Below are 57013 nucleotides of genomic sequence, written 5' to 3' on the forward strand. Positions count from 1 at the left end.
ACCTGGCGCAGATGGAAAAAGACCTGCGCCTGATCATCAAGCGCGACCCGGACAATGCCATGGCCCTCAACGCCTTGGGCTACACCCTGTCCGACCGCACCACGCGCTACGACGAAGCCAAGGTGCTGATCGAGCAAGCCCACAAGCTCAACCCGGAAGACCCGGCCGTACTCGACAGCCTCGGCTGGGTGAATTACCGCCTGGGCAACCTGGACGAAGCCGAACGCTTGCTGCGCCAGGCACTGGAGCGCTTCCCGGACCAGGAAGTCGCCGCCCACCTGGGCGAAGTGCTGTGGGCCAATGGCAAGCAGCGCGAAGCACGTCAGATCTGGGAAAAATTCCTCAAGGAACAACCTGAAAGCCCCGTCCTGCGCGGCACCATCAAACGCCTGACCGGCTCCGAGACCCTTTAAGCTTATGTTCTTGCGCTACCTCATTATTTTCAGCTTCATCGCCCTGCTCGCCGGTTGCGCGGGCTTCGGTGCCCGTGAATCCGTTGAGGGCCAGGGCAACCCGGCGCAATGGAAGCAACACAAGGACCAGCTCAGCAGCATCGATGGCTGGCAGATCGAAGGCAAAGTCGGTGTACGTGCGCCGAAAGACTCCGGCAGCGGTACCTTGTTCTGGCTACAACGCCAGGATTACTACGACATTCGCCTCTCCGGCCCGCTCGGTCGCGGCGCAGCCCGCCTGACCGGGCGACCGGGGCAAGTCAGCCTTGAAGTGGCCAACCAAGGCCGCTACGAAGCCACCTCCCCGGAAGAGCTGCTGGAACAACAGATTGGCTGGAAGCTGCCGGTGTCTCACTTGGTCTGGTGGGTACGTGGCTTGCCCGCACCTGACAGCAAGAGTCGCCTGAGCCTTAATGGCGACAGCCGCCTGGCCACCCTGGAGCAGGATGGCTGGCAGGTGGAATATTTGAGCTATGTGGAACAAAGCGGGTATTGGCTGCCTGAACGTATCAAGCTGCATGGCCCCGACCTTGATGTCACACTGGTGATCAAGGACTGGCAACCGCGCAAACTGGGGCAATAACGTGTCCGTACAAACATTGACCCTGCCCTCCCCGGCCAAACTCAATCTGATGCTGCACATCTTGGGCCGCCGTGAAGACGGTTACCACGAGCTGCAGACGCTGTTTCAATTTCTCGACTACGGCGATGAGCTGACATTCGCCGTACGCGACGATGGCGTCATCAAGTTGCATACCGACTTCGAAGGTGTCCCTCACGACAGCAACCTGATCGTGAAGGCGGCGAAAAAACTTCAGGAGCAATCCGGCTGTACGCTCGGCATCGATATCTGGATTGATAAAATCCTGCCCATGGGCGGTGGTATCGGTGGCGGCAGTTCAAATGCCGCGACCACATTGCTCGGGCTGAACCACTTGTGGCAACTGGGCTGGGATGACGATCGCCTTGCGGCCCTGGGCCTGACACTGGGGGCCGACGTCCCGGTTTTCGTGCGTGGGCACGCGGCTTTTGCCGAGGGCGTTGGCGAGAAACTCAGCCCGGAATACCCCGAGGAGCCGTGGTATGTCGTGCTTGTTCCGCAAGTATCTGTAAGTACAGCAGAAATTTTTTCAGATCCACTGTTGACACGTAACTCTCCTCCCATTAAAGTGCGCCCCGTTCCCAAGGGAAACAGTCGAAATGACTGCTTACCGGTTGTAGCAAGGCGTTATCCAGAGGTACGTAACGCTTTGAATTTGTTAGGTAAATTTACCGAAGCGAAATTAACCGGCACTGGAAGTTGTGTGTTTGGGGGCTTCCCAAGCAAAGCTGAAGCTGATAAAGTCTCGGCCCTTCTTACAGAGACCCTTACAGGGTTTGTAGCAAAGGGAAGCAACGTTTCGATGTTGCATCGCAAGCTGCAAAGTCTGCTCTAAAGGAACCGAGTGTTAGGCACTCGTTGCAACAGATACAGGGGCGTCGCCAAGCGGTAAGGCAGCAGGTTTTGATCCTGCCATGCGTTGGTTCGAATCCAGCCGCCCCTGCCATTTTCTATACTCATCCAGGTTACCCTCAGCCTCTAGGTACTGCGCGTGTCCAAGATGATGGTCTTTACGGGGAATGCTAACCCCGATCTGGCTCGGCGTGTCGTACGTCAGCTGCATATCCCTCTCGGTGACATCTCTGTCGGTAAATTCTCCGACGGCGAAATTACAGCCGAGATCAATGAAAACGTTCGCGGTAAAGACGTCTTCATTATTCAGCCGACTTGCGCTCCGACCAACGATAACCTGATGGAACTCGTCGTGATGGCTGATGCCTTCCGCCGCTCCTCAGCGACTCGAATCACAGCTGTAATCCCTTACTTTGGTTATGCCCGTCAGGATCGCCGTCCGCGTTCCGCACGTGTGGCTATCAGCGCGAAAGTCGTGGCTGACATGCTCACCGTGGTAGGCATCGACCGTGTTCTCACGGTTGACCTGCACGCTGACCAAATCCAGGGGTTCTTCGACATTCCGGTAGATAACATCTACGGCTCCCCCGTATTGGTGGATGACATCGAAGACCAGCGCTTTGAAAACCTGATGATCGTGTCCCCGGACATTGGTGGCGTCGTGCGTGCACGGGCTGTTGCCAAATCCCTGGGCGTGGACCTCGGGATCATCGACAAACGCCGTGAGAAAGCCAATCACTCTGAAGTGATGCATATCATCGGTGATGTCGAAGGGCGTACCTGTATTCTGGTTGATGACATGGTCGACACCGCCGGCACCCTGTGCCACGCGGCGAAAGCCTTGAAAGAGCACGGTGCCGCTAAAGTCTTCGCCTACTGCACACACCCTGTGCTGTCTGGCCGAGCGATCGAGAACATCGAGAATTCAATGCTGGACGAACTGGTGGTGACCAACACCATCCCGTTGTCCGCTGCTGCTCAAGCCTGTTCGCGTATCCGTCAACTGGATATCGCACCGGTTGTTGCCGAGGCGGTTCGCCGCATCAGCAATGAAGAATCGATCAGCGCGATGTTCCGTTAAGGGTCAAACCTACGGTCTATCCCACTGACGAAAAGCGCCCCGCCCCGACATTCTGTTGGGGCGGGGCTTTTTTGCCCATGTCGAGTCTGGCGCTGGTCGCAAACGCCGCTCGATGATGGCTATTTTGGAGATACAACATGAACGACTTTACTCTGAACGCCCAAGCGCGTACTGACCTGGGGAAAGGTGCGAGCCGCCGCCTGCGTCACGCCGCCAACATCCCAGCCGTTGTATACGGTGGTAACAAGCCTGCTGAATCCGTGACCATCCTGGCCAAGGAAATCGCCAAGCTGTTCGAAAACGAAGCTGCCTACAGCCACGTTATCGAGCTGAACGTCGACGGCGCCAAGCAGAACGTCATCGTTAAAGCGATGCAGCGTCACCCGTCCAAGCAGTTCATCATGCACGCTGACTTCGTTCGCGTTGTAGCTGGCCAGAAACTGACCGCTATCGTGCCTGTGCACTTTGTTGGTGAAGAAGCTCCGGTCAAGAAAGGCGGCGAGATCTCGCACGTCCTGAACGAAATCGAAGTGACCTGCCTGCCGAAAGACCTGCCTGAGTTCATCGAAGTCGACCTGTCGGCTCTGGAAATCGGCGCTATCGTTCACCTGTCCGACCTCAAGGCACCTAAAGGCGTTGAGTTTGTCGCACTGGCTCACGGTGATGACAAAGCTGTTGCCAACGTTCACGCTCCACGCGTTGCTCCAGAAGCTGAAGAAGAAGGCGCTGCAGAGTAATTCACTCTGTATTGCCGGAGCTTGAGGAAACATCGCGGACCGAAACGTAGCGAGAAAGCGGGCGATGACGCGACGTTTACTCTTGAGTAAATGATGTAGTGTTGTCCACTTTCGCCGCACTCAGGTCTGGCGATGTTATCCACAACTCCAAAGGAAGGGCCCCTGTCGTGACTGCCATTAAACTGATCGTTGGCCTGGGAAATCCAGGCGCCGAATACGAACAGACCCGGCATAACGCGGGGGCCCTTTTTGTTGAGCGCATCGCCCACGCCAAAGGTGTGAACTTGGTGGCCGATCGCAAATATTTTGGCCTGACCGGACGCTTCTCGCATCAGGGTCAGGATGTTCGTCTGCTGATTCCCACCACCTACATGAACCGCAGCGGCCAGGCTGTCGCGGCGCTTGCGGGTTTCTTCCGGATCAAACCCGAGGAAATCCTGGTGGCCCATGACGAATTGGACCTGCCACCCGGTGTTGCCAAGCTCAAGCTGGGCGGCGGGCATGGCGGGCACAATGGCCTGCGCGACATCATCGCGCAGCTGGGTAATCAGAATAATTTCTACCGTCTGCGGCTTGGCATTGGCCACCCAGGCGTTGCCAGTATGGTTTCAAATTTCGTCCTGGGTCGTGCGCCACGCGCCGAACAGGAAAAACTCGATGCCAGCATCGACTTTGCCCTCGGCGTGCTGCCGGATATCTTCGCCGGTGAATGGAACCGCGCGATGAAAAACCTGCACAGCCAGAAGGCCTGACTCTTACCGAGGGGAAACACCATGGGATTCAATTGCGGCATCGTCGGCCTGCCCAACGTCGGCAAATCCACCCTGTTCAACGCCCTGACCAAGTCCGGTATCGCAGCGGAGAACTTCCCCTTCTGCACCATCGAGCCCAATAGCGGCATCGTGCCTATGCCCGATCCGCGCCTGGAAGCCCTGGCGGCCATCGTCAACCCCAAGCGCATCCTGCCGACCACCATGGAGTTCGTCGACATCGCTGGCCTGGTCGCCGGCGCCTCGAAAGGTGAAGGCCTGGGCAACAAGTTCCTGGCCAACATCCGCGAGACCGATGCCATCGCCCACGTGGTCCGCTGCTTTGAAGACGAAAACGTGATCCACGTCTCCAACAGCGTCGACCCGAAACGCGACATCGAGATCATCGACCTGGAACTGATCTTCGCCGACCTCGACAGCTGCGAGAAGCAACTGCAGAAAGTCGCGCGTAATGCCAAGGGTGGTGACAAGGACGCTGTGGTCCAGAAAGGCCTGCTGGAGCAGTTGATCGCTCACTTCACCGAAGGCAAGCCGGCACGCAGCCTGATGAAGAACATGGGCGCTGACGAGAAGGCCGTGATCAAAGGCTTCCACCTGCTGACCACCAAGCCTGTGATGTACATCGCCAACGTCGCTGAAGACGGTTTCGAGAACAACCCGCTGCTGGACGTGGTCAAGGCCATCGCCGACGAAGAAGGCGCCATCGTGGTTCCGGTGTGCAACAAGATCGAAGCCGAAATCGCCGAGCTTGATGACGGCGAAGAAAAGGATATGTTCCTCGAGGCCCTGGGCCTGACCGAACCTGGCCTGAACCGCGTGATTCGCGCCGGCTACGAAATGCTCAACCTGCAGACCTACTTCACCGCAGGCGTCGAAGAAGTCCGCGCGTGGACCGTCAAGGTCGGCGCCACCGCGCCACAGGCCGCCGGTGTGATCCACACCGATTTCGAAAAGGGTTTTATCCGCGCCGAAGTGATCGCATACAACGATTTCATCCAGTACAAGGGTGAAGCAGGTACCAAGGAAGCCGGTAAGTGGCGTTTGGAAGGCAAGGAATACATCGTGAAAGATGGCGATGTGATGCATTTCCGCTTCAATGTTTAAACGCTAGCGCAACACCCATAAAGCCGACGCTCTGCGTCGGCTTTTTTGTGTGTGTGATTTTATGGATCATGTTAAATACAAACTTTATCCTACATACAAGAAGCAACTTACTCACCACCACTCCAACCAACTAAAAAACTAAAATAAACAAATTTTCCTACACTACAATACCCGGCTTTTTACCCGTGCACACGATGACAGCGTCAAAAAATTGCGCTCTACTTAGCAATTACGGCAGCGCTTTGAAATGTCAGTGGAGTAACAACAACTATGTCGGCCTCCTATCATCATGGATATGAAACAGATACGCCGCACTTTGAGGATCCTGATATTGAAAACACACTCAACGCTACGGCTACACGCAATATTGATATCCTGTTACTTGGGGAAACCGGTACAGGTAAAGACACGCTAGCCCTGCGAATTCATAATTTATCCGGACGACGTGGGAACTTTGTCGCGGTGAACTGCGCGGCTATTCCGGAGAGCCTTGCTGAAAGCCAATTGTTCGGCGTCAATACCGGGGCCTATACCGGTGCAGTGCAATCGCGGTCGGGTTTTATCGAGGCCTCGCACTTGGGCACACTTTACCTGGATGAAATCGACAGCATGCCGCTCGCGTTACAAGCCAAGTTGCTACGCGTGCTGGAATCCCGAGGCGTTGAGCGATTAGGCTCGACACGGTTCATTCCCGTGGATATGCGCGTCATCGCCTCCGCCCAGCAATCACTTTATGAAATGGTTGAACAAGGCGCTTTCAGGCGCGACCTTTACTTTCGCCTGAGCGTTGTCAGCATTCATCTCCCCGCACTGCGCAACCGCCGCGAGCGGATCATACCTTTATTTCTCAAGATGGTTAGACAGGAGGCGGAATACTTCCATTGCGCAGCAGAGCGCCCTTCAGAAGCGCTGATCCAGCAGCTTTTATGCCACCCTTGGCGGGGCAACGCGCGCGAATTGCGATCCACGGTAAAGCGATTTGTGCTGGGGCTTCCCCCTTTCTCGTCCGTCTCTAAGACAGACTCATCCGATAACGAAAAAAACTTGAAACAGCGTCTGCAGCAAATCGAAAAAGTATTAATTGAGGAGTCATTGCGCCGTCACGCTCAGTGCGTGGATGGGAGTGCTGAGGAACTGGGCATGGCCAAGCGCACGCTTTACTACCGCATGAAACTACTGGAAATATCAGCCGACTGATTCCCAGCACACAAAAAAGAAACGCCTTGAAACACTCATCACCATCACCACCGGAACCTCTTTACGCACCCCCGCCACTCAAGCTATGAGTCTGATATCTGGTGCACTCAATACGCATCTAATATCAATAGACCAAACACCCAGATCTTTTTTCAATAACGGAGTGATCCTATGTCCAGTATTGGTTACACACCACCCTACAACCCAATTTATTCCAATTACGACGGTGGCGGCATCGGCGGTGACGAGAACGCAGACCTCAAGGCTTTAAGGAAAAAAGAGGCACGCGAGTCACTGATAGAAGGCATTGAAGCGTACAAGATTACTGAGCAGAAAAAGAACATCGACGCCATACGTTGATCGAACAACCGCCCTCGTATACGGACGAGGGCGGCCTTTTAGTTTTTCTCGCCCGAGGTACCGTATGGAAATAGAAAGCTCACTTCAGCTGGGTCATTCACTTCGCCCTACCATGAACCTGACTCAGGGCAGTACGCCACATCAAAACGAAGACGTGAATTTCTTTTCTTCACAGCTGGGACCTTCAACAAGGCACAACATCCCAACATCAACCACAGGTGTATTGGCTGACGCACTGCGGCCGTTGGAAAAATCGACAAGATCAATGAAAAATAGCCTGAAAGCCTTCAACTCTCAATTCAACGAAAAGGCTCGGCTTAACTACGCCTCTCACCTTTCAGACACAATGATAACGACACAAGTGCTGGTAAAGAGCGTAGGCAAAGGCGCGCAGCTCATCGATAAAATCGGCAATTTGCAGTAGGTAAACATGATTCACTCTCTGGCCACAGGGCTGGCTTTATCATTGGTAGTACTGCTCGCAGGGTGTTCCGATAGCGTTGAACTGCGTCGACAACTTTCCGAACAGGAAGCCAACGAGGTCATCGCGGAACTGGCGGACAAACATATACGCGCTCGAAAAGTCCCAGCTAAAGACGGAGATGTTGTTATCGTCAATGCCAGCGACATCAGCCGTGCCGTTCGCACACTGGAGGCCGCAGGACTACCCCGGATGGCTCGCGCCACAATGGGAGACACTTTCCGCAAGGAAGGGGTTATTTCCACTCCGATGGAGGAGCGCGCTCGCTACATTTATGCCCTGTCCCAAGAGCTGGAAGCCACCCTATCTAAAATCGATGGCGTCATCGTCGCCCGGGTACACGTCGTATTGCCCGAGCGTGTTGCACCGGGAGAACCTGTTCAACCGGCGTCTGCTTCGGTGTTTATCAAGCACGACCCGAGACTTGAACCCGACAATATCCGTGGGCGTGTACGCCGGATGGTTGCCAGCAGCATCCCAGGCATGACGACAGAAGTCGATAACTCACGAAAGCTGAGCGTAATTTTTGTACCTGCAGCGGCTTATCAAGAGCAGCAACGGCTGAGCTACTTCGGGCCGTTTCTGCTTCCCGAAAATGACCTGACGTTTTGGCGTGTGACTACGTCACTGACATTCATCGGCAGCGTGCTTGGGATACTGGCTGCAGTGATTTGGCATAGACACCGGCAAAGCCTGTTGGCGAAAGCAAGCAAGGCCACAGAACCTGATGAATGAGGCACTGGCGTGGGCGCAATGGTGGTTCTCCCCATGGAGCCAGGCCCATGAAGAATGGGACGAACTTAGCCAATGCATCGGGCTCGATGATCTCTGGCGTGCTCAGCACTCGCGGGCCAGTGTGGCCCTGAACATCGCCCCCTGCCTCCCATTACCGCCTCAAGGCGCGGTTCTGCAACTGGCACTCGCATCAGCAGAGCAACTGCAGCAGATGCTGGCGCTGTTGGGTCATATTTGCCATCGGCCCGTCGATGGAGCCGTCAGCGACGCCCAGCATTTATGGTGCTTGCGCCTCTCCAAAGCAATAACCCTGGAAGCCCTGCTACCTGGCGACGCAGACCCCCTGCATCTGTTGCAGGCCTGGGTGGAGCCCGCCGTTTGGCAGCGCCTTCGACTGCGATTCCCCCCCCAGCGTGTGCGACGGCTGGAATACCAACAGCTTGCACTCGAAGACACACGTGGACGACTGGATACACTCTGGAAAGCACTGGTCTGGCGAGTCATATCACCCAATGACGAAGATTTTCCGAGCTCATAAAACAAGGCACGAACATGCTATGCCGACGCAAGATTGAGTTATATGAAAAGGCCTCTGATCTGGCCCATGTCCTGATAAAGCGAGAAATACTCAGCCAGAGTACCCAAGCCTACGAACTGGTAGAGCGTGCGAAGCTACAGGCTGATCACCTGGTGAGTGAGGCCGTACAGCAACGTGACACCTTCCATGAACAGGCAAACCTGGAGTTCTGGCGAAGGGCAGATCGCGTGCTGGGACAGTGGGAACATCAGCGGCTCATCATGTGCGAGCAACTGGAGCGTTATGCAACTGCAATCACCAACGAAGCCTTTTGCCATCTGTTAGAGGAGGTGCCGCCTGCAAAACGCCTTACCGCCTTGATCAAACAATTGACAGCCAACCAACTCCCATCGGTCCAAGCCTGCCTGCTGTGCCATCCCCCTGAGCGAGAGGATCTTGAATGCAGCCTCGCTGCGTTGGACATAACGCTCTGGACCGTACGGCCTGATGAAAGAGTCAAGCCCCAGGCATTGGTATTGGAAACAACGGAGGGCGACTTCCACATCGACTGGCACACCCTGCGCGACATGCTGTTGATACAGGAGACCCCACCGTCGACTCCGAAGCCTTGAGCAGACGATAGTTCAATGCGCTAGTGGCAGATGGAACTGGTGGCATCTCGAGTGCCACATAGCAGGAACACACCATGAGATTATATTTATGGAAACCTCCGCGAGCCTGAGAAGCAGACTGTCAAAACATGCCGATCTTGAATCTAATCGGTTGGATAAACTCTTGAATAGTCCAGACACCCTGGACACAGACGTCGCTTTTTTTGAACAGGCCAAGGCACAGCGCCTGTCCATGTTTGCCTACAACGAGCACGTACGCGCCGAACACATGCTACTCAAAACTGCGCTCGACGGCGTCCAGTAAAGTGGATGAACTGATCACTCGCTGGTTGGGTAGTCATGAAGAGCAACTGTCGCTGTTCGAAGGCGACGACGAAATCATCCTGCGGCGTCAATTCGGATCGTTTCAGCTAAGCGTGCAACTGACGCCGCCCTGCCCCGCCCAGTTCTCCTTGGAAACGTGGATGAGACTAGGGGAAGCCAGCCTCAATCATTTTCAGGGTGCGCTCGCCCAGGCTTCGGTCACCGGTGCGCTGTGGCTGGCTCAGTGCATACCGGACAGACACCAGACGCGCCTTCTGCTCAATACCATCGAACAACTGCTCAACCAACGCGACACCTGGCGCGCGGTTGTCGCGCGCCAGGTTAAGCAGCACCTCAAACGCCCTCCCTCACCGCTACGCTCGCTGGCACTTTAGAAAGAGAATCCTAAATGGATAACAAGACTGACAAGCACTTAAGCTTGCTCCTGCACCTGCGCGAGAAACGCTCAAGAACACCGTACTGGCGCGGCCTGTTGATACTGCCCTGGTTGCTTGCCCCTACTGGAAACGCCTTCGCTGCCATCCCCCCGGAATGGAAAAACATCGCCTATGCCTATGAGGCCGAGCACAAGCCTCTTCGAGACGTACTCGAAGATTTCGCCCAGACCTTCGGCACCAAACTGCAGATCGAGGGCCTGCTGGAAGGCAACGTCAACGGCAAAATCCGCGCGAATACGCCACAGTCGATGCTGGACCGGCTGGGGGTTGAGCATCGCTTCCAGTGGTATCTGTACAACAACACTCTGTTCATCAGCACGCTGGACCAGCAGCAGTCTGAGCGCCTGGAAGTCTCCTCCGAGACGATTTCCGACCTTAAGCAGGCACTGACAGACATCGGGCTACTCGATAGCCGTTTCGGTTGGGGCGAGTTGCCGGAAGACGGTGTCGTGCTCGTCTCCGGCCCCAAAACCTATATCGAACAGGTCAAGCAGTTCAGCAGTAAACGTCGCTCAACCGATGAGAAACAGAGCGTGCTGAGTTACCCGCTGAAATTCGCCAATGCCGCGGACCGCACGCTGGACTATCGCGGCGAAAAACTCACCATTCCCGGAGTCGCCAGTATTCTGCGTAGCCTGCTGGAGCCGCGCTCTACTTCTACGCTGGCGGGGCTGAGCCAACCACCCGCCCCCCAACCCGCTCTCCTGACACCCAACCTGCCCCGGTTGACCAACCCGCTGTTGGGCCAGATGCTCGGCGCAAATGGCAATACCGGGCAGTTGGATGCCAGCCCGACAATGACCGCGCGCGCACCGACATCTACAAGTAGAATCCGCGTCGAAGCCGATGTGCGCAATAACGCCGTGCTGATCTATGACTTGCCTGAACGCCAGGCCATGTACCGCGAGCTGATCAACCAGCTCGACGTCGCGCGCAAGCTGATCGAAATCGATGCGATCATTCTCGACATCGAGCGTACGCAGTTGCGTGAATTCGGGGTGAACTGGGGGTTCCAGAACAGCCGCTTCCGGGGCGGTGTCAACATGGCACCCGGCACCTCGTCGCAGCTGTCGATTGAAAACCGCGATCGTTTCTATGCCGATATTCGCGCACTGGAAGAAAAGGGACTGGCAACCATGGTCTCGAACCCTTCGGTGCTTACCCTGGAAAACCAACCAGCAGTAATCGACTTCAACCGCACCCAGTACCTCACTCCCGGCAGTGAATATGCATCCATTTTGCCCGTCACCGTGGGCACCAGTTTCCAGGTGGTCCCCAGGGTTACCACCAGTCGAGGCGGCCACCAGATCCATTTGGCAGTGGACATCGAAGATGGCAACTTCGACGAGAGCAACGCTGACCCCAATCACCTTGATGTACGCCGGGGCAAGGTCAGCACCCAAGCGGTAATGGCAGAAAAGCGTTCGCTGGTGGTTGGCGGGTTCCATGTCACTGAAAGTACCGACAAGCAGAGAAAGATTCCTCTGCTGGGCGATATCCCACTGTTGGGCAAGGCACTGTTTTCCTCGACCGAACGCCAGAACAATCGCCGTGAACGCCTGTTCATCCTCACCCCGCGCGTCATCGGCGACCAGGACGATCCGTCGCGCTACTTACCGCAAGCCGATCAGGCCGAGTTGCAGGCGGCCTTAGCCCCGCTGGCACGACGGTACTCTCCCCATCAGCCCGTCATAAAGCGCAGTGACATTACCAGCACCCTGGCGCATCTGGTCAGTGGGGAAGTCCCCAAGGCTTTCAAGGCAGCACCAATGCCTTTGGGGCTGAAAACCTTATGCAGCACCCGCAACCTGCTGTCACTGAACACCGAGCGCAGCCAGTGGTACGCAGGCCCGGAATACAACGTGGCGGTCGTGGTATTGCGCAACCAATTCAACCGCAACGTACGTATCGACGAGAAAGAGTGCAGCAACTCGCAGACCCTGGCAGTCACCGTGTGGCCGCGCGCCTGGCTCAAGCCAGGTGAAGAAGCCGAGGTATTTATCGCCATGCGTCCGGTGGTGAAGGATGAACACCTCAGTGTGCCCCGTCCGTCCTTGATCACTCCTGCTCAGAAGGCCCTGCCATGAAACTCAGACCTTTATGCGTCATCTCGATCGGCATAGCACTGCTCGTCAGCGGTTGTACGCCCACCTGCAAGGGTGATTCTTGCTCACGCCCGCAATCGACCACGGACAAGATGGTGATCTGGTGGCCGCCACAGATGCGCGTCGAGCCTGGCCCCGCCGGCGAGCGCCCGGACTACCAGACGGTGTCACTGCAGCGATGAGGCGCCCGGAAATGCCCGACGATCAACGCCAGGCGTTTCTGGACAACCTGGTGAGTGGCACTGCCACTCGCCTGTCCCTCGCACCCGGTATCCAGGTGTGCGCGCTGCGCGCCGGAAACCGCCCGGGTATTGCCCTGCAAGTCGCTCGCGAAGCGTTACAGACCGGGCAACAACAACGAATTCTAGAACGACGCTTTGAGCAAGCGCTGGCATTCGATGGGTGTTTTATTTACCTCGATGCCCAGGACGCACTGGTGATCTGGCACGCGCTGCCAGCAACCCACAGCACGCTGGACAGAATCCTCAGCCGGATGCTTTCACTGGCAAACCTGCAAGCCTTGGACCGCTGATCAACGCTGCTCAAGCTCGGGCAGTTCCAAGGTTTCACGCTTGGCTTCATCATCGAGTTCGCGCAAGGTGCGATAAATCACTGCTACCGCCTGCAGGGTCTCGCGGGGGATGCTTGCTCCCAGTTTTTTCGTGTAGAGCGTGCGGGCCAGCCACACACATTGGATCACTGGCACGTCAGCTGCTTTGGCGCGCTGGATCAGTTTGCGGGCCTCGTCATCCGTGCCCTTGCTGACCAGCAAGGGCAGCGGTGTTTTACCGGGTCGGTAATACAAGGCAACGGCAAAGTGCGTCGGGTTGACCACCAGCATGTCGGACTCTTCCAGCTTTGGAAGCTTGACCTTGGGTTCTTCATTAGCCAATTGATACGCCAGCGAACGCCGCTGACCCTTGACGTGCGGGTCGCCCTCCATGTCCTTGTACTCTTTGACCACCTCCACCTGGGTCATGCGCATGCGTTTGGCGAAAAAGTGCTTCACCATCATCAGGTCGATAAGCGCCAATACCAGGAGCATGCCGAGGCAGGCGTGCAGTAAGTGCCGAAACAGCGCAATCAACGCCAGGATATAGCTCTGCAAATCACTGGTGGCCAGGTTGATCAGAGTGCCCAATGACGGCCAGATCACTACATACAGAATCAAGGCGATAAGACACGCTTTCACGATGCTCATCAGCAGGTTCATCAACTGTTGAGCGGAGAACATTTGCTTGACCTGACTGATCGGGTTGAGGCGGTTGAAATCCAGCTTCAGGGTCTCTGGTGCAAACAGCATCCCGAACTGCATCCAACTGCTGATCAGCTTGGCAGCAATCGCCAGCCCGGCCATCAGCAAGGCGAACGAGAAAAACACCACCATCCCTTCAAGCAGCACCTCCTCCAACGCTCGCGCAAAGGGCTGAGTCAGGCGCGACATCGGCAGCAGCATCAATTGCTGGAAGCGTTGCAGGCTGGTCTCGGCAGTGAACAAGGCAATCTCGCTGATAGCCGTCAGCGCCACCAGCTTTGCCACATCCTGGCTTTGGGCGACCTGGCCTTTCTTGCGTTGGTCACGCAGTTTCTTGGCTGACGCCGGGTGCTTCTTTTCGCCGGAATCGCTCATGGGATAGCGACCTTGATCAACAGCCTCAGTGAATGTTTAAGATCGCCCAACAGCCCCATGCGGCCGACGATCAAGTCCTGCAACAGCGCAAAGTAGAGCAGGAGAATACCAATCCCCGCCAGGCTCTTGACCGGTGGCGCCAGCGTACTCACTTGTAACTGTTGGCTGTACACCCCCAGCAGCGCAATGCCGAACTCCAGCAACAGCAACGCTGCAATAAACGGCGCGGCGTAGAGCAACATATGTGTAAAGGTATCGCCCAACAGATCGATGAACACGCTCATCCCATTCGCCGCCGGCAGCGGGAACCACACAGTGGGTGGCCAGATCAAGTAACTGTCCCAGATCACTTGGGTCAAGGACCCCAACCCCAGGCTCACCATCAGCAGGAAAATCGCCAACTGCTTGAACAAATGCCCGATCGGCGTCGCGTCCGGCCCCAGCGACGGGTTGAGTTGGCCACCGGCCAAGGCGCCACGCTGGTTATCCAGCAGAGCGCCCACCGACTCAAACATCCAGAACGGCATCGATAGCAGCACGCCCAGCAGAACGCCCAGGGCCACCTCCTTGAGCACTAACGCACCCAATAGAATCGCGGAGTAATCCTGGCCTGCCAACGCCGCATGGATACCCGGTGCAGGCATCAAGGCCAACACCATCACGATGGTATGGCGCGGCATGCCCTTTATATGCTGAAAACAGAACGCCGCCACTAGAATGCCACAGGGGTAGATCCGCGCCATGCCGATCAAAAGGCTGGGCAAATACTCGAGATAGAGCAGCACGGGCAGTGCCTCAGTTCAGGGCCGATCGGCCGATCATGTCAAAGGTCAGGTTGATCAGTTGGATCAACTCCACGCCAATCCAACGGCCGGTCATGATCAGCGTGATCCCCACCGCCACCAGCTTGATGCCGAAGGGTAGCGTCTGGTCCTGTACCTGCATCAACGCCTGCACCAGGGACGTCATGACCCCGACCACCACCGCGACGATCAACGGCGGTGCCGATAGCACGACCACCAGCAACATGCCTTGCTTGAACAGCACGATGGGTTCCATAAGCCACTCAGAGATAGGAGAGGAACAGACTGTCGAGCAATCGCGACCAACCGGACACCATCACGAACAACAGTAATTTGAGCGGCAGGGAAATGGTCATCGGCGAGACCATTTGCATGCCCAGCGCCAACAGAAGATTGGAGACAATCAAGTCGATGACGATGAAGGGGATATAGATCAGGAAGCCAATCTCGAATCCCGCCTGCAGCTGCGACAGCACGAACGCCGGGATCAACAGGATCAAGTCTTCGCGCTGCACCTCTTGGGCCATCTGCGCGGGCCACAGGCGTGCGGTGTTTTCCAGCAGGTGTGTGAGCACATCCGCATCAACGTTGCGTAACATGAAGGCACGCAAAGGTTTGATGGCTTCATTTCCTGTCTGCAGGAACGTTTGTACGTTGCTCAGATCAAGCGGCGAAGCTTTGACACTTTCGGCGATTTCATACCCTACAGGCGCCATGACAAATAGCGTGGCCGCAAGCGCTATGCCATTGATGGCCATGCTCGGCGGCACCTGCTGCACACCGATGGCGTTACGGGTGATCATCAGTACAATCACGATCTTAAGGAACGCTGTGCAGACGATTAACAGCATGGGCATCAACGATAATGCCGCCAGAAACACGGCCAGGACTAAGGGGTCCAACCCCTGAAGTATCATCGGCCGAACATCACGCGAGACAGTTGCAACCCCAGGCGCCCATCGACTTCCACCAACTGTCCCAGGCCAATCGGTCGGTCACCGTAATAGAGGCCCGCCATGCCTGGCGCGTAACCGCCAATGCCCAACACCGCTCCCGGCGCGAGGTTTCGCAACTCGCCCAGGGTCAGGTTCAACGTGCCGCAGCGTATATTCAGCGCCATGCTCAACTCATCGAACGGCTCGTCGCCAAATACGTCCGTCACAGGCTCATCGCCCTCATCCCCGGAGTAGTGGGGAGCCAGGAATTCTTCGTCCACAGACGTGTCCTCGATTGAAGTAAGGGTCAGGCACAACGGCCCACTGTTATCGTCAATGCATCCATGCAGTCGTTGTTTGCCAACCTGTACATGACCGCTGCCCTGGGCTTGAAAAAAGCTCTGCTCAGGCACCAGCACATCTCCAGTCCGCAGGCTGCGTGCTTGCGCGATTGGTAACCGCAAGCGCCCGAGGGTGACTGCAATGGTCAGGCGGAACGAGGTGGGCATCGGCCCGGCTGTGGCACGCCATGGCCCGGCATCGCATAAGGCCAGGAAGCTCGCGGGAGCCAGCCACACATATCCCTCAACCCGGGATTGCCCCAGGCTCACACTGAGGCGGCAGCCGAATGCCTTGGGTGGTTCGGTCTCCAACAATCGCAGATAGCCCAGCAGGGTTTTCACCTGAGGACTCAGGTGATACTGGAACAATTCCCAGAACCAGGAGTCCGGATCGTTGCCCGTCGGGGCCAGCGTCACAGGACACTCACCCAGCAGGCTGAGCAGCGGCCCGGCCTCGGCAAGCGCCAGCACTCCACACACCGTTTCGAGGCACACCACCTCACCACGTGCAGGGGCGCGCCCGGGTTCGAGCCGCAGCTGACCACGCTGCCCGGCTACCTGAAACGGCATGCACAGGCCACGCCCCAGCCTGCGCCGGGCGGCAACTGTAATGCCATTGACCGAAGGTAATGTCAGCAACGGCACTAGCATGCGCAGCCGGCATTGGGCACAAACAGGCTGACTGGCTGTTCCAGCGTGAGTGCGAAGCGATCTTCACACTGTTGCCTCACGCTGCTGAGCCAACGCGCCGTCGTATCCTCTTGTGCCTCCAGGTCGATACTCCAGCTGTTTTGTTCACGGCGCACAGTGGCATTGATTCGCCCCAGGCGAGGCAAGTACAACACGGCCTGAAGCGGCCACTGCGAAGTGGCCAGCAGACGTGGCGCCAGTTGTTCGGCAAGCGCCTCGATCATCGCGGCACCGCCCAATAACTTTGATCCCGACAGGGAAGCCCCCCCGCCTGAGCCCTCACCGTCATCCGCCCACAACTGGTTGAACAACCGCGTCAACGCCTCAGGCACAACGCCTCCCGCTCCGAGCTCACGCTCCTCTCGTTGTTCACGCACCCGTGGGCGTTCAGCAGGTCTATCTGAAACCTGGGTCATACCGACTCCTGCACCAGTAAAAGGGATAACTCCTGAAGCTTTTCCACTTGTCGTAGGCACTCAGTGGCCTGTTTCTGGGCACTGCCGACGCGGGCCTGCTTCTCTGCTTGCTGACCTCGCAAGACCTCCAACTCCCCGATACCCCGCCGGGTATTGGCAGACAAGCCGCGCTCCTGCGAGCCCCAGGCTTTCAGGTCCCGCAGGCTCAGTACCTGGCCCTGATGCTGGCTGAGCAACCGAGCACTCTGCTGGGCCTCTTCCAGTTGGGTCTGCTCAAGGGTGTCCTGGGCTTGCTGGATATGTGCAAGCAGGGCCTGCTGGGCTCGCTTCGCTTCACGCAAAGCGCGCTCAGCCCGGTCTGCCCGGTGGCGGCGTAGGCGGCGCAGCGTTTCGACCTCACCTAGCAGCTCGTTAGAATGGGACATAAGCGGTCAGCTCCTTGAGTTGCTCCAGCGTCATTGCCATCGGGGAAGGCTCACGCAAGTCCTGACGCAGAAAACCATCGACGGCCTGGCGGCTGTCCACTGCCAGGTCGGTCAAGGCATCGCTGCCTGGCTGGTATTCCCCCAGCTTGAGCATCAGCTCGATCTGCTGATAGGCCGACAGCAACCGTCGCAACGCGGTACCCGCCTGGATATCCGCAGGCTCGGCGACATTGCTCAGGATCCGCGACAAGCTCGCCAGCACGTCCACCGCGGGATAGTGCCCACGCTCGGCCAACTTACGAGACAGCACGATATGGCCGTCGAGCAGCGAGCGAACCTCATCAGCCACCGGGTCGTTCATCGAGTCCTGCTCGATCAGCACCGTATAGATCGCCGTGATCACGCCGTCCTTGGTCAACCCGGCGCGCTCTACCAGCCGTGGCAACAGGCTGTAGACCGAAGGTGGCAGGCCGCCGCGACCGAGGGGTTCGCCGGCGGCCAGGCCGATTTCGCGCTGGGCCCTGGCGAAACGGGTCAGGGAGTCGATCAGCAGCAACACACGTTTGCCCTTGCGGCGAAATCCCTCAGCCAATGCGGTCGCCGTGAAGGCCGCTCGTGCTCGCTCCATGCTGGAGCGATCGGACGTGGCACACACCAACACCGCCTTGGAGCGCAGCTGTTCATCCAGCTCATGATCGAGAAACTCGCGCAGCTCGCGGCCCCGCTCGCCAATCAGGCCGAATACGATGACATCGCACTCCACGTTACGGGCGATCTCGGCCAACAAGGTGGTTTTGCCGCAACCCGCCCCGGCGAACAGGCCCACACGCTGGCCTTCGCCCAGCGTTAGCAGGCCGTCGATCGAGCGCACCCCGGTAGCGAGCGCGCGGTGGATGCGTGGCCGCTCGGTGGGCAACGGCGCCTCGCACAGCACCGCGCTGGTATCGGGCAAGTCGGCCTCGACAAACGCGCTGGGCCCCTCTCCCGCAATCGGTCGCCCGAAACCATCCAGCACCTGGCCCAGCAGTGCGTCGCTGACCTGTACCCGATGGGATACCCCCAGGCGCTCGACGCCGGCACCCACCTGCACGCCTTCCAGGTTGCCCAGCGCACTGAGTACGGCATCCTGTTGATCAAAACCGATGATCTCGGCGAGCATGTAGTCGCCCGGCTTTTTCTCCACTTGGCACAGATCCCCAATACGCGCCTGGGGCAGTCGGCACTGCAATAACATGCCGTTGACGCGCTGGATGCGCCCCCGCACGGTAACGGGTGCGAAAGTGGCCAACGACTGGGCCTGGCGCTGTTGCCAGGCATCGAGGCGCGCTTGCATTTGCGTATTCACCAGCGCACCTCATAACGCTGCACGCCATCGAACACCACTTTGCTGTTGTCGATCAGTACCAGGCGCAGGCCATCCACCTCATCGCCAATAAACAGCCGGCTACCCTCTTCCAGGACCACATGAGCATTGGGCCCGCCCACGATCTGCACAATCTTGAACGGCAAGGCTCCGTCGCGCGCACGCACACGGCTGATCACCGGTATGGCATTGTCGTATTGCTCGCCAAAACGGTTGAGCATGCGCGCGACCAGCTCTACATCATCCTGGGAAACGTCGCCATCAAGCACGACCTGGCCATTGATCACCTGCAAGTTGACGCGCTGGCTCAGCTCACGTTCGCTGAGCATTTTCAACAGCTGTTGGCGCACTTCAAACGGTGAGCCCAACGCCTGCTTCTGCACCACAGGCGGCGTCAAGGAAGCCTTGGCCTCAGGCTCACCGTTGAAGGCCATACCCACCACGATGAAGATGACCGTTACCGCCAACACGAGGCTGATCAGGCGCTTTTGCTGGGAATGGGAGATAGTCGATAATTTGAGCCCCCGCGCCGGCTCATTGACGACGGGCGACGCTACCGTTGCTGGGGCGGGTGATCGGGGCCAGGGTTCATCGGCCAGGCTGACACACAGCCGCACGGCCCCCACCGAAAAAACGGTATCGAGCGCCAGGCACGGGATCTGAGCCAGCACCCGACCATCAGCCCCGCGCAGCAGTCCGGCTTCGGCCTGCACCGACCAGTTCGCGTCGATGAGCCTCAGCCGTGCATGCTGCTCGGCGATGCCAGGGTCGCTCAGCACCAGGTCTGCATCGCCATGGGCACCGATGCTCCACTGCTCACCAAACAAAGGCAGCGCAGCCCCCTGGTGCCGTCCATCAAGCACGCGCAACTCGAACATCATCAAGTCCTCATGCCACCGCTCCGCGCATCAACTCGTCCTGCCCCAAGTCGAACCGCCCAAGCACTTTGACCTTGGAGGTACTGCTCAGCTCGGCAAAGGACAGCACCGGCACGTGATTGAATTCCTCCAGCAACAAGGTGCGCAGTGGACTGCGCAAGTCCTGCGCAACCAGCATCACGCTCTTGAGTTTGGGTCGTAGGGGAAAGGCTTGATTGAGCAGGCTGACCAACGCTGCACTGTGTTCATCGTCGAGTGCGAAAAACACCCCCGTCTGGGTCTGGCGCAGCGCCTCGCGCAGGATGCTTTCAGTCTGCGGCGACAGCAGCCAGGCATGCAGGCCTTCGGCTTCGCTGTACTGATGGTAAATCTGTGCCTTGAGCGCAATGCGCGCATAGTCGGCCAGTGCGTCCGGTTCCCGCTCATGCTGACCGTATTCGATCAGCGACTCGACAATCAGCCGCACTGCCCGCAACGGCACACCTTCGCTGGCCAGGCGTTGCAACACCGCCGAAAACCGCGATAGCGGCATGATCCGTTGCAGCTCCTGGACCAATTCCGGCTGGTTGTGCTCCAGCCAACTGAGGATCGACTTGCTCTCCTGGATCCCCAGGAACTGCGGCCCGCTGAGCATCATGGCCTGCTTCATACGCTCAACGATCAGGCTCGCCGCAGTGAAGCGTTCCAACTGGGGATCATCGAGCAACGGATCATCCGGCGCCAGCCAGACCCACCCCTGTTCATCGCGCTCTGCCAGCCCCGCGATGGCATGTGCAGGCTCAACCGTCAGCGCCTTTCGCTCAACTGCCACCAGGCTGACGACCGAGGCCCTGACCATTGGCACCTCATGCACACAAAAGCGCATTTCATCGTCGGCCAGCGAGTCATCGAGCTCTACCTCGAACGGCGGCAGTGTCAGCCCAATATTGGCAACCAGCGCATTTCGCGCCTGGCGAATCGCGTGGATAAGATCCGTCACTTGCGGCGTGCCTCGCAACGCTGGAGAGAATTGCAGTAGGTAGGGCCTTGAAGGATCGAACCCTCGCAAGTCCTCACTGCCGTTCTCTTCGGGACGCACCGCTTCAGCCGCTTCGGCTTCAGGTTGTTCCTGCCGTTGACGCTGACGCATCAGGTAATACCCCAGGCTGCCAGTGACCAACGCGATCAGGATAAACACCAGGGTAGGCATGCCGGGCACCACCGCAAAGGCGAGCATTCCCACCGACGCAATCATCCAGCTCTTGGGCTCGCTGGTCATCTGCCGAGCAATTTCGGCGCCCATGTTAGTGACACCCCTGCGCGCATCCGGCGCTACACGGGTGATGATCATGCCGGCGGTGAGTGAGATCAGCAGCGCGGGAATCTGCGCAATCAGGCCGTCGCCGATGGTCAGTACCGAGTACAGCGCCATTGAATCGGCGGCACTCAAGCCATGCTGGAACATGCCCGTGGAGAACCCACCCAACAGGTTGACCACAACGATGATCAAGCCGGCGACGGCATCCCCCTTGACGAACTTCATGGCGCCGTCCATAGCCCCGAACAATTGACTCTCGCGGGACAACTGCTCGCGCTTGTCCCGCGCTTGCGCGCCGTCAATCAAGCCTGCACGCAAGTCGCTGTCGATGGACATCTGCTTGCCAGGCATCGCATCCAGGCTGAAACGCGCCGCCACTTCGGCGACCCGCTCCGAGCCTTTGGTGATCACCAGAAAGTTGACCAGGGTCAGGATCAGGAAGATCACCATCCCCACGGCCAGGTTGCCGCCGACCACAAAATTGCCGAAGGCCTCGACGATGTCACCAGCGTCCTGCTCCAGCAGGATCAAGCGCGTCGTCGCAATCGACAGCGCCAGGCGAAACATTGTGGTCAACAGCAGGATCGACGGGAAAGATGAGAACGCCAGGGGCCCCGGCAGGTATAGCGCCAACACGATCAACAGGCACGAGATGCAGATGTTGAGTGCAATCAGGATGTCCACCAGCCAAGTCGGCAGCGGCACAATAAAGATGAACACAATGGCCATCACCACCACGGCGCCCAGCACTTCGGCGCGCTGCGCGACCTTTAGCAACACGCGGTTGATGACCAACAGCACTGTCACGCCTGGGCCTCCAGCACACCTGAAAACCGTGCAGGATTGCGGGTAGCCCGGTCTTGCTCCCCGATCACCACCCGTAAGCAACGCAGGGTATCTGCACGCACTCGACCATCGAGCCATAGCGCCAATGGCAAATCGTGGAGCACCGGACAAAGCGCATTGAGTGCCAACAATGGCAGGGCGCTTGAGTTGCCCTGCAATTCCATCCCAAGCCGAAGGATTCCATCAGCATCAAGCCCACTGCCCGTGAAACCCAAAATGCGCTGCAGTAGCGCTACCTTGTCATGGTCGACTTTCAGGTCTTCGATCAGCTTCTGACACCCGTTCAGCGTCCCGCTCAGTTGCCCACAGCTTTGCAGCCCCAGTAACAAGGTACGCAGTAGCGGTGTAGGCATTGACGACACCTTGGCCGCAATATCGTCCGCCAAAGCCTTTCGCATCAACATGAGCCCGTCGGCAAACCGTTCGCTGCCGTATAAGCCCAGCAGCGCCTGCATCATCGTCGGCAGCGACTGCCGCATGACCACACTGGCGTAGTAGAGCGTACGCAGTGCCTGACGCTCCTGTGGGTCGACACCAGACGCTTGCATCGCCACGGCAATGTTCAGGCCGGCCTGGATCTCCCTTTCGTAGAGCACTTTCAGCTTAGCAATGGCAACACGTGCCAGGGCCGCTTCGGCGGGGCGCGACCCAATGTCCGCCTGGGCCGCCACATGCTTGAGCACCACGAACGCACGCGCGGGGTCTCCTTCGGAAAGCTTCAGCGATGCTTCAAACCCGCCCTCGCCCCCCCGCCTCAGCGCCTCCCTGACCATCAACGAAATCATTGCCAGGGTCTTCTTGGCCGGATGCCCCAACTGCCGATAAAGCTCCGCTATCTGTTCGACCGGGGAAACGCGTGCGCCCATCTTCCGCTGGCTCAGCGGCAGGCTATTGCTTGCCACTTCCTGGCTGAACAGGTGAGCAAGAGCATCTACGCCACTGGTGGGCTGAGGCGTCGGGGCCTGGCTGACGGCAAGCTGATCCACGGGCCGGATCGACTTAACCTCGGGGGAGAGTTCAACTTTCATGGACAGCCCTGTACGGGAAGAGTGTTTCCCTGTGTGGCAAGACCTGCCCATCTGGTTCCATCGAAAAACACTTGCACGGCTAAATTGAAAAGACTTGCACACCCCATGGCAGCTCTATGCAAACCCCTGCACAACATCTCATCATTTCAGGATATTTACCTATATAAATCAGTAAGTTGAAAAAAATTCCCCTTGGCACAACCAGTGCAAACGAGGTCCCCGTCGACATCCTTTCGACTGCGTCTACACCAAGGAAAAAATCATGAATATCCCTATTGAAGCTTTAGCGCACCTCGTTGGCAGCTCGCCTCAATTCATGCTTCACCTGACAGACGACCAGCAAAAAAAACTGCGGCGCTTCATTCACAAGCGCGTACTCAACCCGGAAGATGCAGACGACCTGCTGCAACTGACGTATCTGGAAGCCTGGCGCAACCGCGAGCGTTTCAGCGGCAATGCCACGCTCAGCACCTGGATGTGCGGTATCGCGCAAAACCTCATCCGTAATCACTTCAGGCGCCTGTATGCCAAGCCTATGCATTGCGAATTTGACGAGTCGCTGTGGCATGGCCAGGAGGAGAACCACAACCTGGATTGGGAATTTGAAATCAACCGGCGCCTGGAAAAAACCCTGAACGCCATCGACCACCTACCGGCAGAAATGCGCAAGACGCTCTACGCCTCCCTGGAAACCGACGGCAGCTACCAGGACACCGCCGACGTACTGGACATTCCTATTGGCACCGTGCGCTCACGCCTGTCGCGAGCCCGCGAGCAACTCAAGCGCGCCACGCATAACTCGTCGTATCCTTGAAGTCGGCCTCGCGTGGGGCGGCAGGGATATCTGCCCCACGCGATCAGGTTTTTGCGGGGAGGCGTCGGGATTAATCAGGAACCACTCGTCGCCCGATCCGCTGATTTCGCTTAAACAGTTGAAAGCGTAGATAAAAATTCAAAATAAATACTTGACGCATTGGCGTTCTACGCGAATAATGCGCGCCACTTGGCTACATAGCTCAGTTGGTTAGAGCATAGCATTCATAATGCTGGGGTCCGGGGTTCAAGTCCCTGTGTAGCCACCAAGTACCGATCCATAGACATCTACAGCAGTCTATGAATCACCTCAAGAAGCCCGCCTAGTGCGGGCTTTCTTGTTTCTGGCTGTCCACCTCTATCTACCCCTATCCTTCCCCTCCGTGTATGCCCACGTGTATGCTTCATAAATAATTGAACTGAAGGCATACAAGGATGAAACGCACAGATATCAAGCGACGCCCTCTCGCTGACACGACACTTTCCAGCCTGGAGCCTGAGGCCGGGGCATACCGCGAACTAGACAGCCCAGGGCTGTATTTCAGGGTCAAGCCAAACGGCCAAAAATCTTGGGAGTTACGCTACAAGAAGCCGGACGGCAAATGGTCATGGCTTGGTCTTGGCGGCTACCCGGAAGTGGGTGGCGCTTTCGCTCGACAGAAAGCGGCTGATCTACGCTCCGACGCATCGGAAGGTAAGAACCCGATCACCTCCAAGAAAGCTCGCCAAGCCGCCGAGATCGATGCGGCCAACGACACCTTTGAAGCATTGGCAAGGGAGTGGCACACGTCTCGCCTTAGCGGCTGGGATGCGGGTACAGCCAAAAGGATACTTGGCGCACTCGAACGCCATGTATTCCCCTCGCTCGGTAAACGCCCCTACACCTCAATCATGTCGATGGAGTGGATGGAGCTATTGAGAGGGCTTGAGCGTCAGGGGATTCTCGAACAGATGAGCCGTGTGAGGGCTTACTGCAAAGATATCTATGACCTGGCTCGCGTAACAGGCAGAGCCGTCAACAACCCGTTGGAGGGAGTGCATAAATTTCTGTCCTCGGGAAAGGCAGAGAACTACGCCCACGTTTCCCCCGATGAGCTTCCGGGGTTACTTCGAGCGATACGTTCCTACCCCCACGCCAAAGATGTTCAGCTCGGCCTGAGGCTGTTGACCCTGATGGCTGTACGCCCCAGCGAACTCCGAGAGGCACAATGGGTAGAGTTTGATTTCGATAAGAGGCTGTGGACCGTTCCAGTCGAGCGCAAGGGTCGCAAGAAAGGTCGTGAGCACCTGGTACCACTATGCACTCAAGCAGTCGAAGCACTATTGGAGCTTCGGCAACTCACCGGCGCTTACCCACTTCTGTTTCCAGGTAGAAGCGACCGCACTAAACCCCGCAGCGATACCGTATTCCTAATGGCACTCAGACGCCTTGGTTACGAGGGCCGCCAGACCGGCCATGGCTTCCGCCACATCGCCAGCACGATCCTTAACGAGCATGGATATCCAGCTGACCATATCGAGGCCCAACTCAGCCACAAGGCACAAGGTGTTCGAGGGATTTACAACAAGGCTCAGTACCTTGAGCAGCGCACACAGATGATGCAGTGGTACGCCGATCATCTCGATTTCATAGAGGCAGGGAATGTAGTGCAAGGTCAATTTGGGAAGGCAGTGTGAGAGCACTTACCCTGCCCCCCTCAAAATCCGGTGTAACGCGTGTTACTCGTGTAACGCCGCTCGCCAAGAGCCCGGATTCATTGGCTTTCACGCCTGTTACACATCTCAGTTGCTTAACGTACATGCGATGTAACGCTGCCCCTGCGTGTAACGCCAAAGTCATTACACGCATGCTGTGGGCAAGCGGTCTAAACTTGCGCCCACAAAACGGCTTTCGCTGGTTACCCGCTTTGAATCCAGGGCGTGGGACTTTCCGTTACACGGTACCGATGACACTTCGTCATGACTGATCACCGACCCATCTTGCATTTGGCGTTAACCCGGGGGCTGCTCAGTTATCTCTCCGCGCAACCGCTCTATGACCTCTGCCGTGAGCAGGTCGCTGACGCCTGCCGCTTGATCGACCAATGCTGTCTGCGCATTCATGGTGACGATATCAACAAAGACCTCGCCAGCATGTGCATTCAGACGACGATCCATGAGGAGACAATTTTTCAATACGCCTCCACCGACACCACGGCACGCCTCGCTCACTGGGTACGAATGTACAGCGGTAATTACTCAGTGTCGGAGCGCGATGCTCATGCGGGCTACATCATGGCCTGTGCCGTAAAAGCGCTGGGGACATTAACCAGTTGGATGCAAACAGCCGATCAAGAAGCTTGGTCTCATGTCTCTGAACCTCCTACAGACTGGCCTAGGGATCTGTATTGCCAATTCGTAGAGATGCAGGTCGACCCGGACAAGCACATCGAAGTGCTCGATCAGTACACCCTCTACCTGGAACCGATCAGATCCCTACCCTGCCTGGTCGACGATGAACTAAGACCCATCGCCGAACGAGCGATCAAAAATGCCGTCCGCAAAAAAGGCGGTCTCATCAGCGGTATGGAGCGTAACGAGGAAATTAGCGTTCGAGACGCCGCGATAGTTAAAAAGGGGCTCCACTACCGTGCAGCGGGGATGTCCAAACGCAACGTTGCTACGAAGGTGCATGCATGGCTACAAGGCGAGGTAGCAAAACCGCCAAAACAACGGCCTGAGTGGATTGCGCTTGAGACCGAAAAAGCCCTCACCCGCAAAAGAGTTGAAGCCATCCTCAAACGCTACTTCGTGCTGTAAGCCAGAAATTTCAATCGGATTTCAATTGGAAGTGAACTGCTCACCACCGACCTACACCTAGATCATTGCTCTCAGTCCTAACCAGTCGAGAGCAAGACCTATGAAAGCCCCTGTCACTGAAATTCCCCGCCTTAACCCAACCACTCCAAGCCCAATGTTTGACGCATCGTCGACATTGATCCGTATGCCCGAGGTCGAGCGGATCGTGGGCATGAAGCGTTCCACCATCTACAAACTCATGCAGCGCACAGATAGCGGCTTTCCCCTACCCGTCAAATTGAGCAACAGCAACGCTCGCGGCGCGCCTGTAGCTTGGGTTTTATCTGAAATCCAAACATGGGCACGAAGCCGCATAGAGGCTCGCGACCAGGTGGCAGCATGAAAAATCGTGTCGCCAATAGGGCCATCTTGCAGCCCTTTTCTGTACTCAGAACAGTCGGGTTCTCATCACGCGGTATGCAGCGTTTTGAACGTTACCGCACGGAGCAAAAACGCCTGAACCGGGACGTCATGGTGATGCGATGGAGAGATGGCATCTGGTGCGCATTGTCAGTTCCTTGCCAAGCCCCACAAGCAATCATCGTCGACGAAGGCCAACAAATAGATGCCTACGAGGATGCGCGCGCGTGCCTCGAAGGCGACCTTTTGCCCTTTGTCTCCCTGCGCTGGGACATCCATGCCTGAAACGAAAACGCCCCCGGCGGCAACCGGAGGCGTTGAGGTAAATCTACATGCGTGATCAATTTATGCCGCATCGAAAAAATCCGCAAGCGTTCCGGATAGTTGCACTTTCAAAAATCAGGCGTTACTCTCTGGCCGTCGCTGCAAAATCAGCGACCGGGTTTGACGGCCCGTTCAGACATTGGCGCACAGGCGCCCCCATCACGATTGCAGGCGCTTTTTTTGTGCCTGCACATCCTGTTTATGGCGGCTGTGCGCGGGATACCTTCGGGTATGCCGGGTTCCTTTGTCCCCGGTCCGTCAACCTGCGTACAGCTGCCACCCTAATTCGTTTGACGGCGAACCGTGGCAGCTCCCCAGACAAAGGAGTTTCGCCCAATGCACGCCACCGATCCGTCCAAAATTCGCGCCGCCGCTCATCGAGCAATGGCTCTCGCCGCTTTACACGCCAACTCCAGCCTCGCTACACGCCTCTCCCGTTACAACGCCCATATGTCCAAGGCTCGCGCCCTGGAAGCCGCAGGAGGTGCCCAATGAGCATGCTCCCAGGCTTTTCACTACCCGAGGATCTGCTCTGTGTCAGCCAGGACGCCGAAGCCGGTATTCCCATCGACGCCATCACCTGCGCCCTCGACCGTGCTGATTCAGTTCTGATGCTGCTGGAAGATCATTTAGACGGCGATAAACCCGTACTCTCCAACCGCGTACTGTCGTCCGTTATTTGGGACGTGCGCGGCACCTTGGGCTTGATCAAAACACTTGCCTTGTACGGTGATGCCTCCTCTGTGCCAATGGGCCAGAAAGGCGGTGCCCTGTGAACACAGCCAACACCCTCGGGCGTACCGAATTCTCATGCGTTGCCAGCGGTACTCAAAAGCTGTTTAGGGTCAATGCAGGCGTGCCGATCGAGGACGCACTTGAGGCCATATCGCTGTTTCAGTACTACGCCAACCAACTGACCCTCGACGCAGCTATGAGTAATGAGGGCGAGCGGTTCAGTTGGCCAGCTCTCTACCTGGGAGAAATGGCAAAAGCACTGATTGATGACGTGAACGATGCGCTGTATGCAACGAGGACAGCCCCATGACTCAGCGCACCGGCAACAACTCAAAACGTCCCAGCTTTGCCGACGTGAAAAGCGTCGCTCTTAAGAACATAGACCGTGTGCTTGCTCACTGGCTGCCAAACGGCAAACGCGTCGACGGCGGCAAGGAATACACCGCACCAAACCCGACGCGCACGGACAAACGCGCGGGCTCACTCAAGGTCAATTTGAGCAAAGGCACCTGGGCGGATTTTGCCACTGGCGATAAGGGCGGCGACCTGATCGACCTGGTGCGCTACATCGACGGCGGCACCGACGTTGAAGCCTGCAAAAAGCTGGCGGATCTGCTCAGCGTTTCCGCAGGATCTGCAACCACCAAAAGCACACCGACCAAGCCCGAAGCGCCGGAGTGGATTGCGATCCAGCCGATCCCCGCCGAGGTCATGAACAAGTGCCCTGCCAAGCATCGGCAACATGGCGCCCCTTCCAAGGTGTGGATCTACCGCGATGCGCAGGGCCAGCCAGTCATGACGCTGTATCGCTTCGACCTGGGCGAAGATGAAGACGGCAAGCCACGAAAGGTCTTTGCGCCGTTGACCTGGTGCAAACGCTCCGATGGGCAAACCACACAATGGCGCTGGCAGGGATTGCCCGAGCCTCGGCCCTTGCTGCGCCTGGATGAGCTGGTACAGCGTACGCATGCGCATGTAGTGCTGTGTGAAGGCGAGAAAGCTGCTGACGCCGCCGCTCAACTGATGCCCGACCACGTAGCCACCTGCTGGCCGAACGGCTCCAACTCTTGGCACAAGGCCGACCTGACGCCACTCAAAGGGCGCACGGTGGTGCTGTGGCCGGATAACGATGCCAGCGGCAAGGCGTGCATGGACGCCATCGAGCTCAAGTTGATTGAGCTGGGCGCCGCGTCAGTGCAACGAATCTCGCTCGATGTATTCAAGCTCAAGCCCAGCAGCAAAGGCGGCAAGCCTACGCTGATCAAGGGTGGAAAATGGGCAGACGGCGATGACGCAGCGGATGCGTTAGCCAAAGGCTGGACCGCTGGTCACGTCGCCGAGCTGGTGCGCAGCGGTGAGTTTTTCGGCGGTGCCGCTGAGCCAACTGAACCCCAAGAACAGACGGCCAAGGCGCCCGCCAAACGCCCCGCGAAATCGAAAAATGATCTGTTGCCGGGCGGCTTTCGCCTGACGCCTGAAGGGGTGTTTTATTCCGGCGATGATGGCGAGGCGCGCCCCGTGTGTTCGCCTTTGGAAATCATCGCCCGCACTCGCGACGACAAGGGCCACAACTGGGGCTTGTTGGTCGAGTTCGATGACCCGGACGGCGCCAAAAAGCGCTGGAACATTCCAGCCCGAACCATGACCGGCGACTTCGGCAAGGACGTACTTGGACCACTGGTAGACATGGGCCTACGCCTCGCTGGAAGTCGGTCGGGGCGCAATGCCCGTAATGACCTGCAGAGCTATCTCGGCGGCTTCGATAGCGCCCAGCGCGCACGATTGGTGACGCGCCTGGGCTGGCACGACAACGCCTTCCTTTTGCCCGAACAGCAAATCGGCTCGCACTCCGAACACCTGCATTTTTATGAGGCCGGTGCGCAGTTGCCACCGATCAACGAGGCGGGTTCTCTAGAACAGTGGCAGCAGCAAATAGGCGCGCTGTGCATTGGTAACCATCGCTTGGCGTTTGTCGTCTCTGTGGCCTTTGCGGGGCCTCTCCTGAACCTGCTTGGGCATGAGTCGGGCGGCTTCCACCTCTACGGCGACAGCTCCGGCGGCAAGACCACCCACTTGCAGGTCGCTGCCTCGGTCTATGGCGGGCCGCGTCTGGTACGTTCGTGGCGTTCAACAGACAACGCCCTGGAGTCCATCGCCGCCGCGCACTCAGACGGCCTCCTGGTGCTGGATGAAATCGGTATGTGTGACCCGCGCATCATTGGCGAAACGGTTTACATGCTGGGCAATGGCACCGGCAAGGCCCGGGCGAATGACCGAGGACAAGCGGGCCGACAGGTGCAGGAGTGGCGCTTGCTGTTTCTCTCGACCGGCGAGAAGACGTTGGCGCAGCACATGGCGGATGCCAACAAGGAGCTGAAAGCCGGTATGGAGGTGCGCATGCTCGCCGTGCCTGCGGATGCCAGCAAAGGCCTCGGCATGTTCGATGTGTTGAACGGTTTTGAGGATGCTGCCGCCCTCTCTGATGCGCTCAAGGCCCGTGTCGCCAAATACTACGGCACACCCCTCACCGCCTTCCTGCACGCACTGTGTGCGCCTGGAGAAATGCTCAGGTGGTCGGTGATCGTTCGCCGAACGGTGGAACAGTTCATCACCCAAAACCTGCCCGCGTCGGCCAGTGGTCAGGCGCAACGTGCCGCCCTTCGCTTCGGCCTCGCCGCAGCGGCCGGCGAGTTGGCCACCGCCTTCGGCGTCACCGGTTGGCCTGATGGTACGGCCACGACGGCTGCACGGGTTTGCCTGCATGCATGGCTGGCAGAGCGTGGCGGCGCCGGTAACTTTGAGGGGGATGCGATTTTGGCGCGGCTGAGACAGGTCATCGAGCGCTTTGGAGAAAGTCGCTTTACCCGCTGGGAATCTGCCGCCGCCAAGATCGATGAGCACGGCCCACGCACGATTGATCGGCTGGGCTTTCGCAAGACGATGGAACACGGCATGGGCGATTCCTTACATACCACCAATACCTATTACGTGCTGCCGGAAGCCTGGAGGGCCGAAATCTTCCGAGGCATGAACCTGAGTGCGGTTAACAAAGAGCTCCTGCGACGTGGTGTTTTAGAGCCTGGAAAGGATGGCAAAGCTTCGACCGCAGTGCGACTACCGGGGCTGGGCTTGCAGCGTTGCTATGTGGTTGTCGCAGTGCCCGAACAAGGTGATCACGGCGCCCAGGCCGCCTAATAACGGCTGCTCCATGAGGAATGCAGGCTCACCTTGGCCTGGCCCGCCAACGGAAAAAACCAATCAACCTTTCGCCTTTAGGAACGCAACATGAACCAGCTAAAACAGCAACAAGCCACCTTGATTCAAGAACTGGAAACACTGGAAGAAAGCCTGCCACAACTGGAGGCCGAATGGCGCAATGCACCCAGCGGATTCAGTGCGAATGGCAACGTAATTGGAAGCCCTGAAAGCCGCGAGGCTATGGAAAATTTATCAAGCGTCAAAGCCCGCATAGATGCGATTCCCGGTGAGCTGGCATCAATTGATCGCAAGCTTCAACACCTGGAGAAACTGGAAAAAATTGGTCAGATCAAAGCTGACGCTATTCAAGCGATGACCGATGCAACCGCTGAAGTCGAAGCGCTGGAACGGAAAAAAGCGCACCTGAACGAGCGGTTTCAGACAATTCAATCAGAAGCCGATCAAGCCCTGGAAAAGGCGCAACAAGCCGAGCGCGATGCTGCAACGTCCTATGCCAAATGCCTCGCAAGCGGTGATGTCGAAGGGGAAAAATCAGCAAGCGGCGAAATGCAAAAGGCCGCTAAGCAACTGGCAACAACGGACGAGCAGGTCAGAAGGCAAGACCTGATCCTCGGCGCACTGCAAGTTGAGCTTGATAACCTTGAGGTACAAATCACTAATGTCCACCAACGTTGCGATGAAGCTAAGGCAACAGCCTTGGGTGCCGTAGGATTTGCGCTGGACGAGGAGTGGAATGCAGCAACCGAACAGCTTATGGCGTTGGGCGCCCGCATACTTGCCGTCAGCTACCAAAGAGGCGGAATGGGAGACGGATTGTCTGGGCTTGAGGTGCCCCGCTTCGGCCCATTCCATTCGAAACTTGTACGTTCCGATCTGGCAACGGCGGCCCGAAATATTTCGCTGGAGGAGCTACTCGCCGCTTGAACCAGAATCAGCCCGCCTAGCGGGCTGTTTACTCGCTTAATATCCGGCACAGCCTGCGCCTGCTGCGAAACGAAAACTACCGCGCAGCTAAAGCATTGCGCTGAACCCAACCTGAGCGGAAGGCCTCATATAGATTGAACACGACTCACAAGCCGCTGTGAAATGACATATCCGATTGATGACCACCATCCTATTCAAATGTCTCCAACCTCTTCAATGAACGCCGCCAGCGCCCCTCGCTCCACGCCGTTGTATCGCCATTCATCTAGGGTACGAACCATCGCGATATCCCTCGATGACTTACATAGATCAACAAACTCAACCGGTAATTTTGCTGTCTCGGCCATGAAGCTTTCAACATATCGGCAAAACGCGTGAATCCACATTGCGACTTCTAAAGAACAGTCCCACTTACTCCAATTCATAGTACTGGCTAACGGTTGCTTGACATTTTTTTGAGCTTTTTTCAAAGTCTTCAGCAAAGCCTCAATAACGCTGCCCTGAGTTTTGGGAGAACTCCTAGCTAATAAAAATGCCGCTATTTCGGTAATACGCCCTTCACGCAAACGGTTGAAGCTTACGGTCTTACCGAGTAACTTTTCGTCGAGGTAGGAAAACAGTTCCTTCATCCATGTACTACATAACGCTTCCGGCGTTACTCGAGCATCGTCCAAGAGTGGAACAATTACCTCTGAAAACAGCCAGGGCTCAGACCACGCCAACTCGCGCATGTGACCTCGAAGGCTGTGTACAAGAAAATCTGCTTCGTTCTTATCAAGTATAGGTGGTAGCGCATTATAGAGTGCTTGCCGGACAATATTGACGGCATCTCCGCTGCCTTGCTTCCATTTAAGACCGCTTAATAGCCAACACATCAATCGAATGCTCGTCTGCTGATCAAACGATGCCAACCGTGCTACTACCAGGCTCGCGCCTTTTTCATCCATGCACTCCTCCTTCAAACTGGCCAATCCCATCCAGGTGAAAAGGCCATTCGTGCTCCGAAGAAGACATTCTCTTTGCTCTGTCGAAATTCCTAGGGCTATTGTGAGAGAAACCTCTCCAACAATTTGACTCAATAGAGATAGCTTAATTGCATCTCGGTGATGATCTTCACTATCGAGTGAAGCGGCGCAGCACTCTGAAAGCTTAACCAGCTTCTCTGGCGCAGACTCCCACAAAATTTTAACTGCGTAGACATCCGACCATGTTAATACATCGTATTTAATACGGTGTCGAAATTGTTCGTAAGAGTACGATCCTCGTAAAAAACTTTCCAGATCTTGCTGAAACAATTGCGGTTGAACTGAATCAAAAGATGTGTCGCGGGCCACATCACTGAACCGCGAGAATGCTCTTTTAAGCACTCCCTCAAGAAAGTTGAAGAACGAACTTTTCTGTGCATGGACGAACAGAGACTCTCCATGAGGCGTACGTGCGAGTATCTCAGCGACGACAGCCCAAATCTGGTCTGATGCGTATTCTCCTTTGAATAAGGTATCGACACACTTAGCGACATCTGGTGTATTGGGAATACGTAAAGACTCACCTTCGAGTAGACCCAGTTCTTCCAGCCGATCACGTAGCTCCTCACCCTGCATTTCTCGAAGTGAATCTTCTCCAATCCAACTCGACAAAACTGTGCCCGTCAAATCCCATCTCAGAAAATCTAATTGGTCAATCCGCTTTCGAGATAGTTGTTCATGTCGTTTAGAGTCAAAAATAGGCTCTATGCACTCCCCATCATCATTCGCCCCATTTACTGCTTTTGCTATCAATCTATTCGCATATTTGAACACTTCATGTAAGGCATCCATAGGTATTGGCGTGACGAGTAGCGGATGGTCCTCGTTTGCCTTTTGAATAGAATTTGACAGATTGAAACCCGAAACAGGGAGGCCTCGCCGGTCAGCAATAAGCATATATCGGTCGTGTAATGCCCCAGGCTTGACCCCATAGATTTTTAAGTCAATTCTATGTGCGAATGCTAGAAGCTGTTCGCAGCTCGCCAGGAGATTGTCAATACGGCTGCGATCAGCCTCATCCCTGGCAGCGCCCTTCAAAGGTTGAGCTGATGGAGTGGTCGGCAGAACTGTGGTGAAGACAATATATTCCCCGCTGTCGGACGCATTGGGGAAAAACAAACCTATTCCCGCGTCTTCAAAGTAAGGGTCGAAAAAGATAATTTGGTGTTCTCGGTGCTTCGCGAATTGTTGCTTGATCCACTCTACAAACTGCAGGCGCTCAGTACCATCGCCTTCACTCAGGCGGCCGAAAAACCGCGCGTCGGACTTCAGTGGATGTAAAACACCAAGCAGTTCACTTATCTTTCTGTTGGTGACTACCCAAGGATCTGCCTGTCGTCCACCAACTACTGAAGCAAATCCAATATCATTACGGCTGACGGTTTGTGCGGCCTTCACTCTCGGCGACCCTTTAAGCTTTTTCTTTAATGCCTTATCCAACCAGCCTAGCTTTACTTCCGGGTTCGAACCTCCGACCGCGTGCCCAGATATGGAAATCTCACGGATGTAATAATTCTTCCAGCTGCAGAGCAATGTAGCAGCGACCTCGCCACTGCTCGCCCCATGGATTTCGACTTCAACTGAATCCGCGATATCCCAATAACCTTTCGGTAATTCAAATATGCATTCAATGACGTCCATTTCTCCCTTATCTACCGAGTTGATACTTGAAAATATACGCTGTCCACCGTTCATTATTTGCGCTTGAACAAAGAACTTTGAGAAGCCTGACAGTTGAAAAAGATTTAGCTTGACCAAAAGTGTCTCGCCACCTACCCACTGTACATCTAAAAGCTCTCTCTCATCGTCATCGAGGGTGGGAAAAACTAGTAATTCTAAATCGCCTAAGCGTGCCGCATCCTTAGCAGCAAAATCCAGACCAGTTTCAGCGTTCATCCGTTTGACAATGAAGCGCGCCATCTCTTGATCAAGGCCTTGAGCTGTCAAGAATAGTTGTTCCTTATCAACAAAAGTGATGGCAGCACTAAACGCCGAAGCACTGCCATGCGGACTTTGTGGCCCAGCATGGCCATGTGCATCACGGTTCATTAATAATGCCACTGGCCTAAACACGTATTTACTGGGCAAGCTGAAAGCCCCGATGCGTTTCTCCAGAAAATCTGGCAGATTGAGCACAAGCGAACTACTAACTTTTTTTACGTCATCGCCTTTTACAAAGCTGCTCAGCAGTTCTCCTGCTTGATCACTATCGATATAGAGTGTGGCGCGGATCACCTGAGCGCGGCAGTCACCGACAATTTCAAATTTATCATCTCTAGATGCACTCCATCCTCCTGAAGAAAAACTATAAGGGAGGAGGCGACCGTAGACAAATCGATTCTCCAGGTAGTCGTAGCCCTGTACCTGCAAAATCCAAATTTGCAATGCACAAGCGCGTCCAGGCATAGCAAACAATCGGGCAAGCCTAATATCCTCAATCAAGTCCTTCAATTCAATTGCCATTTATTATCTCTCAGGTTTCATTCGCACTTTCACAACAGTACCTCGGCGCATGCTTGCGACGTAATTACTTCTACTCCAAGCTTATTTTACTAAACTTACCAAGCGTTCGAGTTGCAAAAATTGTTGAATGGAAGCCAAACACGGTAACTTGAAAACAAATCAAACTATATTCACCTAGGACATCATTTTCTCGTAGTGCTGCTCAAAACCAGTGCGCACGAATACCTGCCTGAATCGTTCAATATAGTGGCCCGGATCAATATCACCAAAGTCCGTAAGATTCACAGCATCAGAGTGGGATTCGCGATTGACATACCTATAAAGGGCTTTGAATTCAGTATCTTCGTCAGCTAACTCCTGTAACGCCGATGCGAGTTCATCTTGCCTATGTACAAAATTGAAATAATATTCAAGAATATTTCGCATCATGTTGGGAATCACAGATACTGAAGTTCGCCCTAACTGAGCATCTTTAATAGCCTGCCAGAAGGATTGATAATCATTTTGTACGTCCGAGGCCTTCATCGGAATTACGCTACTGTATTCAGCCTTCGTTATTCTGAACAACGAAAACTCATCAGACTTCTTCAGATGCTTAAGCATCTCATGAAAAAAGAATAGGTTGTGTGTCAGTATAAATATTTGCTTGAACCGCTCCTTTGGACTCACTACCTTTCGATAGATCAGTGACGCAATATCATACACGTAATTATGAGACAGACTAGAGATTGGATCGTCTATAACGATAACGCGATTCGATTTAAGCTTCCCGCCCTTGCTGTCCAAGTCCCCATTACAAACTTCTAAAAAGTACAAGAAAGAAATCAACGTTTTCTCTCCCTCACTAAGAGTTTTGAAAACTCCCGACTGCTGAACCGGCCTTTCCAAACGATAGCGAGGCAAATCACCTTGTTCCTTTACTACTAAAAAACCCTTGAGTCCGAGCGCGTTGAGCGATGCGTTTATATTATCTATTGATTGGTCAATATTAGTTATTTTCGCCCTGTATTCAGCAATGATTTTTTTTTGCTTTTGAGCTTGGCTAGTGATCGAATCGAGAGCCTGGCGCTTGGTTGCAATCTGCATTTCCAGGTTATTCCGCAGCGCTTTTTCTTTAGAAATTAATGGTTCGCTTTCTTTCTTGAAACAATTCCAGAAGCGAGACTTAATTTTCTCCAAGTGAGCCTTTTTGTCTTTTATCTTAAGATTAAAAGAAATGATCTTATCCTGCTCAATTTTTACTAAAGCATTCAAGCTATCAATTATGATTTCTGAGGATTCTAAGACTACCGGGACTGAGGGATTAGCAAGCTTGTCAGCGAGCAAACGTCTGTTTTTCTGCAGAAGAACGTCAAGCGCGGTTATGCTTGCAGCGAACTCCATCGCCTGATAGATAGGCCGCAAATACTGCACTTTCAAACGGGAGATGCCTACTTCATATCTATTTTTAAGCGCAACTAAACTATCTATTCTTCTCTGGTAAGTCTGATCGAAGACCTTCCCGAGTTCGTCATAGAAATCAGTATTTAGTTTTTGCTGGCAAAATGGGCATGTATTGTCATTTTGATCAACGAACCTGAAGGCCTGTTTTATCCAGTCAGAATTGCCAAGGTCATTTATTATAGCGCTAAGGTAAGAGTTTTCAGAGCCAGTGATAGCCTCATTGAGCAAGGGGCTGAGCTCGACATCTCGCTCAGGAAAACTGAAGGATGGAAGCACTGGTTGCTCTTGATCACTTGCCGCCTGTAACTCTCCCGCCTCCAGAGCTAATGCCTCAAATGTGTCTGACACGAGCCCCTGGCTTAGGCTTCCTACCTTTTCCGCCAAACGTTCCTTGGTGTTTAAGTTACTGAAACAGAACTTCAAACTTGAGCTGTCGTACTGTTTTTTTAAGGCCCATAGATCATCTAAAAATGCATCTCTAGTCGTCTTTTGATTCTCAGTTAAGGCTTTACCTGCATCCCTTTCAGATTGCCAGTGCTCACCCAGCTTCTTTAGCTCTGCTTCCGCAGCTAGCAAAGCATTTTCTGCCTCAATGTTTCCTTCGTTGAGGGTGAATACGCCAGGCTGCGAGCTCTCCTGAAAATGGCTTTCCATAAAGTTGTGGTTGTATACCACTAGCTCACGGTCAAGGTTTTTAGGTTGGAAGTCGCAGTTGGAATAAACCAGATCGCCGGGATCTTGAAGATAGTTGCCTATGGTAGTCTTACCTGTACCATTATGGCCGTAGAACATATTGACCTTGCTCATCGGCCCGATTGTAATACCTGCAAGAGGCGAATAACTGGTCACGCCTCGCAAAATAATTTGCTTTATCACTGGACAGTCCCTTCGAGAAACGGCTACCAAGACATGGTTACAGGCGCAGCAAGCTGCCGTCAAAGCACTACCTTAAAGCTCAACAACTTCAGCGATATCATTCAGTGGACCAATGGTTAAGAATTCCACGGGAAGGTCTGCTATTGTCTCTCTTGGCGCCCAAATCGCACGGTACTCATTTTGATAAGCATATTTGAAGTGTTTCGCAAAGTTTACATCAATCTTTGATGGATCGCAGAGCACCGGGTCTAGATATTTTACGGCCTTGGCGAAACCCTCAAAGCCAGGCAATGCATTGCACCCCGCTTTAATTAGCCGGTCGATAAACAATCGTGGCTCTTTGATAACTAGACATGCATCAGCCTCAAAGTCGACAAACTCACGATTCGTAAAATTTGATGCAAAACAACATACGTAATAGTTAGTTCGAGCGCTGACTGAGTACTCAACCCTTCCATAATCAGCAGTGACCTTTCCGGTTTTTATTACTGGTTTTAGCTTGGTAAATGCCGTTCCCTTAAAAACCAGCTCGTCATCTCTGACAGCCACATTCAAAGAAGGATCATTGTAAAAGGAAGCTGGAGCGACCCTAAAAACTCCCAAGCTATACATATCCTGCACGTACTTCTTCTTAGAAAATTTGTACAGCCAACCAGGCTGCCCACCAACTTTAGCTATAGCATCTCTTCCTATGGGGGCCGACGGAAAAGTAGGACTTACAATATTGGCACCTTTCACAAACCCGTTAGTAAATCCACTAGGATGCGGTCCATAGCGCTTTTCCATCTCAGCTAAAATATGAGTCCACTTGACCCACATTTCAACATTCATATCTTTCCCAGTAAGCACACTCAGTCGGCCGGCCGAGTCCAAAACAGAGATAAGGTTTAAAATATCCTTAGCCCGCTCTTCTAGCTCAGCACTATATAAATGCCTCAAGTATGGATTGAGAAGATAATCATTATGCCATTTCTGTGAACGTGTAATCATTTGCTAAAGTCCCTTATAGCCGCATGTAATACTATAGCTTAAATTTCCAAACCTGCCGACGACGCTATATTCAGAAATGCGAGACAATCTGATGAAGCTGCTGGCTCGGACAGAAGAAAACCTGGCAACAGAATACTATTTTGTCCTTCGCGTATGTACTAAAACCTTCAGGTCAATACGCACTACTATGAAACTGCCAAACAACCGGCATCAAGCCACATTCCTGATTTTGGCAGTAAAGGGCACTTAGTCAACACGAATCGTATCCGGACCAGCCATTCAGAATATCTCCATGTCATGTAACACAAGCCAAGATTGTTACACTACTTATTTTTCGCAACTCCAAGACGTGTACAAAATAAAAAACCTTATAAAACATGAGCATAAAAAATTGTTACACGAGTAATACCTGCACCACCAATTTTCAGCGCCCCCTCGCCCCAGAGGTGAATTAGCCTTCAGCGACATAGGTCGTAACCATGTCAGTCTTCTTCTAAGGAGTCTCTAAGCGATCTGACTGGTTACGTTTGGAGACACCGCATGATCGTTTCAGCATGAAAAGTGTATTGCTTACGGTTTGATAAACAGGTGAACCAGATAGACATCCACAGATGTATTTGTACGTGGAATCGCAAAGTCGCTTGGGACCCTAGGTATTTTGGAAAGACACGGGGTAGGAAACCCGCGGGATCGTGTTAGCCGAAGCGCACCCAGCTTAGTGAACAGGTGAACCTGGTGAACTCCAGTTCACATGTGCATATGCCCTACCCTTTCAGCCATCTGCGAGTACCGTTGCAAATACGGTAACGATGCCGTTTTTTCTTCAAGATCCTTTCAATTTCAACATTGAAATTTCAGTAAGCTGGTGTGATTTCCGCTACCACGATCCCGCGGGTTTCATGCCCCGTGTAACGCGAAACCTCTCAGGGTCCCCAGCGTGATTTCCTGTCATCGAGAGGCGGAGCAAGCGAAACTCGCTTGGTGGGCTGGAGCGCAAAGCGCCTGCCCCACGACACTTGGATACTGACGTTAGCGTTACACGCACGGGCAGCGTTACATCCGATGTACGCGATGCCGCTCAACTGTGTAACAGGCGTGAAAGCCAATGAAACCGGGCGTTTGGTGAAGGGCGTTACACTCGTAACACCAGTTACACCAGTTTTGGAGGGGGCTGGGTGTGTGCGCTCATGCTGTCTTTCCAAATTGGTCCTACACCACATTGTTGGCCTCTAGTGAATCAAGATGGTCGGCATGAGTTCTGATCACCAGGGGTGAGGACAGCTGATATGCAATGCCACTGGCTCGAGGTAGATTGGCTACCTGACAACACGGTAGGAGAACATCATGGAAGACACCCCTTTGCTTGCGTCATTACTCAAGCGCATGAATGAAAACCAACTGGCGCTGGGGGCAGCTATCGAGGAGCTGTCAAACTGGGTTGAGCAAAGAGGATCCACAGAAGTGGCAAAGAACATCCGAGGGGCACTAGAAACCCTGGATGGGAATGCAGGATTCATCACCCTTGCCCTTGCCTCACTGTCGGCAGAAGGTCGGACAAAGAAGTGACTACCTGGCCGAATGGCTACACATCACCTACCAACTGGTGGTGCTGTACCTAGCGGGAATACCACTACATCTGTAGGCAGAAGCAAGCAGCGTGTATGCCTATGTGTATGCCTAACTGATAACATCCGAACAAAACCCTTTAAATACAGAGCACTACAAGATCAGTTCAAATGACTGTGTAGCCACCAAGTACTAAAAACGGCTTACCGAAAGGTAGGCCGTTTTTTTATGCCTGAAGAAAAGTGCTGGGGCATACTCGCAGCGATTCTCCCCGACTAACCAGCCTGAGCCCGACAGGAACCCACTCATGAGCTTTGACGTGTTCGCGGTCATCCTGCTGGGTGCCGCTCTCCACGCGACCTGGAACGCCGTGGTCAAAGGCGGCGGCGACAAGCTGCTGACCACATGCATGATCACCGCCTTCGCCTCGCTGATCGCATTGGTCGTTATTCCATTCCTGGCGCTACCGGCACGAGAAAGCTGGCCGTTCATCGGTGCATCGGTCATTTTGCAGGTGCTGTATTTCGTCTTGGTTGCCTCCACCTACCGAATCGCCGACATGAGCCAGACCTACCCGATCATGCGCGGCACTGCGCCGTTACTGGTGGCAGCTGCGAGTGTGCTTGCACTGTCCGAGTCGTTGTCAGCGTTTGCATGGAGCGGCATTGCAGTGATCTGCATCGGCATCCTGAGCATGGCTGTCGCCCCCTCGACCAGCCCGCGAAAAGGGCTGGTCCTCGCCTTGATCAATGCGGGGGTCATTGCCGGCTATACCCTTGTCGACGGTTTGGGCGTGCGCAAGTCCGGCGCCCCTGCGGCGTACACATTGTGGATTTTCCTGCTGACCGGGCTACCGTTGGCCGCCTGGGCCCTGGCCACCCAACGCGGGGTGTTCTGCCGCTACGTCATCCGTCACTGGCACCTCGGCGTGGTGGGCGGGGTCGGCACGGTTGCGTCCTACGGACTGGCGCTTTGGGCAATGACGGCGGCCCCGATCGCCACCGTTTCAGCGCTCAGGGAAACGTCGATCCTGTTCGGCGTGATCATCTCCGCGCTGATACTCAAGGAGCAACTGACGCGCACTCGCGTGGTTGCCGCCTGCATCATTGCTGGCGGGGCGATGGTGTTGCGATTGGGCTAAACCCGCGTTACCAAGTAGGATCACGCCCTCAATCACACTAAATGGAACCAGTGTTGGATGACCATCAAGCCCCTGCACCTTGCACTTGCATTGTCAGCCCTGCCATCGCTCGCCAGTGCCGCGTCCGAAGGCTTGGGGAAGGTCGATCAAGCCAGTTTGATGGTCCTCGCCGGCCCGGTGCTGACCACCTTCGCCACGCTGGGCACCACGTCCCATCCGCTCGATATGCTTGAGTCGGCCAAAGGGGACGCCCTGGCCTTCATCGGCTCGGACGGGAATATCCGTGGCGCACGCTTTGAGCTCGCCGTGAGGACTTACCACACGTCTTACCCGGCGCCTCACATGAGTGATATGCAACTGGCCCAAGCGATCGCCGTGACCGAGGCACACCAACCGGAGGCGCGATAGCCTGTTGCGGGTGCTGGCCAAATTTGACCCGCTCGGCGATAGCGAAGTGTTTCAAAGGACAACAGATCATTCTCAAAATGAACGGAGTTCCGCGCGTGTTTTCGATTTCCCGCCATCAACTGTCGGTAATTGCAGCAGCCCTCGCCCTGGCTGCCTGCCACACGTCTGTCTACGAACAGCCACCCGCACCGGAATTGGGGTCGGGTTATCGCACCGACCTCACCCCCCAACATGCCGAGCGCCATATGGCGGCGGCGGCCAACCCGTTGGCAGCCGAAGCCGGTCGCGAGATGTTGCGCAGGGGTGGCTCGGCGATTGATGCAGCGATTGCAATGCAGGCGGTATTGACCCTGGTGGAGCCGCAGTCATCCGGCATTGGCGGTGGCGCGTTCATCATGCTGTGGGACGGCAAAAACGTTCACGCATATGACGGCCGTGAGACCGCCCCGGCCGGGGCCACCGAGCGCTTGTTCCTGAAGGCCGACGGCAAGCCAATGGCGTTTCCCGAGGCGCAGATTGGCGGGCGCTCGGTTGGTACGCCTGGGGTATTGCGTGCGCTCGAAATGGCGCACAAGAAGAGCGGCCACCTGCAATGGGCCGAGCTGTTCGAACCTGCGATCCGGCTGGCGGAACAGGGCTTTGCGATTTCCCCACGCCTGCACAGCCTGATTGCGGCTGACCGCTATATCCCACAATCGCCTGACATGGCGGCGTACTTTTTGAACGCCGATGGCACGCCGAAAGCCACCGGAACTGTGTTGAAAAACCCCGCATTGGCCAGGGTGTTCAAACGTATCGCCAAGGAAGGCCCGAACGCGCTGTATCACGGGCAAATTGCCGAAGAGATCGCGCGCAAGGTGCAGGGCCATCGCAATGCGGGCAGCCTGTCCCTGGCGGACTTGAAGGGCTACGCCGCCAAGGAACGTACACCGCTGTGCACTGACTACCAGCAGTGGAAAGTCTGTGGCATGCCGCCACCTTCATCGGGTGGCGTCGCCATCGCGCAAATCCTCGGTACATTGCAGGCCTTGCAAGCCCGCGACCCAGGCCTGGGTATCGCAGCGATGCGACCGCTGAAAAGCTCATCGCCAGCAGGCCTTGAACCAACACCGGAGGCAGTACACCTGCTCGCTGAAGCGGGGCGCCTGGCCTTCGCCGATCGCGGTCTGTACCTCGCCGACGCCGATTTCGTCCCCGTGCCGGTTGCCGGCCTCGTCGCACCGGACTACCTGGCCAAGCGCGCCGCGCTGATTGGCGAGCGCAGCATGGGTATCGCCAAGCCGGGCGTACCCGCAGGCATCCAGGTGGCCTACGCGCCGGATCGCTCGCCGTTGCGCATCTCTACCTCGCAAGTGGTGGCCGTGGATGACCGGGGCGGCGCCGTGTCGATGACCACCACGGTGGAAGCGGCATTTGGCGCCCATGTGATGGTCCAGGGTTTCTTGCTGAACAACCAGATGACCGACTTTTCGTTTATCCCTGAAGAAAACGGCCAACCCGTGGCCAACCGGGTCGAGCCTGGCAAACGCCCGCGTTCGGCGATGGCGCCGACCCTGGTGTTCGACCGCAAGAGCGGCGAGTTGCTGGCCACTGTCGGCTCACCCGGCGGCTCGCAAATCATCGAGTACGTGAGCAAGTCCCTGGTGGCAATGCTCGACTGGAAACTTGACCCGCAAGCGGCCATCAGCCTGCCGAACTTCGGCAGCCGCAATGGCGCAACCGAGCTGGAAACCGGTATGTTCAGCCCCATGCTGAAACAGGCGCTCAAGGACAAGGGCCATGCGCTGAGCGAGATCGATATGACCAGTGGTATCCAGGCCATCGTACGCACGCGGGATGCCCAGGGCAAGGTGTCACTGAGCGGCGGTGCCGACCCTCGGCGTGAAGGCGAAGCGGTTGGCGACTGAACACATCAATCAACGGAGAAAGCGCTCGTGCAACAGGCAGATAATCTCGCCGCCATCCCTGGCGTCGACCACGGTTTTTGTTCGATCAATGATCCGCAGCGCCCGGCAGACGTGTTCATCTGCAAGCAAGTGCACAGCGCTTCGGTGATTGAGTGGCAGGCGGACCAGGTGAGCAACACGGTCGAGGCAGATGGGGTGTGCACGGGTGACCATTACCCCATCGCGGTAATCACCGCCGATTGCCTGCCCCTCCTGATTGCCTCGAAAAATGCTGAGAAGGTGGCTGCGGTGCACGGCGGTTGGAAGGGGCTGCAAGCCGGGATTGTGGCGAATGCCATACAGCGTTTTGCCGATGAAGGAATTGCCATCGACCAGTTGCAGGTAGCGATCGGTCCCTCGATCAAGCCGTGCTGTTATGAGGTGAGCCGGGAGTTCATTACCCAGTTTCAAACTGAACAGGGCCACTTGTGGCGCGACGGTCAGGCGCCCTGGAGCCAGGTCCAACCGGCGCCGCTGCTGCGCCCCGAAATTGCCTCGCCCACTGCGAGGCAAGTTGCAAGTGCATGGTTTGACTTGAGCGGATATGGCGTGATGTTGCTGCAAGCGGCAGGGATTCGGCGTGAGCAGATCGAGGTGAGTGAAGTGTGTACCTACTGCACCTCCCCCACCTTTGCCAGCTATCGTCGCAGGACGCATCACCCTGAGGAGCTGAAGACATTGATCTATTCGTGGATTGCTCGCATCAACGACTGATCTTCAACCCCTTGCGCCCCGCATGCCGCTCCAGCGCCAGCTCGATCAAGCGGCTCACCAGTTCGCTGTAGCTCATGCCCGCCGCCTGCCACAGCTTGGGGTACATGCTGATGCGGGTGAAGCCGGGCAGTGAGTTGATTTCGTTGATCAGCACTTCGCCGTCGTCGGTGAGGAACACGTCGACCCGCGCCAGCCCTGAACAGCCCAGCACCTCGAACGCCTCCAGGGCCAGCCCACGGATACGCTCGCTGGCCTCGTGGCTGATAGCGGCCGGCACCACCACTTGGGCAGCCTGGCCGTCGATGTATTTGCTGTCGTAGGAATAGAAACCGCTGCTCACCACGATCTCGCCACAACCGCTGGCGATCGGGTTTTCGTTGCCCAGCACGGCGCATTCGATTTCACGGCCCTTTACCGCGGATTCCACCAAGACCTTTTCATCAAAGCCCAAAGCCAGTTCAACAGCAGCGTGGTATTCGGCTTCGTTGCCGACTTTGCTCACGCCCACCGAAGAGCCCTGGTTGGCCGGCTTGACGAACATCGGCAAGCCGAGCTTGCTCACTGCCGTGTCGAAGGCTGTACGCGCGGCGTTGCTACGGGTCAGGGTGATAAACGGAGTCACGGCAATGCCGGCGTCGCGCAGCAGGCGCTTGGTGATGTCCTTGTCCATGCACACTGCCGAGCCGAGGACGTCGGAGCCGACGAAAGGCAGGTCAGCCATCCGCAGCAGGCCTTGCAGGCAACCGTCTTCGCCGAGGGTGCCGTGGACGATGGGGAAGATCACGTCGACATGTTCCAGCAAGCCGGTGCCAGAGGTCTCTACCAGTTGCTGGCTGGCCTTGCCAGGCACCACGGCCAGTTCGCGATTGGACTGGTTGAGGGCGATCAGGGCCGGGTTTTCCTGGTTGAGCAGGAAGTTCGAGGTGTCATTGAGGTGCCAATGGCCGGCCTTGTCGATACCGATCAGCACCGGTTCGAATCGTGAGCGATCCAACGCATCGACGATGTTACGCGCCGATTGCAACGAGACTTCATGCTCCGCCGAACGGCCACCAAAAATAATACCTACCCGCACCTTGCTCATGACCCGGCCTCACTGTTGAAAGTAAGGCTTCTTAACACGGGCCGTCAGCGGTTCGCCACCAGATGTGCACCGAACAGCACGTAGCAGCCCCCGGCAAAGCGGTCGAGCCACTTGCGCGAACGGCTATAGAGAGTGGCCATGCGCTCACTGGAAAACACCAGGGCCACGCTGGAATACCAACTGAACGATAAGGTGGCCATGGTGATCACCGCCAGGGTCAGCAGCATCGGTGAAGGCGACGGCGGCATGGTGGACGCAAAGATGGTGGCAACAAACAACGCCGCCTTGGGGTTGGACAAGTTGCCCAGCAACCCCAGGCGCCAGGCGGAAAACAGCGAACGGCGCGCTTCATCCGGCAGCACGTTCTGGCCCATCGCTGGCGCCGAGCGCTTGAACAGCTTCAACCCAAGGTAGATCAGGTAGCAGCCGCCGATGATCTTGAACGCGAGGTACAGCATGGGGGCCGCCGCAAACAGCGACTTAATGCCCAGGCCACCCGCCAGCCCCCACATGACGGTACCCGTGGCCACACCCGCTGACGCCACCACACCATGGCGGCGCGAACAACTGGCAGCCAATTGCGCTGTGTTGAAAAAATTGGGCCCGGGCGTCACCACCGCGACGGTCCAGAGCAACGCCAATGATAACAATGGCGCGGCGTACGGCAGGTTGGAGAACAGCATCGGACGGTCCTTCTGCGATGTGGGTAGCGGCTACTGGTCGGCAGCAGGCCCGGGAATGTGGACAAGCAAGTCACCTGGCTGGCAATCCAGATAGGCGCAGATGGCATCCAGCGTCCCTAGCCTTACCCCCTTGACCTTGCCTTGTTTAAGCAACGACAGGTTCTGTTCGGTAATTCCGATGGCGGCCGCCAGGTCCTTGGATTTGACCTTGCGCCGGGCAAGCATAACGTCCAGCTCGATCACGATGGGCATTTGAATCTCATACAAACGTGCGGTTTTCGGAATCCACTTCACTGGCCTGCCACAGGATATGCGCGATGACCGCGATGCAGGCGGCCAGAAACAATGCCACAAAGCTGGGTGCCGTCACACTCAAGGTGATCAACCGTTGGCCGACAGGTTCGTTCATCGTCACCCACACGCTCAACAGCGGCTCACACAGAAAATCCAGCAAAACCCATAAAGCCACCGCCTTACCGACCTTGCCCAAGTGCAACGCCGCCGCGCTGGAAAAATACTCGCCCCGCGCATAACTTTGGAACAGTTTACGCAATTGATTCAGGCCCGACGCCAACGCCAGCAAGGGAACGCTGGACAGCAAGATGCCACCCAGTGTCTGCCAGACAGGAAACAGTGCCACCTGAGCGGCGCGCCCCTGGATCTGGCGGTCGCTCAGCGCGAAACCAAACCCCAGCCCGTCGGCTGAAGAGCTTAGCACCGGAAACCACCACACCGCGGCGTTAAGGAGCAGCATTGTAACGATCAGCAGCAGCGTGATCAGGGACATGCGCTGGCTGAGTTGGGCAAGACGTTGGGTGTTCATAAACAACCTCGCTGAAAAGACATCGAGGCAAAATAACGAATTAATTATCGTAAAACAATAATTTTTTAGTGCTAAACAATACAAACCTTGAGCTGCACGTCGAATCGGCTGCACAATCGTTCAAGACCCTGCCAGGCAATCTGTCGAATACTGGGTTAACGTGTTTCCATCTCTATTTTTTGTGACAAGTCACCATGGGCAAACCCACCGCCACCCTCGACTGGCTGCACCGCGCCCCACATGCCAGTGGCCTGGACCGTATCGAGGCGTACTTTGCCGGCTTCGCCTTCGACCCGCATCGCCATGACACCTACGCCATCGGTCGCACGTTGAGCGGCGTGCAGAGCTTTCACTATCGCGGCGACATGGTGCACAGCCTGCCCGGTACGACCATGGTGCTTCACCCCGATGAAACCCATGACGGCCACGCCGGCAGCGATGAAGGCTTCAAGTACAGGATGATTTACGTCGAACCGGCGCTGATCCAGCAGATCCTCGGCGGCAAGCCGTTGCCGTTTATCCCCAACGGTTTATCCACCGATCCACGGCTGTTCCGCGCCAGCGAAGTGTTGCTGCAGAACCTGGACAACCCCATCGACCCGCTGCAGGAACAGGACGCCCTGTTCGACCTGGCCCACGCGCTTAGCAACGTCTCGGGCGGGATCGTCAGCCGCAAGACCTTCGACTATGTCGCCGCCGAGCGGGCCCGTGAGTTTATCCACAGCGCCCTGGGGCGCAGCATCACCCTGGATGAAATGGCCGACCACGCCGGCCGCGACCGCTGGGCCTTGTCGCGGGATTTTCGCTTGCTGTTCGGCACCAGCCCCTACCGCTACCTGACCATGCGCCGGCTGGACCTGGTGCGCAGCCTGCTGGCCCAAGGCCAATCACTGGTCGACGCGGCGATGACCGCCGGCTTTACCGACCAGAGCCACATGACCCGGCAATTTCGCAGCACCTACGGCATGCCGCCGTCGCGTTGGGTGAGGATGTCAGACCGCTTCCATGCCCGCTGACTCGGCAGGTTGCCTGAGACGCAGCGCCAACACCGCGCCTGCCAGGGCAATCGCTGCGCTCCACCACAACGCCCGTTCGATGCCCCCCGCGCTCGCCACCGACACCAGCACCGCCAGCCCCAAGGCCCCGCCGATCTGCTGGCTGGTGGAGGCCATCCCCGCCGCCACGCCCTGCTCGCCCGGACGAATGCCCAGGCCCGCTGCCACCCACATCGCGGTCCAGGTCATGCCCTGGCCGATGCTCAGGATGAAAATACCCGGCAGCAGCGACCAGAACCCCACGCCGGTCGGCAGTGCCCAGACCACCAGCGCAATGCCCACCGCCCCGGCCAGTTGCCCACTGACGAGGGTGTTGCGCAACCCCAGCCGAACCAACGAACGCTCCGCCAGCCAGATGCCGAACGTGCACACCAGGGTCGCCGGCAAAAACGCCAGCCCCGCCTGCAACACGCTGTAGCCGTAGACTTGCTGGTAATACAGCGCGAGGAAGTAGTACTGCACGCCAAAGCTGCTCATGAACACTGCCGTCAGCACCATCGCCATGCGCAACTCGCGGTAGGCAAACAGACGCAGCGGCATCAGCGGGTCGCGGCCACGGTGTTCGATCCAGGCGAACAGCCCGAGCAGCGCCAGCGCCAAGGCGAGGCAGCCGAGGGTGGACGGCGCCGCCCAACCCCATTCCGGCCCCTGCACCAACGAGAACACCAGCAAGGTGCCACCGACGGTGACCGTCAACGCACCACTGACGTCGAAATTGCGCCCTCGCGCCTGTTCACCATCGGCGGGGATCCAGTACCGCGCCGCCCAGGCGCAGCCGCCCAGGCGCAGCCGCCCGCCAGGGGCACGTTCACCAGGAACACCGCTTCCCAGCCCCACACCTGGGTCAACACGCCACCCAGCAGTGCGCCCAGCGCCAGCCCGACCGCCGACGCCGCGCTCCACACGGCGAACGCACGGTTGCGCGCCGGCCCTTCGGCGTAGTGGGTGTTGATCAGTGCCAGGGTGGCCGGGAACAGCATCGCGCCACCCACGCCCTGCACCGCCCGCGCCAGGACCAGCAACACTGCGCTGCCGCCCAGCACCGCCGCCAGGGACGCCAACGCATAGAGCGACTGCCCCACCCGGTACAAACGGCGCTTGCCGAGCAAATCCGTGGCCCTGCCACCCAGCAGCAGGAATCCACCAAACGCCACGCTGTAGGCACTCACCACCCACTGCAACTGCTGGGCAGAAAAATCCAGGTGAGCGCCGATCTGCGGCAAGGCGACAAACACGATGGTGGCATCCAGCGCGATGATCAGTTGCGCCGTGGCCAGCAACGCCAGCATCCAGCCAGAGGGTCGAGAGGGAGACATCACAACGTCCTGTTCGAAAGAGAGAGACCGCCAGTGTCTTTCATGCCAGATAGATGATAAATACGGATATCACCCTTTCAGTAATGACTTTAATCATGGATCTGAACGCTGTTCGCCTATTGGTCCGCGTCGCCGAAACCCGCAGTTTCACTCGGGCGGCTGGCGATCTGGGGTTGACCCAGTCCGGCCTGTCCCGCGCCATATCGCGCCTGGAGAACGAGCTGGGCGTGCGCCTGCTGCAACGCAATACGCGCAGCGTCAGCCTCACCCCCGACGGGCAAATGCTGTACGAGCGCAGCGCGCCATTGCTGGCGGAATTGGCCGAAGCCGAGAAGCTGATGCTCGACCGACGCAGCACCCCTTCCGGCCTGTTGAAGATCAGTACGCCGTCGCTGTTCGGGCGCAAAGTGGTCATGCCGGTAATCGGCGAATTGACCTTGCGTTACCCCGAGCTGCGCATTGAGGCGGTGATGACGGACCGCCTGGTGGACATCGTCGACGAAGGCTTCGATGCCTTGCTGCGCACCGGCGAGATCCAGGACCAGCGCCTGATCGCCCGCGCCCTGCCGCCACTGCGCTGGGTGACCGTTGCCGCGCCGGCTTACCTCGCACGTTTCGGAACCCCCACCCGTGTGGATGAACTCAACGACCACCACTGCCTCACCGTGCGCAATCTGCGCAGCGGCCGCATGGTGGACTGGCAGTTCATGATCGATGGCAACGTGCAGGACGTGAGTGTCGAAGGGCGACTGATCTTTGATATCGGCGATGCGCTGGTGGATGGCGCCGTGGGCGGCTTCGGCATCGCCCAGGTGATGGACTTTGCCGTGCGCGACGACCTGGCCGCCGGGCGCCTGGTGCCGATATTGGAGGACGTTGCCGGGCGCAGTCGGGCGATCTCACTGGTCTATCCGCCGTCCCGGCAGTATTCGCCCAAATTGATGGCCTTCGCCGAAGCGCTCAGCCAGGCACACTGGTAAACCTGTAGGAGCCGGCTTGCCGGCTCCTACAAGGGCCTATCAGGTCAGGGTTTTGCCGATGATGGGCTGGCCGATGGTCAGGAAGTTCCCGCCCGCCACATGGTGCAAGGTGCGCAGCTCGTCATGCCCTTCGAAGTGCCAGTGGCCGTCGCTGAACACGCGCTCGTCAGCATAGGCTGCGACCACTTCACCCAGGAACAGGTCGTAGGTTTGCTGGTTGTGGGGCTCTGGCAGCAGGCGGCATTCCAGCCAGGCCACGCAGCCTTCCAGCAGCGGTGCTTCGGTGTGTTCGCCGTTGAATACCTGCAGGCCGTAAGTGGCGAATTTGTCCGTCTCGGAACCGGTGATGTTGCCCACCGTTTGCACAAGGTCAGCCTGGGCCGCACACGGCACCTGGAGCACAAAGGTGCCGGCGCTTTCCAACAGTTGGCGAGTCCAGGTGGCTTTGTCCAACACCACCGCGACTTTCGGCGGCTCGAAGTCCAGCGGCATGGCCCAGGCGGCCGCCATGATATTGCGCTGTCCGTTGTGCGCGGCGCTCACCAGCACGGTGGGGCCGTGGTTGAGCAAACGGTAGGCCTTGGACAGCGGAACGGGGCGACGGTGGGTAGGGCTCATGGAAGGTCGACTCTTCGTGCAAGAAAGCACCTACGATACCTGAAGCCCTACGCTTAACTCGACAGTTGGTTGGCGAACTGGCCGACCGCGCTGACCACCTTCTGGGCACCGTCCTGGATTTCCACGATCACCGTGCCCGCCTCGGCTGCCAGGGCCAGGCCTTGCTCGGCTTGCAGGCGGCCATCGTTCATCAGGGTCACAGCATCGCGGGCCATGTCCTGGTTCTGGCGCACCACGCCGACGATCTCTTCGGTCGCCTTGCTGGTCCGTGATGCCAACTGCCGAACTTCATCGGCCACTACGGCAAAACCACGGCCCTGCTCACCGGCGCGCGCCGCTTCGATGGCAGCGTTGAGTGCCAGCAGGTTGGTCTGCTCGGCAATGCCGCTGATGGTCTTGACGATGGTGCCGATGACCTGGGACTGAGCGTTCAGCGCCTCGATGCCGTCGCCGGCCTGCTGCATGTGCTTGGCCAGGTCGCGCATCACATCCACGGCCTGGGTCACCACGGTGGTACCGCGCTGGGCGCTGTTGTCGGTTTGCAGCGAGGTGCTGTAGGCAATGTTCGCCGCTTCGGCGACAGCCTGTTCCTGGTTGACCTGGTCGGTGATCACTGTGGCGAACTTGACCACTTTGTACAGCCGGTCATTGGCGTCCAGCACCGGGTTGTAGGTCGCTTCCAGCCACACCACACGGCCATGGCTGTCGACCCGCTTGAAGCGTGCCGCGACGAATTCACCGGTGTTCAGGCGTTTCCAGAAGTCCTGGTATTCGGTGCTGTTGTATTCCTCCGGCTCGCAGAACATCCGGTGATGCTTACCCTGGATCTGCGCCAGGCTGTAACCCATGCCGCCGAGGAACCGATCATTGGCCGTGAGCACGTGGCCACCGAGGTCGAACTCGATCACGGCCGTCGAACGTACCAGGGCGTTCATGAGGTTTTCATGCTCGCGGGAGGCTTCGATCGTGCGGGTGAGATCGCTGGAATAAATCGAAAAATGCTTGATGCGCCCATCGGAACTGCGCACCGGCTGCACAATCGAGCGCAGCCAGGCTTCCTGGCCATTGCCACGCATCAGGCGCACGGTGCCGGCGAAGTGTTCACCGCGCACCAGGGCGTTCTTGAAGCGTTGCTGGAACTCATCCCGACGAACGTGGGCCGGCTCCAGATCTTCGATCGCGCGCCCCAGCAGTTGACCATTCTGGTAGGCCAGTTCCTGCAGGAAGTTAGCGTTCGCCCACTCCACCCGGCCTTCGGCGTCCAGCGTCAGGCACAACATTTCACTTTCCAGGCTCTCCTTGACCTGATTCAAGCTGGACAATTCTTCGCGAAGAGCCGCCAGCTCCTGCTTCAAACGGGTGTTGAACATGGGGCACCAATGACCAAATGAGGGAGATGAACCTGACCTGCATCGGCGCTACCCGCATTTTCTTAAGCGGGCTTTAATCCCCAAAACAACTATATTTTTGGATCCATTAACTGCCGTTATTTCGGCACACCCCCATCACCTGATACTCAAGCGTAGAGAGCTTGCCGCTGGAGTCCTCATAGGTCATGCGCGACGGCACCGGGTTGCATGAACGGATCGGCGGCGTAACGTTGACCACCTTGGCAATGTCCAGTGTCATGCCATAGCGGTACGCCTGCACCTGGGGTGCTGGCTTGCCTTTCTTGGCTGCGTAGTCGGCCATGGCCTTCTCGTTGCGTTCCATCATCAACGCGAACGTTCGATCACCCCCGCCCTCGGCCAATGCGCCAAAAGACAGGAATGCAGTTAACACACCCAGACCCACGGTATAAAAGTTCATGGTTAGTTCCTCGACTGAAGTTCAGTGCCGAGACTAACCAACGAACCCTGACGCCACCTTCACTAGAACATTACTTATTTGTTAGATAACGCTGAGTTTCCAGAATTGTAATGTGCGTGCCACGTCTTCGTTATCCACGGTTTGCAACTATCAGCCCGGGCCACATCAATAAGAACGCCCACTCCCATAAGAAGCTGATAACTGCCAATACCCAGGAGCGAACCATGCGTATCCGTCACTACAGCTTGCCCCTGTCACTGTGTGCCGCCTTGCCGCTGGCCGCGGTGGCCGTGGAGGACAAGCCCGAAGGCTTTATCGAGGGCAGCAGCTTCAATGTGCTGGCGCGTAATTTTTACTTCAACCGCGATGAACGCAAGGGCCAGTCCAGTCCCACCGGCAACGGCTATTCCGAAGCCTGGGCCCAGGGTTTGATCGGCAAATTTGAATCCGGCTTTACCCAGGGCTTCGTGGGGTTTGGCCTGGACGCGTTCGCCATGGTCGGTGTGAAACTCGACTCGGGCACCGGTCGCAGCGGCGGCAAGGGTTCGTTCGGCATGTTGCCGGTGGACAGCGAAAACCACCCCGAGGACAACTACAGCAAAGTCGGCGGTGCGGCGAAATTGCGTGTGCTGGATACCGTGATCAAGGCCGGCGACGTATTCCCGCTGAACCCGGTGGTGGCCTACGGCGATTCGCGCGTCTTGCCGGAAAGCTTCCGGGGCGTGACCGCACTAAACACCAGCCTTGAGGGCCTGACCCTGCAAGGCGGACGTTTGAGCGGCATGAGCCAACCGACCGAAAGTGGCATGAACAAAGGCTTTGCGACCTTCTACGCGGGGCAAGTCGACTCGCCCTGGGTCGGCTATTTTGGCGGCGACTACACCGTCAACAAACACCTCAGCGTCAGCCTCTACAGCAGTCGCCTGAAGGACGCCTGGGACCAGTACTACGTCGGCAGCGCCGTCAGTTATCCGCTGAATGACGACATCTCGCTGTTTGGTGACTTCAACTACTACAAGGCCGTGGACGAAGGTCAAAAACGCCTGGGTGAGTTCGACAACAACATCTGGAGCGCCAGGCTCGGAGTGAAGGTCGGCGCCCACAGCCTGGCCGTATCGCACCAACGCAACAACGGCGATGACGACTTCGATTACCTGCGCCAGTCGGACTCGATCTTCCTGAACAACTCGATCCAGTACAGTGACTTCAACTCGCCCAAGGAGCGTTCGTGGATGGTGCGCTACGACCTGGACATGCAGGCCTTCGGCATCCCCGGCCTGTCGTTCATGACCCGCTACGGCAAAGGCACCGGCGCCGACTACAGCAATGCCAACGCGGTGTACATGCGTCGCGATGCGGCAGGTGACCCTCTCACCGATCAACGCCGCTGGGAGCGGGATATCGAGGCCAAATATGTCGTGCTGGCTGGCAACTTGAAGGACTTATCGTTGCGACTGCGACAGGCGACCGTGCGCTCCAGTGCATTTGAGTCGGACCTGGAAGAAGTTCGGCTTATTGTCGAGTACCCCATCGCCGTACTGTAAAGCCAGCCCATTACATTCACTTGCCGATGCACTACACCTCTTCACAGGTTGAAGTCTGTCAGAACTGTAATATCAGGCTCACCTTCGCGTTAAGTTGCACTTTCTACACTGCACATCGAACACATCTCATCTCTGCAGCTTTTGTGTAGCTCCTTTGGAACAGAGATGAATTTTTACGCCCCAGCCGGGGCGTTTTTTTTGTGCGCAGGCTCTGTGACGAATCGTCGCGCGCGCCTGACGTGGCTTGACCCTAAAGCTACTTCACCGTTCAGGCTGCGCTTTTGATGACGTGGCCTACAGACTACCCCGCCTCGCTATGAGGCCATGCCCTTTTCGTTTTCTTTGAAGGTAACTCCCCATGCGTATCCTTGTGGTTGAGGACGAGCAGAAAACCGCCGACTACCTGCAGCAAGGCCTGACCGAAAGCGGTTATGTCGTCGATTGCGCCGCCAGCGGCATTGATGGCCTGCACCTGGCCCGGCAACACAGCTACGAATTGGTGATCCTTGACGTCAACTTGCCCAACACCGACGGTTGGGAAGTGCTGGAGCAACTGCGCCGCGACGGCAACCAGCGCGTGATGATGCTGACCGCACGCGGGCGGCTCGACGACAAGATCAAGGGCCTGGACATGGGCGCCGATGATTACCTGGTCAAGCCCTTTGAGTTTCCCGAGCTGCTGGCCAGGGTGCGTACCCTGCTGCGACGCAGCGAGCACATCCCGGTGCCGGACGTGCTGCGGGTCTCGGATCTGGAACTGGACCCGCGCCGGCATCGCGCCTATCGCGGCAACCGCCGGATCGACCTGACCACCAAGGAATTCGCCCTGCTGCATGTGCTGATGCGCCAGGCCGGCGAGGTGATGACCCGCACGCAAATCATCTCGCTGGTGTGGGACATGAACTTCGACTGCGACACCAATGTGGTGGAGGTTTCCATCAGCCGCCTGCGGGCCAAGGTCGATGACCAGAGCGAAGTAAAGTTGATCCATACCATCCGCGGCGTGGGTTATGTGCTGGAGGCGCGCCCATGAGGACCAGCAGCCTGTCGATGCGCCTGGGGTTGACGGTCAGCCTGATGGGCGCCGGGTTGGTTGTGCTGCTGGCGACCCTGGCGTTCCTGGCGCTGACCCATGAACTGGACAAGCTGGCGCGCAAGGGCCTGGAAAACAAAATGGAGCAACTGGCCCATACCCTCGGCCAAGGCCTCGATGAACATCGCATCACCAACCGCCCCCATTCGCTGCTGGACCTGGTGATGGGCCACGACAACATCTACCTGACCATCATCGGTACCCGGCGCGATGCACCGGTACTCCTCAGCGTCGGCGCCAAGCCCCAACAACCGCTGCTGCTCGATGTGCCCACCGGCAAAGACCTGGCCTATCTGAACTGGGTCGACAGCCAGGGCAATCGCATCCTCAGTGCGACGCGCCTGATGCCCCTGCAAGGGGGCGAGTACGTGCGTGTGCTGCTGTCGCTGGACCGCTCCGATGATGAAGCGTTGCTCAGTGCCTACCTGCGCTCCACGGTCATCGCGCTGCCGATGCTGCTGATCCTGATCGGCATGGGCGCCTGGTGGCTGGTGCAACGCGGGCTTGCGCCCTTGCAGCAGTTCAGCCGCGTGGCGGCCAAGGTCACGACCCAAGACCTGACCCATCGCCTGTCCCTGGACAACCTGCCCAAGGAGCTAGGCGAGCTGGCCCAGGGCATCAATTTCATGCTGCACCGCCTCGACGCCGGGGTGCAGCAACTGTCGCAGTTCTCCGACGACCTGGCCCACGAACTGCGCGCGCCCTTGACCAACCTGATGGGCAAGGCCCAGGTGACCTTGTCCCGCGAACGGCCCTCGGCGGAATACAAGGCCGGCCTGGAATCCTGCACCGAGGAAATGGAGCGCCTTTCGCGGATTGTCTCGGACATGCTGTTCCTGGCCCAGGTCAGCCACCCCGCCGCACGCGCCGGGTTTGCCCCGGTGTCACTGGCACAGGAAGCACAGCGGGTAATGGAGCTGTTCGCCCTTAGCGCCGAGGACAAGCACATCACCCTGAGCCTGCGCGGCGACGCCTGGGTGACGGGGGACCGCCTGATGATTCAGCGCGCGATCTCCAACCTGCTGTCCAATGCGATTCGCCATACCCCCAACGCTTCCAGCGTATTGCTGTTGGTGGAAAGCTATGACCAGAGCGTGTCGCTGTCGGTCGGCAATCCGGGGCGCGGCATCGAAGCCCATCACCTGCCGCACCTGTTCGAACGTTTCTACCGGGCCGACAGCAGCCG

Annotated in this window: 58 protein-coding genes, 2 tRNA genes and 2 pseudogenes (2 of these 62 cut by a window edge); 39 read left to right on the forward strand and 23 right to left on the reverse strand. The window is 57.0% G+C overall.

The annotated features are described in order from the left end of the window. The 19 genes from KHP07_RS04695 to KHP07_RS04785 all read left to right on the forward strand — a co-directional run. Positions 1–413 carry the 3' end of a tetratricopeptide repeat protein gene (locus tag KHP07_RS04695; RefSeq protein WP_078046784.1) on the forward strand. 1312 nt of this gene lie to the left of the window's left edge, so only the last 413 of its 1725 coding nucleotides appear in the window; its start codon lies beyond the left edge, outside the window; its stop codon occupies positions 411–413. A gap of 4 nt (positions 414–417) precedes the next feature. Next, a complete protein-coding gene (gene lolB / locus KHP07_RS04700; RefSeq protein ID WP_214496665.1) occupies positions 418–1035 on the forward strand; it encodes a lipoprotein insertase outer membrane protein LolB in 618 nt (205 codons plus the stop codon). Between the two features lies 1 nt (position 1036). Next, a complete protein-coding gene (gene ispE, locus KHP07_RS04705) occupies positions 1037–1888 on the forward strand; it encodes a 4-(cytidine 5'-diphospho)-2-C-methyl-D-erythritol kinase (RefSeq protein ID WP_078046782.1) in 852 nt (283 codons plus the stop codon). 36 nt (positions 1889–1924) lie between these two features. Then, positions 1925–1999, forward strand: a tRNA-Gln gene (locus tag KHP07_RS04710). A gap of 45 nt (positions 2000–2044) precedes the next feature. Next, entirely contained in the window at positions 2045–2986 is a 942-nt protein-coding gene (locus KHP07_RS04715) for a ribose-phosphate pyrophosphokinase (RefSeq protein WP_003208392.1), read from the forward strand. 137 nt (positions 2987–3123) lie between these two features. Continuing rightward, on the forward strand, positions 3124–3723 hold the full coding sequence (locus KHP07_RS04720) for a 50S ribosomal protein L25/general stress protein Ctc (protein ID WP_034102008.1): 600 nt from the start codon (positions 3124–3126) through the stop codon (positions 3721–3723). Between the two features lie 167 nt (positions 3724–3890). Continuing rightward, a complete protein-coding gene (gene pth, locus KHP07_RS04725; RefSeq protein WP_214496703.1) occupies positions 3891–4475 on the forward strand; it encodes an aminoacyl-tRNA hydrolase in 585 nt (194 codons plus the stop codon). A gap of 21 nt (positions 4476–4496) precedes the next feature. Further along, positions 4497–5597, forward strand: a complete 1101-nt coding sequence (gene ychF / locus KHP07_RS04730) for a redox-regulated ATPase YchF (protein WP_078046781.1) — start codon at positions 4497–4499, stop codon at positions 5595–5597. 270 nt (positions 5598–5867) lie between these two features. Then, complete coding sequence (locus KHP07_RS04735) at positions 5868–6794, forward strand: sigma 54-interacting transcriptional regulator (RefSeq protein ID WP_099493990.1); 927 nt, start codon at positions 5868–5870, stop codon at positions 6792–6794. 171 nt (positions 6795–6965) lie between these two features. After that, positions 6966–7154 carry a hypothetical protein gene (locus tag KHP07_RS04740; protein ID WP_078046779.1) on the forward strand — a complete coding sequence of 63 codons (189 nt, stop codon included), beginning with the start codon at positions 6966–6968 and terminating at the stop codon, positions 7152–7154. 64 nt (positions 7155–7218) lie between these two features. Then, entirely contained in the window at positions 7219–7578 is a 360-nt protein-coding gene (locus KHP07_RS29435) for a hypothetical protein (protein ID WP_223204493.1), read from the forward strand. 6 nt (positions 7579–7584) lie between these two features. Then, positions 7585–8370 (forward strand): type III secretion system inner membrane ring lipoprotein SctJ, encoded by a 786-nt coding sequence (sctJ, locus tag KHP07_RS04750; RefSeq protein ID WP_099493988.1) that lies wholly within the window; start codon positions 7585–7587, stop codon positions 8368–8370. Further along, on the forward strand, positions 8363–8908 hold the full coding sequence (locus tag KHP07_RS04755) for a MerR family transcriptional regulator (RefSeq protein WP_214496666.1): 546 nt from the start codon (positions 8363–8365) through the stop codon (positions 8906–8908). Before sctJ ends, KHP07_RS04755 begins: the two co-directional genes overlap by 8 nt. Before the next feature lie 14 nt (positions 8909–8922). Beyond that, positions 8923–9519 (forward strand): type III secretion system stator protein SctL, encoded by a 597-nt coding sequence (sctL, locus tag KHP07_RS04760; RefSeq protein ID WP_214496667.1) that lies wholly within the window; start codon positions 8923–8925, stop codon positions 9517–9519. A 163-nt stretch (positions 9520–9682) separates the two neighbouring features. Beyond that, positions 9683–9823, forward strand: coding sequence for a hypothetical protein (locus KHP07_RS04765; protein ID WP_157806799.1), 141 nt, complete (start codon positions 9683–9685; stop codon positions 9821–9823). 1 nt (position 9824) lies between these two features. Next, positions 9825–10217: a hypothetical protein gene (locus tag KHP07_RS04770; RefSeq protein ID WP_078046774.1), complete on the forward strand. Its 393-nt coding sequence runs from the start codon at positions 9825–9827 to the stop codon at positions 10215–10217. A gap of 14 nt (positions 10218–10231) precedes the next feature. Beyond that, positions 10232–12367 (forward strand): type III secretion system outer membrane ring subunit SctC, encoded by a 2136-nt coding sequence (gene sctC / locus KHP07_RS04775; RefSeq protein ID WP_214496668.1) that lies wholly within the window; start codon positions 10232–10234, stop codon positions 12365–12367. Further along, positions 12364–12567 (forward strand): HrpT family type III secretion system protein, encoded by a 204-nt coding sequence (hrpT, locus tag KHP07_RS04780; RefSeq protein ID WP_078046772.1) that lies wholly within the window; start codon positions 12364–12366, stop codon positions 12565–12567. The genes sctC and hrpT overlap by 4 nt, the downstream gene beginning before the upstream one ends. 11 nt (positions 12568–12578) lie before the next feature. Continuing rightward, positions 12579–12917 (forward strand): transcriptional regulator, encoded by a 339-nt coding sequence (locus KHP07_RS04785; RefSeq protein ID WP_078046771.1) that lies wholly within the window; start codon positions 12579–12581, stop codon positions 12915–12917. Here the strand turns inward: KHP07_RS04785 and sctU are convergent, their stop codons facing one another. From sctU to KHP07_RS04840, 11 genes are read right to left on the reverse strand one after another with little or no spacing between them, the layout of a single operon-like run. Further along, positions 12918–14015 carry a type III secretion system export apparatus subunit SctU gene (gene sctU / locus KHP07_RS04790; protein WP_099493983.1) on the reverse strand — a complete coding sequence of 366 codons (1098 nt, stop codon included), beginning with the start codon at positions 14013–14015 and terminating at the stop codon, positions 12918–12920. After that, entirely contained in the window at positions 14012–14800 is a 789-nt protein-coding gene (gene sctT, locus KHP07_RS04795; RefSeq protein ID WP_078046769.1) for a type III secretion system export apparatus subunit SctT, read from the reverse strand. The genes sctU and sctT overlap by 4 nt, the downstream gene beginning before the upstream one ends. 10 nt (positions 14801–14810) lie before the next feature. Continuing rightward, on the reverse strand, positions 14811–15074 hold the full coding sequence (gene sctS / locus KHP07_RS04800; protein WP_065888055.1) for a type III secretion system export apparatus subunit SctS: 264 nt from the start codon (positions 15072–15074) through the stop codon (positions 14811–14813). Between the two features lie 7 nt (positions 15075–15081). Continuing rightward, a complete protein-coding gene (sctR, locus tag KHP07_RS04805; RefSeq protein ID WP_078046768.1) occupies positions 15082–15735 on the reverse strand; it encodes a type III secretion system export apparatus subunit SctR in 654 nt (217 codons plus the stop codon). Further along, the gene (locus tag KHP07_RS04810; RefSeq protein ID WP_214496669.1) at positions 15732–16745 is read right to left on the reverse strand and encodes a FliM/FliN family flagellar motor switch protein; all 1014 of its coding nucleotides are present in this window, start codon (positions 16743–16745) and stop codon (positions 15732–15734) included. Before KHP07_RS04810 ends, sctR begins: the two co-directional genes overlap by 4 nt. Next, the gene (locus tag KHP07_RS04815; protein ID WP_214496670.1) at positions 16739–17200 is read right to left on the reverse strand and encodes a type III secretion system HrpP C-terminal domain-containing protein; all 462 of its coding nucleotides are present in this window, start codon (positions 17198–17200) and stop codon (positions 16739–16741) included. Before KHP07_RS04815 ends, KHP07_RS04810 begins: the two co-directional genes overlap by 7 nt. Continuing rightward, complete coding sequence (sctO, locus tag KHP07_RS04820) at positions 17197–17625, reverse strand: type III secretion system stalk subunit SctO (RefSeq protein WP_214496671.1); 429 nt, start codon at positions 17623–17625, stop codon at positions 17197–17199. Before sctO ends, KHP07_RS04815 begins: the two co-directional genes overlap by 4 nt. After that, positions 17612–18958, reverse strand: coding sequence for a FliI/YscN family ATPase (locus KHP07_RS04825; RefSeq protein WP_214496704.1), 1347 nt, complete (start codon positions 18956–18958; stop codon positions 17612–17614). The genes sctO and KHP07_RS04825 overlap by 14 nt, the downstream gene beginning before the upstream one ends. 8 nt (positions 18959–18966) lie before the next feature. Continuing rightward, positions 18967–19866 carry an FHA domain-containing protein gene (locus KHP07_RS04830; protein WP_078050865.1) on the reverse strand — a complete coding sequence of 300 codons (900 nt, stop codon included), beginning with the start codon at positions 19864–19866 and terminating at the stop codon, positions 18967–18969. 10 nt (positions 19867–19876) lie between these two features. After that, on the reverse strand, positions 19877–21970 hold the full coding sequence (sctV, locus tag KHP07_RS04835) for a type III secretion system export apparatus subunit SctV (protein WP_099493979.1): 2094 nt from the start codon (positions 21968–21970) through the stop codon (positions 19877–19879). Beyond that, the gene (locus KHP07_RS04840) at positions 21967–23037 is read right to left on the reverse strand and encodes an HrpJ domain-containing protein (RefSeq protein ID WP_099493978.1); all 1071 of its coding nucleotides are present in this window, start codon (positions 23035–23037) and stop codon (positions 21967–21969) included. The genes sctV and KHP07_RS04840 overlap by 4 nt, the downstream gene beginning before the upstream one ends. A gap of 262 nt (positions 23038–23299) precedes the next feature. Here KHP07_RS04840 and KHP07_RS04845 point away from each other — a divergent pair, with 262 nt between their 5' ends. From KHP07_RS04845 to KHP07_RS04890, 10 genes are all read left to right on the forward strand, one after another. After that, positions 23300–23851, forward strand: coding sequence for an RNA polymerase sigma factor (locus KHP07_RS04845; protein WP_078046761.1), 552 nt, complete (start codon positions 23300–23302; stop codon positions 23849–23851). Between the two features lie 191 nt (positions 23852–24042). Continuing rightward, positions 24043–24119 (forward strand) — tRNA-Met (locus tag KHP07_RS04850). Positions 24120–24285: 166 nt separating this feature from the next. After that, positions 24286–25527 carry a tyrosine-type recombinase/integrase gene (locus KHP07_RS04855; RefSeq protein WP_214496672.1) on the forward strand — a complete coding sequence of 414 codons (1242 nt, stop codon included), beginning with the start codon at positions 24286–24288 and terminating at the stop codon, positions 25525–25527. Between the two features lie 282 nt (positions 25528–25809). Continuing rightward, positions 25810–26649 (forward strand): hypothetical protein, encoded by an 840-nt coding sequence (locus tag KHP07_RS29440; RefSeq protein ID WP_250883393.1) that lies wholly within the window; start codon positions 25810–25812, stop codon positions 26647–26649. Between the two features lie 100 nt (positions 26650–26749). Beyond that, a complete protein-coding gene (locus tag KHP07_RS04865; RefSeq protein WP_214496673.1) occupies positions 26750–27031 on the forward strand; it encodes a helix-turn-helix transcriptional regulator in 282 nt (93 codons plus the stop codon). Further along, positions 27028–27333 (forward strand): hypothetical protein, encoded by a 306-nt coding sequence (locus KHP07_RS04870; protein WP_122764486.1) that lies wholly within the window; start codon positions 27028–27030, stop codon positions 27331–27333. The genes KHP07_RS04865 and KHP07_RS04870 overlap by 4 nt, the downstream gene beginning before the upstream one ends. A gap of 530 nt (positions 27334–27863) precedes the next feature. Continuing rightward, positions 27864–28148 (forward strand): hypothetical protein, encoded by a 285-nt coding sequence (locus KHP07_RS04875; protein WP_003175982.1) that lies wholly within the window; start codon positions 27864–27866, stop codon positions 28146–28148. Continuing rightward, on the forward strand, positions 28145–28417 hold the full coding sequence (locus KHP07_RS04880) for a DUF3077 domain-containing protein (protein ID WP_214496674.1): 273 nt from the start codon (positions 28145–28147) through the stop codon (positions 28415–28417). Before KHP07_RS04875 ends, KHP07_RS04880 begins: the two co-directional genes overlap by 4 nt. Beyond that, positions 28414–31302 (forward strand): DUF927 domain-containing protein, encoded by a 2889-nt coding sequence (locus tag KHP07_RS04885; RefSeq protein WP_214496675.1) that lies wholly within the window; start codon positions 28414–28416, stop codon positions 31300–31302. Before KHP07_RS04880 ends, KHP07_RS04885 begins: the two co-directional genes overlap by 4 nt. 90 nt (positions 31303–31392) lie before the next feature. Then, complete coding sequence (locus KHP07_RS04890) at positions 31393–32250, forward strand: hypothetical protein (RefSeq protein WP_214496676.1); 858 nt, start codon at positions 31393–31395, stop codon at positions 32248–32250. 194 nt (positions 32251–32444) lie between these two features. On the opposite strand, the gene KHP07_RS04895 is transcribed toward KHP07_RS04890, so the two are convergent. The 3 genes from KHP07_RS04895 to KHP07_RS04905 form a co-directional block, all read right to left on the reverse strand. Then, entirely contained in the window at positions 32445–35738 is a 3294-nt protein-coding gene (locus KHP07_RS04895; protein WP_214496677.1) for a VPA1262 family protein, read from the reverse strand. Between the two features lie 174 nt (positions 35739–35912). Further along, positions 35913–38057, reverse strand: coding sequence for an AAA family ATPase (locus KHP07_RS04900; protein WP_214496678.1), 2145 nt, complete (start codon positions 38055–38057; stop codon positions 35913–35915). 72 nt (positions 38058–38129) lie between these two features. Next, a complete protein-coding gene (locus KHP07_RS04905) occupies positions 38130–39047 on the reverse strand; it encodes a hypothetical protein (protein WP_214496679.1) in 918 nt (305 codons plus the stop codon). A gap of 1344 nt (positions 39048–40391) precedes the next feature. Here KHP07_RS04905 and KHP07_RS04910 point away from each other — a divergent pair. The 5 genes from KHP07_RS04910 (at position 40392) to pgeF (ending at position 44822) form a co-directional block, all read left to right on the forward strand. Continuing rightward, positions 40392–40613 carry a hypothetical protein gene (locus KHP07_RS04910; RefSeq protein WP_214496680.1) on the forward strand — a complete coding sequence of 74 codons (222 nt, stop codon included), beginning with the start codon at positions 40392–40394 and terminating at the stop codon, positions 40611–40613. A gap of 307 nt (positions 40614–40920) precedes the next feature. Then, a complete protein-coding gene (locus KHP07_RS04915; RefSeq protein ID WP_078046760.1) occupies positions 40921–41754 on the forward strand; it encodes an EamA family transporter in 834 nt (277 codons plus the stop codon). Between the two features lie 57 nt (positions 41755–41811). Beyond that, complete coding sequence (locus KHP07_RS04920) at positions 41812–42162, forward strand: DUF2388 domain-containing protein (protein WP_223204492.1); 351 nt, start codon at positions 41812–41814, stop codon at positions 42160–42162. Positions 42163–42239: 77 nt separating this feature from the next. Continuing rightward, positions 42240–44069: a gamma-glutamyltransferase gene (gene ggt / locus KHP07_RS04925; protein ID WP_214496681.1), complete on the forward strand. Its 1830-nt coding sequence runs from the start codon at positions 42240–42242 to the stop codon at positions 44067–44069. 27 nt (positions 44070–44096) lie between these two features. Then, a complete protein-coding gene (gene pgeF, locus KHP07_RS04930) occupies positions 44097–44822 on the forward strand; it encodes a peptidoglycan editing factor PgeF (RefSeq protein ID WP_214496682.1) in 726 nt (241 codons plus the stop codon). Here pgeF and ddlA read toward each other — a convergent pair. From ddlA to KHP07_RS04950, 4 genes are read right to left on the reverse strand one after another with little or no spacing between them, the layout of a single operon-like run. After that, positions 44812–45906: a D-alanine--D-alanine ligase gene (ddlA, locus tag KHP07_RS04935; protein ID WP_078046757.1), complete on the reverse strand. Its 1095-nt coding sequence runs from the start codon at positions 45904–45906 to the stop codon at positions 44812–44814. The two genes, pgeF and ddlA, sit on opposite strands and share 11 nt — an antisense overlap. A 44-nt stretch (positions 45907–45950) precedes the next feature. Then, entirely contained in the window at positions 45951–46589 is a 639-nt protein-coding gene (locus tag KHP07_RS04940; protein WP_214496683.1) for a LysE family transporter, read from the reverse strand. Between the two features lie 30 nt (positions 46590–46619). Continuing rightward, a complete protein-coding gene (locus tag KHP07_RS04945; protein ID WP_099493974.1) occupies positions 46620–46841 on the reverse strand; it encodes a helix-turn-helix domain-containing protein in 222 nt (73 codons plus the stop codon). A gap of 7 nt (positions 46842–46848) precedes the next feature. Continuing rightward, entirely contained in the window at positions 46849–47412 is a 564-nt protein-coding gene (locus KHP07_RS04950) for a DUF2975 domain-containing protein (protein WP_214496684.1), read from the reverse strand. Between the two features lie 194 nt (positions 47413–47606). Between KHP07_RS04950 and KHP07_RS04955 the strand changes: the two genes are divergently transcribed. After that, positions 47607–48428, forward strand: a complete 822-nt coding sequence (locus KHP07_RS04955; protein ID WP_214496685.1) for an AraC family transcriptional regulator — start codon at positions 47607–47609, stop codon at positions 48426–48428. Here the strand turns inward: KHP07_RS04955 and KHP07_RS04960 are convergent. Further along, positions 48405–49756: pseudogene (locus tag KHP07_RS04960) on the reverse strand (MFS transporter). The gene KHP07_RS04955 and the pseudogene KHP07_RS04960 overlap by 24 nt on opposite strands. A gap of 122 nt (positions 49757–49878) precedes the next feature. On the opposite strand from KHP07_RS04960, the gene KHP07_RS04965 reads away from it, so the two are divergent. Then, positions 49879–50763: a LysR family transcriptional regulator gene (locus tag KHP07_RS04965; protein ID WP_078046751.1), complete on the forward strand. Its 885-nt coding sequence runs from the start codon at positions 49879–49881 to the stop codon at positions 50761–50763. Between the two features lie 39 nt (positions 50764–50802). On the opposite strand, the gene KHP07_RS04970 is transcribed toward KHP07_RS04965, so the two are convergent. From KHP07_RS04970 to KHP07_RS04980, 4 genes and pseudogenes are all read right to left on the reverse strand, one after another. Further along, positions 50803–51381, reverse strand: a complete 579-nt coding sequence (locus KHP07_RS04970) for a flavin reductase family protein (RefSeq protein WP_214496686.1) — start codon at positions 51379–51381, stop codon at positions 50803–50805. Positions 51382–51434: 53 nt separating this feature from the next. Then, a complete protein-coding gene (locus KHP07_RS29805) occupies positions 51435–51866 on the reverse strand; it encodes a methyl-accepting chemotaxis protein (protein ID WP_370589429.1) in 432 nt (143 codons plus the stop codon). Between the two features lie 108 nt (positions 51867–51974). After that, positions 51975–52751 (reverse strand): annotated as a pseudogene (locus KHP07_RS29810) (PAS domain-containing protein); the annotation flags it as partial. A gap of 106 nt (positions 52752–52857) precedes the next feature. Then, complete coding sequence (locus tag KHP07_RS04980; RefSeq protein ID WP_214496687.1) at positions 52858–53190, reverse strand: DUF2790 domain-containing protein; 333 nt, start codon at positions 53188–53190, stop codon at positions 52858–52860. A 224-nt stretch (positions 53191–53414) separates the two neighbouring features. Between KHP07_RS04980 and KHP07_RS04985 the strand changes: the two genes are divergently transcribed. From KHP07_RS04985 to KHP07_RS04995, 3 genes are all read left to right on the forward strand, one after another. Next, a complete protein-coding gene (locus tag KHP07_RS04985) occupies positions 53415–54734 on the forward strand; it encodes an OprD family porin (RefSeq protein ID WP_214496688.1) in 1320 nt (439 codons plus the stop codon). A 358-nt stretch (positions 54735–55092) separates the two neighbouring features. After that, positions 55093–55767 carry a heavy metal response regulator transcription factor gene (locus tag KHP07_RS04990; RefSeq protein ID WP_214496689.1) on the forward strand — a complete coding sequence of 225 codons (675 nt, stop codon included), beginning with the start codon at positions 55093–55095 and terminating at the stop codon, positions 55765–55767. Next, a protein-coding gene (locus tag KHP07_RS04995; RefSeq protein WP_214496690.1) for a heavy metal sensor histidine kinase crosses the window boundary here: on the forward strand, positions 55764–57013 show its 5' portion. The gene runs 187 nt beyond the window's last position; 1250 of the gene's 1437 nt are visible here — the first part of the coding sequence; the start codon lies at positions 55764–55766; the stop codon falls past the right edge of the window. Before KHP07_RS04990 ends, KHP07_RS04995 begins: the two co-directional genes overlap by 4 nt.

This window comes from Pseudomonas sp. VS40 (genome assembly GCF_018587885.1).
Taxonomy (GTDB): domain Bacteria; phylum Pseudomonadota; class Gammaproteobacteria; order Pseudomonadales; family Pseudomonadaceae; genus Aquipseudomonas; species Aquipseudomonas pergaminensis.

Excerpts from the sequence above, each read along its gene's own strand:
- lolB (WP_214496665.1), top strand. The coding sequence starts at position 418 with ATGTTCTTGCGCTACCTCATTATTTTCAGCTTCATCGCCCTGCTCGCC.
- KHP07_RS04720 (WP_034102008.1), top strand. The coding sequence starts at position 3,124 with ATGAACGACTTTACTCTGAACGCCCAAGCGCGTACTGACCTGGGGAAA.
- ychF (WP_078046781.1), top strand. The coding sequence starts at position 4,497 with ATGGGATTCAATTGCGGCATCGTCGGCCTGCCCAACGTCGGCAAATCC.
- KHP07_RS04735 (WP_099493990.1), top strand. The coding sequence starts at position 5,868 with ATGTCGGCCTCCTATCATCATGGATATGAAACAGATACGCCGCACTTT.
- KHP07_RS04740 (WP_078046779.1), top strand. The coding sequence starts at position 6,966 with ATGTCCAGTATTGGTTACACACCACCCTACAACCCAATTTATTCCAAT.
- KHP07_RS29435 (WP_223204493.1), top strand. The coding sequence starts at position 7,219 with ATGGAAATAGAAAGCTCACTTCAGCTGGGTCATTCACTTCGCCCTACC.
- sctJ (WP_099493988.1), top strand. The coding sequence starts at position 7,585 with ATGATTCACTCTCTGGCCACAGGGCTGGCTTTATCATTGGTAGTACTG.
- KHP07_RS04755 (WP_214496666.1), top strand. The coding sequence starts at position 8,363 with ATGAATGAGGCACTGGCGTGGGCGCAATGGTGGTTCTCCCCATGGAGC.
- sctL (WP_214496667.1), top strand. The coding sequence starts at position 8,923 with ATGCTATGCCGACGCAAGATTGAGTTATATGAAAAGGCCTCTGATCTG.
- sctC (WP_214496668.1), top strand. The coding sequence starts at position 10,232 with ATGGATAACAAGACTGACAAGCACTTAAGCTTGCTCCTGCACCTGCGC.
- hrpT (WP_078046772.1), top strand. The coding sequence starts at position 12,364 with ATGAAACTCAGACCTTTATGCGTCATCTCGATCGGCATAGCACTGCTC.
- KHP07_RS04785 (WP_078046771.1), top strand. The coding sequence starts at position 12,579 with ATGCCCGACGATCAACGCCAGGCGTTTCTGGACAACCTGGTGAGTGGC.
- sctU (WP_099493983.1), bottom strand. The coding sequence starts at position 14,015 with ATGAGCGATTCCGGCGAAAAGAAGCACCCGGCGTCAGCCAAGAAACTG.
- sctS (WP_065888055.1), bottom strand. The coding sequence starts at position 15,074 with ATGGAACCCATCGTGCTGTTCAAGCAAGGCATGTTGCTGGTGGTCGTG.
- sctR (WP_078046768.1), bottom strand. The coding sequence starts at position 15,735 with ATGATACTTCAGGGGTTGGACCCCTTAGTCCTGGCCGTGTTTCTGGCG.
- KHP07_RS04810 (WP_214496669.1), bottom strand. The coding sequence starts at position 16,745 with ATGCTAGTGCCGTTGCTGACATTACCTTCGGTCAATGGCATTACAGTT.
- KHP07_RS04815 (WP_214496670.1), bottom strand. The coding sequence starts at position 17,200 with ATGACCCAGGTTTCAGATAGACCTGCTGAACGCCCACGGGTGCGTGAA.
- sctO (WP_214496671.1), bottom strand. The coding sequence starts at position 17,625 with ATGTCCCATTCTAACGAGCTGCTAGGTGAGGTCGAAACGCTGCGCCGC.
- KHP07_RS04825 (WP_214496704.1), bottom strand. The coding sequence starts at position 18,958 with ATGCAAGCGCGCCTCGATGCCTGGCAACAGCGCCAGGCCCAGTCGTTG.
- KHP07_RS04830 (WP_078050865.1), bottom strand. The coding sequence starts at position 19,866 with ATGTTCGAGTTGCGCGTGCTTGATGGACGGCACCAGGGGGCTGCGCTG.
- KHP07_RS04840 (WP_099493978.1), bottom strand. The coding sequence starts at position 23,037 with ATGAAAGTTGAACTCTCCCCCGAGGTTAAGTCGATCCGGCCCGTGGAT.
- KHP07_RS04845 (WP_078046761.1), top strand. The coding sequence starts at position 23,300 with ATGAATATCCCTATTGAAGCTTTAGCGCACCTCGTTGGCAGCTCGCCT.
- KHP07_RS04855 (WP_214496672.1), top strand. The coding sequence starts at position 24,286 with ATGAAACGCACAGATATCAAGCGACGCCCTCTCGCTGACACGACACTT.
- KHP07_RS29440 (WP_250883393.1), top strand. The coding sequence starts at position 25,810 with ATGACTGATCACCGACCCATCTTGCATTTGGCGTTAACCCGGGGGCTG.
- KHP07_RS04865 (WP_214496673.1), top strand. The coding sequence starts at position 26,750 with ATGAAAGCCCCTGTCACTGAAATTCCCCGCCTTAACCCAACCACTCCA.
- KHP07_RS04870 (WP_122764486.1), top strand. The coding sequence starts at position 27,028 with ATGAAAAATCGTGTCGCCAATAGGGCCATCTTGCAGCCCTTTTCTGTA.
- KHP07_RS04875 (WP_003175982.1), top strand. The coding sequence starts at position 27,864 with ATGAGCATGCTCCCAGGCTTTTCACTACCCGAGGATCTGCTCTGTGTC.
- KHP07_RS04885 (WP_214496675.1), top strand. The coding sequence starts at position 28,414 with ATGACTCAGCGCACCGGCAACAACTCAAAACGTCCCAGCTTTGCCGAC.
- KHP07_RS04890 (WP_214496676.1), top strand. The coding sequence starts at position 31,393 with ATGAACCAGCTAAAACAGCAACAAGCCACCTTGATTCAAGAACTGGAA.
- KHP07_RS04895 (WP_214496677.1), bottom strand. The coding sequence starts at position 35,738 with ATGGCAATTGAATTGAAGGACTTGATTGAGGATATTAGGCTTGCCCGA.
- KHP07_RS04905 (WP_214496679.1), bottom strand. The coding sequence starts at position 39,047 with ATGATTACACGTTCACAGAAATGGCATAATGATTATCTTCTCAATCCA.
- KHP07_RS04910 (WP_214496680.1), top strand. The coding sequence starts at position 40,392 with ATGGAAGACACCCCTTTGCTTGCGTCATTACTCAAGCGCATGAATGAA.
- KHP07_RS04915 (WP_078046760.1), top strand. The coding sequence starts at position 40,921 with ATGAGCTTTGACGTGTTCGCGGTCATCCTGCTGGGTGCCGCTCTCCAC.
- KHP07_RS04920 (WP_223204492.1), top strand. The coding sequence starts at position 41,812 with ATGACCATCAAGCCCCTGCACCTTGCACTTGCATTGTCAGCCCTGCCA.
- ggt (WP_214496681.1), top strand. The coding sequence starts at position 42,240 with ATGAACGGAGTTCCGCGCGTGTTTTCGATTTCCCGCCATCAACTGTCG.
- ddlA (WP_078046757.1), bottom strand. The coding sequence starts at position 45,906 with ATGAGCAAGGTGCGGGTAGGTATTATTTTTGGTGGCCGTTCGGCGGAG.
- KHP07_RS04940 (WP_214496683.1), bottom strand. The coding sequence starts at position 46,589 with ATGCTGTTCTCCAACCTGCCGTACGCCGCGCCATTGTTATCATTGGCG.
- KHP07_RS04945 (WP_099493974.1), bottom strand. The coding sequence starts at position 46,841 with ATGCCCATCGTGATCGAGCTGGACGTTATGCTTGCCCGGCGCAAGGTC.
- KHP07_RS04950 (WP_214496684.1), bottom strand. The coding sequence starts at position 47,412 with ATGAACACCCAACGTCTTGCCCAACTCAGCCAGCGCATGTCCCTGATC.
- KHP07_RS04955 (WP_214496685.1), top strand. The coding sequence starts at position 47,607 with ATGGGCAAACCCACCGCCACCCTCGACTGGCTGCACCGCGCCCCACAT.
- KHP07_RS04965 (WP_078046751.1), top strand. The coding sequence starts at position 49,879 with ATGGATCTGAACGCTGTTCGCCTATTGGTCCGCGTCGCCGAAACCCGC.
- KHP07_RS04970 (WP_214496686.1), bottom strand. The coding sequence starts at position 51,381 with ATGAGCCCTACCCACCGTCGCCCCGTTCCGCTGTCCAAGGCCTACCGT.
- KHP07_RS29805 (WP_370589429.1), bottom strand. The coding sequence starts at position 51,866 with ATGCGCGACCTGGCCAAGCACATGCAGCAGGCCGGCGACGGCATCGAG.
- KHP07_RS04980 (WP_214496687.1), bottom strand. The coding sequence starts at position 53,190 with ATGAACTTTTATACCGTGGGTCTGGGTGTGTTAACTGCATTCCTGTCT.
- KHP07_RS04985 (WP_214496688.1), top strand. The coding sequence starts at position 53,415 with ATGCGTATCCGTCACTACAGCTTGCCCCTGTCACTGTGTGCCGCCTTG.
- KHP07_RS04990 (WP_214496689.1), top strand. The coding sequence starts at position 55,093 with ATGCGTATCCTTGTGGTTGAGGACGAGCAGAAAACCGCCGACTACCTG.